51 protein-coding genes (1 of these 51 only partly in view) are annotated in these 57,501 nt (G+C 60.8%); 15 read left to right on the top strand and 36 right to left on the bottom strand.

What is annotated here, in order from left to right:
* The 4 genes from BUE38_RS10455 to hemP all read right to left on the bottom strand — a co-directional run.
* Positions 1-137: the beginning of a heme/hemin ABC transporter substrate-binding protein gene (locus BUE38_RS10455; protein ID WP_073435159.1), read on the bottom strand. The gene continues 727 nt to the left of window position 1, outside the view; only the first 137 of its 864 coding nucleotides appear in the window; it begins with the start codon at positions 135-137; its stop codon lies beyond the left edge, outside the window.
* On the bottom strand, positions 134-1,177 hold the full coding sequence (locus tag BUE38_RS10450; RefSeq protein ID WP_073435158.1) for a ChuX/HutX family heme-like substrate-binding protein: 1,044 nt from the start codon (positions 1,175-1,177) through the stop codon (positions 134-136). Before BUE38_RS10450 ends, BUE38_RS10455 begins: the two co-directional genes overlap by 4 nt.
* Before the next feature lie 11 nt (positions 1,178-1,188).
* The gene (locus tag BUE38_RS10445) at positions 1,189-3,261 is read right to left on the bottom strand and encodes a TonB-dependent receptor domain-containing protein (RefSeq protein ID WP_234986902.1); all 2,073 of its coding nucleotides are present in this window, start codon (positions 3,259-3,261) and stop codon (positions 1,189-1,191) included.
* 110 nt (positions 3,262-3,371) lie between these two features.
* Positions 3,372-3,560 (bottom strand): hemin uptake protein HemP, encoded by a 189-nt coding sequence (hemP, locus tag BUE38_RS10440; protein WP_084541873.1) that lies wholly within the window; start codon positions 3,558-3,560, stop codon positions 3,372-3,374.
* 393 nt (positions 3,561-3,953) lie between these two features.
* On the opposite strand from hemP, the gene BUE38_RS10435 reads away from it, so the two are divergent.
* Complete coding sequence (locus BUE38_RS10435) at positions 3,954-4,223, top strand: hypothetical protein (RefSeq protein WP_073435428.1); 270 nt, start codon at positions 3,954-3,956, stop codon at positions 4,221-4,223.
* On the opposite strand, the gene BUE38_RS10430 is transcribed toward BUE38_RS10435, so the two are convergent.
* From BUE38_RS10430 to BUE38_RS10420, 3 genes are all read right to left on the bottom strand, one after another.
* Positions 4,203-5,333: a C45 family autoproteolytic acyltransferase/hydrolase gene (locus BUE38_RS10430; RefSeq protein WP_234986896.1), complete on the bottom strand. Its 1,131-nt coding sequence runs from the start codon at positions 5,331-5,333 to the stop codon at positions 4,203-4,205. The two genes, BUE38_RS10435 and BUE38_RS10430, sit on opposite strands and share 21 nt — an antisense overlap.
* A gap of 448 nt (positions 5,334-5,781) precedes the next feature.
* Positions 5,782-7,038 carry a dicarboxylate/amino acid:cation symporter gene (locus BUE38_RS10425; protein WP_073435157.1) on the bottom strand — a complete coding sequence of 419 codons (1,257 nt, stop codon included), beginning with the start codon at positions 7,036-7,038 and terminating at the stop codon, positions 5,782-5,784.
* Between the two features lie 228 nt (positions 7,039-7,266).
* A complete protein-coding gene (locus BUE38_RS10420; RefSeq protein ID WP_073435156.1) occupies positions 7,267-8,049 on the bottom strand; it encodes a dienelactone hydrolase family protein in 783 nt (260 codons plus the stop codon).
* Positions 8,050-8,315: 266 nt separating this feature from the next.
* On the opposite strand from BUE38_RS10420, the gene BUE38_RS10415 reads away from it, so the two are divergent.
* Positions 8,316-9,533 carry an ABC transporter substrate-binding protein gene (locus BUE38_RS10415; RefSeq protein ID WP_073435426.1) on the top strand — a complete coding sequence of 406 codons (1,218 nt, stop codon included), beginning with the start codon at positions 8,316-8,318 and terminating at the stop codon, positions 9,531-9,533.
* 121 nt (positions 9,534-9,654) lie between these two features.
* On the opposite strand, the gene BUE38_RS10410 is transcribed toward BUE38_RS10415, so the two are convergent.
* The 10 genes from BUE38_RS10410 to BUE38_RS10365 all read right to left on the bottom strand — a co-directional run bounded on the left by BUE38_RS10410 (position 9,655) and on the right by BUE38_RS10365 (position 21,353).
* Complete coding sequence (locus BUE38_RS10410; protein WP_073435155.1) at positions 9,655-10,968, bottom strand: branched-chain amino acid ABC transporter permease; 1,314 nt, start codon at positions 10,966-10,968, stop codon at positions 9,655-9,657.
* Positions 10,968-11,972 carry a branched-chain amino acid ABC transporter permease gene (locus BUE38_RS10405; protein WP_073435154.1) on the bottom strand — a complete coding sequence of 335 codons (1,005 nt, stop codon included), beginning with the start codon at positions 11,970-11,972 and terminating at the stop codon, positions 10,968-10,970. The genes BUE38_RS10410 and BUE38_RS10405 overlap by 1 nt, the downstream gene beginning before the upstream one ends.
* A gap of 52 nt (positions 11,973-12,024) precedes the next feature.
* Positions 12,025-12,729 (bottom strand): ABC transporter ATP-binding protein, encoded by a 705-nt coding sequence (locus BUE38_RS10400; protein WP_073435153.1) that lies wholly within the window; start codon positions 12,727-12,729, stop codon positions 12,025-12,027.
* A gap of 117 nt (positions 12,730-12,846) precedes the next feature.
* Positions 12,847-13,617 carry an ABC transporter ATP-binding protein gene (locus BUE38_RS10395; RefSeq protein WP_073435152.1) on the bottom strand — a complete coding sequence of 257 codons (771 nt, stop codon included), beginning with the start codon at positions 13,615-13,617 and terminating at the stop codon, positions 12,847-12,849.
* 87 nt (positions 13,618-13,704) lie between these two features.
* Positions 13,705-15,153 (bottom strand): sodium-dependent transporter, encoded by a 1,449-nt coding sequence (locus tag BUE38_RS10390; RefSeq protein WP_073435151.1) that lies wholly within the window; start codon positions 15,151-15,153, stop codon positions 13,705-13,707.
* A 238-nt stretch (positions 15,154-15,391) separates the two neighbouring features.
* On the bottom strand, positions 15,392-16,639 hold the full coding sequence (locus tag BUE38_RS10385; RefSeq protein ID WP_159438876.1) for a surface lipoprotein assembly modifier: 1,248 nt from the start codon (positions 16,637-16,639) through the stop codon (positions 15,392-15,394).
* A gap of 158 nt (positions 16,640-16,797) precedes the next feature.
* Positions 16,798-18,063: a transferrin-binding protein-like solute binding protein gene (locus BUE38_RS10380; RefSeq protein ID WP_143166284.1), complete on the bottom strand. Its 1,266-nt coding sequence runs from the start codon at positions 18,061-18,063 to the stop codon at positions 16,798-16,800.
* A 255-nt stretch (positions 18,064-18,318) separates the two neighbouring features.
* The gene (locus tag BUE38_RS10375) at positions 18,319-18,621 is read right to left on the bottom strand and encodes a hypothetical protein (protein ID WP_073435148.1); all 303 of its coding nucleotides are present in this window, start codon (positions 18,619-18,621) and stop codon (positions 18,319-18,321) included.
* 152 nt (positions 18,622-18,773) lie between these two features.
* Complete coding sequence (gene typA / locus BUE38_RS10370) at positions 18,774-20,600, bottom strand: translational GTPase TypA (protein WP_073435425.1); 1,827 nt, start codon at positions 20,598-20,600, stop codon at positions 18,774-18,776.
* A gap of 195 nt (positions 20,601-20,795) precedes the next feature.
* Positions 20,796-21,353 (bottom strand): glycosyltransferase family protein, encoded by a 558-nt coding sequence (locus BUE38_RS10365; protein ID WP_143166283.1) that lies wholly within the window; start codon positions 21,351-21,353, stop codon positions 20,796-20,798.
* 517 nt (positions 21,354-21,870) lie between these two features.
* Between BUE38_RS10365 and glnA the strand changes: the two genes are divergently transcribed.
* From glnA to ntrC, 3 genes are all read left to right on the top strand, one after another.
* The gene (gene glnA / locus BUE38_RS10360; RefSeq protein ID WP_073435146.1) at positions 21,871-23,277 is read left to right on the top strand and encodes a glutamate--ammonia ligase; all 1,407 of its coding nucleotides are present in this window, start codon (positions 21,871-21,873) and stop codon (positions 23,275-23,277) included.
* A gap of 480 nt (positions 23,278-23,757) precedes the next feature.
* On the top strand, positions 23,758-24,807 hold the full coding sequence (glnL, locus tag BUE38_RS10355) for a nitrogen regulation protein NR(II) (protein WP_073435424.1): 1,050 nt from the start codon (positions 23,758-23,760) through the stop codon (positions 24,805-24,807).
* Positions 24,800-26,206: a nitrogen regulation protein NR(I) gene (gene ntrC, locus BUE38_RS10350; protein ID WP_073435145.1), complete on the top strand. Its 1,407-nt coding sequence runs from the start codon at positions 24,800-24,802 to the stop codon at positions 26,204-26,206. Before glnL ends, ntrC begins: the two co-directional genes overlap by 8 nt.
* Before the next feature lie 171 nt (positions 26,207-26,377).
* On the opposite strand, the gene BUE38_RS10345 is transcribed toward ntrC, so the two are convergent.
* Positions 26,378-28,189: an aminopeptidase P family protein gene (locus BUE38_RS10345; RefSeq protein ID WP_073435144.1), complete on the bottom strand. Its 1,812-nt coding sequence runs from the start codon at positions 28,187-28,189 to the stop codon at positions 26,378-26,380.
* Between the two features lie 16 nt (positions 28,190-28,205).
* Entirely contained in the window at positions 28,206-29,777 is a 1,572-nt protein-coding gene (locus tag BUE38_RS10340) for a peptide MFS transporter (protein ID WP_073435143.1), read from the bottom strand.
* Positions 29,778-30,196: 419 nt separating this feature from the next.
* Between BUE38_RS10340 and BUE38_RS10335 the strand changes: the two genes are divergently transcribed.
* From BUE38_RS10335 to BUE38_RS10310, 6 genes are all read left to right on the top strand, one after another.
* Entirely contained in the window at positions 30,197-31,405 is a 1,209-nt protein-coding gene (locus tag BUE38_RS10335) for a CaiB/BaiF CoA transferase family protein (protein ID WP_073435423.1), read from the top strand.
* 191 nt (positions 31,406-31,596) lie between these two features.
* Complete coding sequence (locus BUE38_RS10330) at positions 31,597-32,586, top strand: Bug family tripartite tricarboxylate transporter substrate binding protein (RefSeq protein ID WP_073435142.1); 990 nt, start codon at positions 31,597-31,599, stop codon at positions 32,584-32,586.
* Complete coding sequence (locus tag BUE38_RS10325) at positions 32,583-33,083, top strand: tripartite tricarboxylate transporter TctB family protein (RefSeq protein WP_073435141.1); 501 nt, start codon at positions 32,583-32,585, stop codon at positions 33,081-33,083. Before BUE38_RS10330 ends, BUE38_RS10325 begins: the two co-directional genes overlap by 4 nt.
* Before the next feature lies 1 nt (position 33,084).
* Positions 33,085-34,581 (top strand): tripartite tricarboxylate transporter permease, encoded by a 1,497-nt coding sequence (locus BUE38_RS10320; protein WP_073435140.1) that lies wholly within the window; start codon positions 33,085-33,087, stop codon positions 34,579-34,581.
* A gap of 248 nt (positions 34,582-34,829) precedes the next feature.
* Positions 34,830-36,164, top strand: coding sequence for a deoxyguanosinetriphosphate triphosphohydrolase (locus tag BUE38_RS10315; RefSeq protein ID WP_073435139.1), 1,335 nt, complete (start codon positions 34,830-34,832; stop codon positions 36,162-36,164).
* A gap of 59 nt (positions 36,165-36,223) precedes the next feature.
* On the top strand, positions 36,224-37,066 hold the full coding sequence (locus tag BUE38_RS10310) for a ribonuclease T2 family protein (protein WP_234986894.1): 843 nt from the start codon (positions 36,224-36,226) through the stop codon (positions 37,064-37,066).
* A gap of 17 nt (positions 37,067-37,083) precedes the next feature.
* Here the strand turns inward: BUE38_RS10310 and BUE38_RS10305 are convergent, their stop codons facing one another.
* On the bottom strand, positions 37,084-37,977 hold the full coding sequence (locus BUE38_RS10305) for a nuclease-related domain-containing protein (RefSeq protein WP_073435138.1): 894 nt from the start codon (positions 37,975-37,977) through the stop codon (positions 37,084-37,086).
* 102 nt (positions 37,978-38,079) lie between these two features.
* Here BUE38_RS10305 and BUE38_RS10300 point away from each other — a divergent pair, with 102 nt between their 5' ends.
* Positions 38,080-38,943 carry an NAD-dependent protein deacetylase gene (locus BUE38_RS10300; RefSeq protein WP_073435421.1) on the top strand — a complete coding sequence of 288 codons (864 nt, stop codon included), beginning with the start codon at positions 38,080-38,082 and terminating at the stop codon, positions 38,941-38,943.
* 50 nt (positions 38,944-38,993) lie between these two features.
* On the opposite strand, the gene BUE38_RS10295 is transcribed toward BUE38_RS10300, so the two are convergent.
* The 8 genes from BUE38_RS10295 to dksA all read right to left on the bottom strand — a co-directional run bounded on the left by BUE38_RS10295 (position 38,994) and on the right by dksA (position 46,157).
* Entirely contained in the window at positions 38,994-39,368 is a 375-nt protein-coding gene (locus BUE38_RS10295) for a translation initiation factor Sui1 (RefSeq protein ID WP_073435137.1), read from the bottom strand.
* Between the two features lie 24 nt (positions 39,369-39,392).
* On the bottom strand, positions 39,393-39,773 hold the full coding sequence (gene panD, locus BUE38_RS10290; RefSeq protein WP_073435136.1) for an aspartate 1-decarboxylase: 381 nt from the start codon (positions 39,771-39,773) through the stop codon (positions 39,393-39,395).
* Between the two features lie 30 nt (positions 39,774-39,803).
* A complete protein-coding gene (gene panC / locus BUE38_RS10285) occupies positions 39,804-40,652 on the bottom strand; it encodes a pantoate--beta-alanine ligase (RefSeq protein ID WP_073435135.1) in 849 nt (282 codons plus the stop codon).
* A gap of 2 nt (positions 40,653-40,654) precedes the next feature.
* Positions 40,655-41,452 (bottom strand): 3-methyl-2-oxobutanoate hydroxymethyltransferase, encoded by a 798-nt coding sequence (panB, locus tag BUE38_RS10280; protein WP_073435134.1) that lies wholly within the window; start codon positions 41,450-41,452, stop codon positions 40,655-40,657.
* Between the two features lie 110 nt (positions 41,453-41,562).
* Entirely contained in the window at positions 41,563-42,153 is a 591-nt protein-coding gene (gene folK / locus BUE38_RS10275) for a 2-amino-4-hydroxy-6-hydroxymethyldihydropteridine diphosphokinase (RefSeq protein ID WP_371860405.1), read from the bottom strand.
* Between the two features lie 80 nt (positions 42,154-42,233).
* The gene (gene pcnB / locus BUE38_RS10270) at positions 42,234-43,637 is read right to left on the bottom strand and encodes a polynucleotide adenylyltransferase PcnB (protein WP_073435132.1); all 1,404 of its coding nucleotides are present in this window, start codon (positions 43,635-43,637) and stop codon (positions 42,234-42,236) included.
* Between the two features lie 926 nt (positions 43,638-44,563).
* The gene (gene gluQRS / locus BUE38_RS10265; RefSeq protein WP_073435420.1) at positions 44,564-45,475 is read right to left on the bottom strand and encodes a tRNA glutamyl-Q(34) synthetase GluQRS; all 912 of its coding nucleotides are present in this window, start codon (positions 45,473-45,475) and stop codon (positions 44,564-44,566) included.
* Between the two features lie 244 nt (positions 45,476-45,719).
* A complete protein-coding gene (gene dksA / locus BUE38_RS10260) occupies positions 45,720-46,157 on the bottom strand; it encodes an RNA polymerase-binding protein DksA (protein ID WP_073435131.1) in 438 nt (145 codons plus the stop codon).
* Positions 46,158-46,395: 238 nt separating this feature from the next.
* Between dksA and BUE38_RS10255 the strand changes: the two genes are divergently transcribed.
* Both BUE38_RS10255 and sfsA read left to right on the top strand, forming a co-directional pair.
* On the top strand, positions 46,396-47,559 hold the full coding sequence (locus BUE38_RS10255; RefSeq protein WP_073435130.1) for an aminotransferase class I/II-fold pyridoxal phosphate-dependent enzyme: 1,164 nt from the start codon (positions 46,396-46,398) through the stop codon (positions 47,557-47,559).
* A 5-nt stretch (positions 47,560-47,564) separates the two neighbouring features.
* Positions 47,565-48,308, top strand: coding sequence for a DNA/RNA nuclease SfsA (gene sfsA, locus BUE38_RS10250; protein ID WP_073435129.1), 744 nt, complete (start codon positions 47,565-47,567; stop codon positions 48,306-48,308).
* Positions 48,309-48,390: 82 nt separating this feature from the next.
* Here sfsA and BUE38_RS10245 read toward each other — a convergent pair whose 3' ends face one another.
* The 8 genes from BUE38_RS10245 to BUE38_RS10210 form a co-directional block, all read right to left on the bottom strand.
* Entirely contained in the window at positions 48,391-49,722 is a 1,332-nt protein-coding gene (locus tag BUE38_RS10245; protein WP_073435128.1) for a sigma factor, read from the bottom strand.
* On the bottom strand, positions 49,712-50,341 hold the full coding sequence (locus BUE38_RS22205; protein ID WP_143166282.1) for a DUF4426 domain-containing protein: 630 nt from the start codon (positions 50,339-50,341) through the stop codon (positions 49,712-49,714). The genes BUE38_RS10245 and BUE38_RS22205 overlap by 11 nt, the downstream gene beginning before the upstream one ends.
* Before the next feature lie 104 nt (positions 50,342-50,445).
* Complete coding sequence (gene metW, locus BUE38_RS10235) at positions 50,446-51,042, bottom strand: methionine biosynthesis protein MetW (protein ID WP_073435127.1); 597 nt, start codon at positions 51,040-51,042, stop codon at positions 50,446-50,448.
* A complete protein-coding gene (gene metX, locus BUE38_RS10230; RefSeq protein WP_073435126.1) occupies positions 51,032-52,216 on the bottom strand; it encodes a homoserine O-succinyltransferase MetX in 1,185 nt (394 codons plus the stop codon). The genes metW and metX overlap by 11 nt, the downstream gene beginning before the upstream one ends.
* Before the next feature lie 83 nt (positions 52,217-52,299).
* Entirely contained in the window at positions 52,300-52,899 is a 600-nt protein-coding gene (locus BUE38_RS10225) for a YggT family protein (RefSeq protein WP_073435125.1), read from the bottom strand.
* Positions 52,900-53,101: 202 nt separating this feature from the next.
* Entirely contained in the window at positions 53,102-53,929 is an 828-nt protein-coding gene (proC, locus tag BUE38_RS10220) for a pyrroline-5-carboxylate reductase (RefSeq protein WP_073435124.1), read from the bottom strand.
* A 92-nt stretch (positions 53,930-54,021) separates the two neighbouring features.
* Entirely contained in the window at positions 54,022-54,717 is a 696-nt protein-coding gene (locus tag BUE38_RS10215; protein WP_073435123.1) for a YggS family pyridoxal phosphate-dependent enzyme, read from the bottom strand.
* 127 nt (positions 54,718-54,844) lie between these two features.
* On the bottom strand, positions 54,845-55,975 hold the full coding sequence (locus tag BUE38_RS10210) for an anhydro-N-acetylmuramic acid kinase (protein WP_073435122.1): 1,131 nt from the start codon (positions 55,973-55,975) through the stop codon (positions 54,845-54,847).
* Positions 55,976-56,126: 151 nt separating this feature from the next.
* Here BUE38_RS10210 and tyrS point away from each other — a divergent pair, with 151 nt between their 5' ends.
* Positions 56,127-57,326 carry a tyrosine--tRNA ligase gene (gene tyrS, locus BUE38_RS10205; RefSeq protein ID WP_073435121.1) on the top strand — a complete coding sequence of 400 codons (1,200 nt, stop codon included), beginning with the start codon at positions 56,127-56,129 and terminating at the stop codon, positions 57,324-57,326.
* The last annotated feature ends 175 nt before the right edge of the window (positions 57,327-57,501 follow it).

Below are 57,501 nucleotides of genomic sequence, written 5' to 3'. Positions count from 1 at the left end.
TCGCCGAGTGCGGCGACGATCTCGGCCACATCTGACCCCAGCACCAGGGTACGGGGAGAGGCCGCGACGGTGTGACTGCACAGTACTAGCGCGAGCAACAGGACCAGAAACGGAATGCGCTGCTGGAGCGTCATCATGCTGCTGACCCGCGTTGCTGGAGGCTTTGCAACAATCGGCGCCATCCGGGCGCTTCCGGCTGCCCCTCGCGGCGTTCCCCATAAAGCTGCACAACCAGCTCGCCTGAGGCATCGAAGGCTTCGAGGCTGGTGACACCGCCGTCTCTGTTGGGTTTGAACACCTCCCAGACCTCGGCAATGGCAGTGTCGTCCAGGTGCAGAGTGGCATCGGCGGCAAACAGGTTGAGCCAGCCACGCTTGCGCTCGGGCTGGGGGATGACCCCGCTACGGATCTGCACGCAACCGGGGCTGGCAACAAAGATCATTACCCCCTGGTTGGCATCTGCCGCTGCATGTAGCAGCTGCTCTACACAGCCGCCGGTCAAGGCACGGGTAAAGCGTCCTTCCATCAATGCATTGGCATCGCGCCGTTGCAGTTGGTGACGGCTCAGCAGGCCGAAGAACTGGTGGACGTCGGTCATTTTCGCCCATTCCTCGGCGAGGCCGGCAATGGGAACGGATACAGATTTATCGCTTGCCGGCTCACCGAGTCCCACGAAGCAGGGGGCGTCCTCGCTACCTTCCTCGGCAATCGACTGCCACCAGGCATGATGAGCGGGGGACTGGCAGAACGCCTTGTGGACAGCGCGCCCGTGGCGATCGAAGATCTGTACGCTGAAGCGTACACCCTGCGGCAGCTCATCGCGGATCATGCAGGCCCAATGCCAGTGGCGGTAGAGCAGGCGCAGGTCCAGGCCGCCGGGATCGAGGAGCAGCCCCGCATGGCCACCACCACTGACACGCGGGTAGATGCCGGTCTGCTCGAGTACGGCCAGACGCGAGCGGGTCAGCGCCTTGACGGGCCCGAGCTTGTGAAACATCGATGCCAGCGTATGTGGTGCATAGGGCAGGGTGGTGACATCTTCACCGAGTCGTGCTGCCTGCAGTGCTCCCTCGCTGACGCCCAGGCGCTCGGCGAGAACAATGGCTGGCGTGTGTGGACTGGATTCACGCAGATTGCGGAAAGCGTCGAGAATGGCGCGACGTTGGTCTTCGCTCATGGTCGGACCTCCTACCATTGGTAGCTGATATTGGCGAGCAGACTGCGGCCATCGCCGAGGCTGCCGTCCGGGCGGAACCACTCCTTGTCGCCGGCATTGGCCAGACGCAGAGAGGTTGTCAGCTGGGCACTGGGCTGCCAGGCCAGTTGTAGATCGTTGAGGCCGTAGCCGGGCAGTTGGCTGCCGTCATCGGTGTCGTCGAAGGACTGGGCGAAGCGTCCACGCCAGCCCAGCGTCAGATGACTGCCGGTGAAATGCCAGTCGGCGCCCAGAGTGGCTTCCAACGGTGTCTGGCTACCCAGACCCTCGCCACTGTCGCGATCCTTGCCCGAGACTTCGGACAGGGCCGCAAAGGTATCCAGTTCCGGCAGGGCGCCGGGCTGATAGCCGAGTCGCAGGTCGTAGCCCCACAGGTGCGCCCGCGAGACATTGACTGCCTGAGTAGTACCGGCCTGGATATCGACCTCGGTATCGATGAAGTCATCGGCGCGGGTATCGAAGTAGCTACCGCGCAGTGACAGCTCACCCGACTGCCAGTTGAAACCGCTTTCCCAGGTATGGCTGGTCTCCGGGGACAGCTCGGGGTTGGGCACCCAGAAATTGTCCGGCACACAGAAACGGGGTCCGGCACAGAAGCCAGCGAAATGACGGTCGGTGGTGTACAGTTCGTTCAGTGTCGGGGCGCGAAAGGCTTCGGCATAGCCGCTGTAGAGCATCAACTCGGACGTCGGTCGCCAGGCGAGACGAACCCTTGGTGACAGTTCGTCATGGTCGCTGTTGTCGCCGTCCTGGTTCGACGCCTGATAGTTGTCGTAGCGCAGCCCCAGACCGAGGTCGAACTCACCGATACCACCATTACTGAGGTAGTTGCCAACGGTCAGAGTGTCATCGACATAGATGGCGCTGGTGTCGATGTCAGCATCCGGGAAGCCGGAGGCTCCGCCACTGGCGTCCTGCTCGGCGTGTTCCAGCTCGACGCCGAACACCAGGGTCTGGTCGAGCCAGCCGTGCTCGAAGCGAGTGACACCATCGCTCTGCAGCCCATAGCGGGTCAGGGTTCGGGAGTCCGTGTCGTCGATGTCCTGGCGGCTCAGCGACAACCGCGTATCCAGTGAGGTGACCTCGTTGGGCGTCCAGTGATGAGCGATCTGGGCATTGTCGCTGGTGACATCACGGTCGACCTGGTCGTTGCTGGATGTGACCTCGATCTGCTGAGGGTTGGCGGGTTGCAGGCTGTCTTCGCGATAGTGCTGCCAGCTGGCCGTCAGGCGCTGATCCTCGGTAACCTGCCAGCCCCCCTTGGCCAGCATACTGGTCAGCTGAGCATCTTCCTCGGCATCTTCACCACCGGCGCGGCGAATATCGCCGGAGTCGCTGTAGCCCAGCGATACCAGCCCATCCAGGCTACCGACACCTTCACCACTGCGCCCGAAGAAGCTCAGGTGAGAGCCGATTTCATGGGCACCGGTGGCGCCGGACAGTGACACGCGCACGCCACCGTCCTCGCCGGGAGCCAGCAGATCCGCCGCATTCACCGTGGTCAGGTTGATCACGCCGCCCATGGCATTGCCGCCATACAGGCTCGACAGCGCACCGCGGGCGATCTGTACCTCCTTGAGCAGCGCCGGGTCGGCGAAGAAGTTGCCCAGGTGTCCGGTGGTGATGTCTTGACGTACCCCGTCGAGCCGAATCAGTACACCCTGGTTATCGAAACCACGCATGCTGATGGTCTGCCCGTTGCGCCGCCCGCTACCACTGACATGGACGCCAGGCTGTTGAGTAATCACGTCCTCCCAGCGAGTTGCGGTGGACAGCGCCGGATCATCTCGCTGAATGACATCAATGATCATCGGGGCACGCAGGAGGTCCTCAGGGAGTCGAGTCTCGGTGACGACTAGAGTGTCGTTGTCGGCAGTTGGTGGTGTGTCGACAGTTGATGGAGTGTTGGCGGCGTCCGGAGAGGATGAGGTCTGGGCCAGTGCCATCGGGGCCAGGCTCGTGCCCAGTACGAGTGTGGTAGTGAGTACCAGTGTTGTACCAGGCACCGGGGCCAGCCAGCGACCACTGTGAACCATGCATTTCATTGGCGTTGCTTCCGCTGGTGATCTGGCTGGCTGGGGCGGGAGCGCCCGGGCTGGCTGTTGAGGTTGTCAGGGCGTCTTGAGTATTGCTGGGCAAGGACTTCGCTATTCCTTCAGAGCGTCAGAATCAGCTTGTTGTGGCGTGTTCTGCGCAGTCGATACTGCTGGCCATTGTGCTCGATGATCAGCTGGCCATCCGTTCCCAGTAGCGCTTCGCTGGTTACGGTTTTCGGTTGTCCGCGTTGTGATGTAGTGCTGGCGTGCAGGGCGGAAGGCCGGGGCGAGTCGGGCGAGGTAGCCATCAGGGGGAGTCCATCTGCCTGAATGTTATTGATAAGTATTCTCAAAAGATAGCATCTATCATTTCTAAGCGCAACTTGCCTTGTCGACAGCCCCTGCCAACCACTCCTGCCAACCACAGTGCAGCCGGACACCGGTGGTCATGTTCCGGGCTTGACAGAAAATAGATATGCGACCATATTTCAAATAGCAATGATTATCATTGATAAAGTCTATGTTGTTAACTGCCAGATCATGGAATGTTGCTGTAAGTATGGATTGTTGCTGCAAGTGGAGCCTCTCCATGAGTGGAGCGTTGCCATGAATCGCTGAGTCGGAGATGCCGTTCCCGTCCCGGCGGATAAGCCCTCTGGGCTCTGGAGCGGCGTTTCATGGTCTGCTATCAGGAGGTCGTCATGTCCTATCGCATCAAGACCGCGTTGCACGGTGCCAATCCGACGCTGGAGATCTTCGACGTGTCATCGGGTTCGATGCGCATGGCCTGGGAGTATCCCAGGGTGACCGAGGATACGGAGAATGATCCGGAGCTGCTCGCCATGCGACGCGAGGAAGCGATCCACGAGCTGTTTCGTCGTCTGTTCCTGCTCACCACCGAGCAGTACCTCAAGGACGAGCTTCCCGGTCATGGCGATGCGACTGCAGGGTCAAGGCCGCAGGCACACTGACTCCTTTACCTGACAGGGTTTGCCGTGACGCAGCCAGAGCGTGCGCTGACTGAGATCCATGACCACACTGAACAGGGTCTCCATCTGCTCCTCGGCGGGAACGTCAGGGTTGAAGTGACGGCACAGCGATTCCTGGCCTTCTTCATGGTCACCGAGTAGGTCAAACAGCTGCTCGGCGGCCAAAGGAGCCTCCTCGCCGTTGGACAATGCTGCGCAAAGGGTATCGAGGCGTGACAGCCGTGACCAGGAGTCTGGTTTCGGAAAGTCTTCTACCCAGTGTGTCGCCGCATCACTGACCAGATGGTTGGTATGCGTGATCAGCCCCTCGCGGGGCAGAATACGTCCCGGGTTGCCGGGGTGGACCTCACAACCCAGTGCCTGGCCGGAGCCATCGGCCAGCAGAAAATGGGCGGGAGCACAGATACCATCATTGGCAATACCCTCGGCTTCGTCGAAGGTACGACACTCGAGAATTCGGCGCAGAGCGATATGGATCGGCAGCCCTTCACCGCAGGTCGCAGAGCGTATGGCATTCAGAGCGACACCGATGCCGTGCTCGTTGAGCCCCACCTTGCCGACCATGCCGGCTTCACCGATGCTCAGTAGCGTTGGTGCCTCCGGAGGCTGAATGCGCAGGGCCACGAGATGGCCCGTCTGTTCGGCGCGCCAATCCCAGTTCTGGGCCAGCCATTGATGCCCCTGGTTGAGCAATGCCAGGGCCGAGCAACCGCCACTGGCCCGAGTCAGCGAGATCTCGCTGCGACAATTCAGGGTTAGGATATCGCTGAGCTCGCCACCGATGCCCTGGGCCATGCCGTCCATTTCCTCGATGATCTCGGGAAAGCGCTGTTCGATCATCGGCAGGAATCGTTGTGCATCGCGTCGCGCTTCATGCCAGCGCAGTCCCGCCATGTCATGAAACAACCGGTCATAGACGTTGATACTGGCGATGATCGCACGGCGGTGCAGCCGGGCATGCTGCTGACCGATCTCGAAACGGCTGCCCGAAAGCTCGGTGAGTTGCATGCTCGCCTCTCTATTGACATGGCAATCAAATAGCTCGTCCTGATCGATTTGATTTTCGTCCGCACTACACTGGCGCAGATGCACGGATCTGCTCCAGTGTGGTGCGGTCTCGCGTCGGCCTGATGGCCGACGGCGGCACGTCCCTGTGCCGCCATCAACCCGACATGAAAGCATGCCGGGTTATTAACATGGCAATCAAATAGCTCGTCCTGATCGATTTGATTTTCGTCCGCCCTACACTGGCGCAGATGCGCGGATCTGCTGGTGTGGTGCGGTCTCGCGTCGACCTGATGGCCGACGGCGGCACGTCCGTGTGCCGCAATCAACCCGACATGAAAGCATGCCGGGTTAATATGATGTACTGGCGTCAACTTGACGGTGATTCTGTCACTGTAGCAGGTCTGCGTAGGGGGCCGGGAAAAGGAGAGCCGCCCATCAGGAGGGCGAGAGGCGCTGTCATCAGGGCCTGAAACGCATCGCGCCAGCTACTGGCTGGCGCGATGGCATCATGCATCACTGGTGAAGCACCGTTCTATGACTTGTGCCTGGCGTTGTAGACGTCCTCGTCGAGTTCACCTTCGCTCTTGCCGACCAGGGTAGTGACCATCAGGTCCCCGGCAACATTGACGCTGGTTCGCGCCATGTCGAGGATGCGATCCACCCCCGCCACCACAGCAAGTGCCTCCAGCGGCAGGCCGATCTGGGCCATGACGATGGACAGCATCACCAGGCCCGCGCCCGGCACGCCGGCAGTGCCGATCGAGGCCAGAGTACCGGTGAGGATGATCATGCCGTAGTCGGCCAGGCTCAGGTCGACACCGATCAACTGAGCAATGAAGACCGCCACGACTCCCTGATAGATGGCGGTACCATCCATGTTGATAGTGGCGCCGACCGGCAGCACAAAGCCGGCTACCCCTTCGGAAACGCCGAGGTTTTTCGTGGCGCAACGCAGAGACACCGGCAGAGTGCCCGATGAGGATGCCGAGGAGTAGGCGACCACCAGAGCGTCCAGGATGCCCTGCAGGTAGCGCAGTGGGTTGAGGCGACCAAGCAGTGACAGCAGGCCGGAGTAGACCACCAGTACGTGAAGGACGCTGGCCAGATAGGCTACGCCGATGACCTTGGCCAGAGGCAGTAGCACTTCCGGCCCATAGCTGCCGGCCACATGGGCAATCAAACCAAAGACGCCGAAGGGAGCGATGGCCATCACCAGGCTGGTCAGCTTGACCATGGCCTCGGCAAAGCTCTCGAACACGCGCACGACAGGCTCGCCCTTGTCGCCGATCAAGGTCAGAGAGATACCGAGGCCGATGGCGAAGACGATGATCTGCAGGATATTACCGGTCGCCAGAGCGTCGATCGGGTTCTGGGGCACCAGTCCGACGAGAATCTCGACCAGGCTGGGCGCTTCCTTGCCGGCGTCAGGATTGGGCTCGAAGCTCATGTCGAGGCCGACACCGGGCTGGAACAGCCAGGAAGCCAGCAGGCCGATGGAAATGGCAAAGGCCGTGGTCAGCAGATACAGCGCGATAGTGCGTGCGCCGATCCGCCCCATCTTCTGTGGATCGCGCATGGCGGTGATGCCTACCACCAGCGTCGAGAACACCAGTGGGACGATCAGCATCTTGATGGCATTGATGAAGATGTCACCAAGCGGCTTGAATATACTGGCATTTTCGCCCATCAGCGTGCCGGTGATAACACCGAGAAACAGGCCTGCAAGGATCTTCTGCCAGAGCGGAATGCGTTGCCACAGGTTGGAGCGATCAGGGGCAGTCTGGGTCATGAATGAGGCTCCGGAAGTTGGTAGGGCTGTTGTTGGCCGGGAGGTCATGTTATGGATCGAGCCAGGCGAGCGAACCCTGCGCCCCTGTGGCGTGGTTCATTGGCCTGACTCGAGCCGTTTCCGGCGCGCATTCTACTGTTGACGGCCTCCCTGTGCGAGCCACTTCAATGTCAACCGGTGCCAGGGTAGGGGTTGACATCCCGGATGAAAGCGATCGCTGGCCCCGCCTCAAGCATCCGGTGAGGGCGCTCCAAGGGTCTGGCCGAGCAGATCATGAAACGCTGACCAGGAGGCCTGATCGGCGTGCTCACGATAGCTATCACTGCCGAAGACTGTGAAGGCATGGGGCGCGCCGGAATAGACCTCGATCTGGTAGGGCACTTCCGCTGCCTCGAGTTCCTCGGACAACGCACTCACCTGGTCCATGCCGATGGAAGTGTCTGCGCCGCCGTGTGCAATCAGTATAGGGGGCGTATCGGCGGGATAACGCTGTCCCTCGGGAGTCTCGAGGCCGCCATGAAAGGAGGCATAGCCGAGTACCTGATCCGCCTGACCCGAGCGAGCCAGCTCGAGTATGACCGCGCCTCCGAAGCAGTAACCCATGACCACGGTAGGTTCGGCCGCGCCTTCGCTTCTGGCCTGTGCCAGGCCTGCCAGGGTCAGTTCGCGCATTCGCTGGCGATCCTCATAGAGTGCTGACATTTCAGCCTTTCTGGCGTCTACCTCCTCCGGGCGATTACCGGCGCCGTAGAGATCAATGGCAAAGGCATCATAGCCGGCGTCGGCCAGCATGTCGGCGCGTTGGCGCTCATAGTCGGTCAGGCCATCCCAGTCGTGGATGATCAGTACCGTGCCCAGGGGCTGGCCGTCGACCGCTTGTCCCTCGGCAGCGGCGAAATAGCCCTGAAAGTCCTCGTCGGCAACACGGTAATCAATGTTCTCGCCCGCTTGACTGCTGGTGGTGATGAAGCTGGCAGCCAGCAGGGCGATGGTCGTGGGTACGGGACGCATTGAAGTCTCCTTCCGCATAGGTAGTACAGGATTTGCATGGTGTTGTGCAGCATCTTCGCTTGAACCTGCACAGGTGTTCCTCTGCAGTATAGAAACCTTCATGGAATCCTCGGGAAGCGCCCTGCAAACGGAGAATGAAACACTGTTGCCCCGCGGGAACGTTGGCGGCATCAACTTGAGTTTTCCTCGCTCCCCTTCCAGATTGTGGGATGAGGCATACCAATCATGCAGAGAACGACCTCAGTACAATCAGAGCGAGACCAACAATCATGAAAAAACGCGTACTGGTGACTGCCGTAGCGGCGACGACGCTGGCAGTGAGTTCAATGGCCCTGGCCGAAGTCAAGATCGGCTTCCTGGGTGGTTTTACTGGCGGCATCGAGTCGATGACGCCGGGCATCATGGATGGCGCTGCTCTGGCGGCAGCCCAGGTCAACGAGCAGGGCGGGATTCTGGATGGACAGGAGCTGGTGATTCCCACCGGCGATACTACCTGTGCCGATGCGTCCGCGGCATCCAACGCCGCCGACCGGATGGTCAACACCGAGCAGGTGACGGCCATCGTCGGCGCACTCTGTACCGGTGCGACCATCGCGGCGGCCAATAATGCCGGTATTCCCGGTGGCGTGACCATGGTCTCGCCGGCATCGACGGCACCAGCCGTCACCAGCCTTGACGACAACGATCTGGTATTCCGCACCGTTACCTCCGATGCCTATCAAGGGCAGATGCTGGCCAAGCTGCTGCTCGACAAGGACATTACCGAAGTGGCGGTGACCTACGTCAACAATGACTACGGCAAGGGCCTGTCCGATGCCTTCAGCACTGCCTTCGAGGACGGCGGTGGTGCCGTGCTGGAGAACGTTGCTCATGAGGAAAACCGGGCCAGTTACCGTGGTGAACTCGGTACCCTTTCGGCCACGGGAGCGCCGACGCTGGTGGTATTGGCCTACGCCGATACCTCTGGCCAGACCGTGCTGCGTCAGGCCTACGAGAGCGGCGTCTTTACCCAGTATGTGGGGGCGGATGGCATGGTCAGCGACAGTATCATCGAGGCGATCGGTGCTGATGTGCTGAATGGCATGATTGCGACTCGCCCCGGCAGCCCGGACCTCCCGGGAACCGACCTCTATGCCGAGCAGGCCCGGGCTGAGGGTTATGATCCCAGCGCAGTATTCGCTCCTCAGGCCTACGACGCCGCGTTCCTGTTGGCACTGGCGATCCAGAAGAACGGTAGTGCCGATCGTGAGGGCGTCTCGGAAGCCCTGCGCAGTGTCTCTTCACCGCCTGGTGAAGTGATCCTGCCCGGTGAGTGGGAGAAGGCCGTGGGTCTGCTCGCCGATGGCCAGGACATCAATTATGAAGGCGCGGCAGGTACCCAGGACTTCGATGAGAACGGCGATGTGCCGGGTGTCGTCGAGGAAATGGCTGTCGAGGAGGGTACCTTCACGGTCAAGGGCTTCGTTGAACCTGATGACGCCTGAGTCCTGAACCGGTAACGCCTCTTATCTGTGCCAATGCTCGCAAGCCTGGTACATAAGGAAAGCCCCCGGTTGGGGGCTTTTTCGTAGGGGATATCAAAGGTCTGTGCGAAACGGCTACGGGTCAGTTGTGGTGTCTTACCTTCTCGGGCAGCAGCCCCTTGGGAGCGACACGCAGCACGATGGTGATCAACAGGCCGATGACCAACACTCGGGCCTGCAACGCACGGCTCTCGAGGTTGCGGGGAATGTCCCAGCCGAGGCTGGAGTGGCCGAAGTTGGCCGCCAGGTCCATCACATACAGTGCCAGTGGCTCAGACATCACCCAGATGATATACACCGCCACGGCACCGAGAATGGTGCCGAAGTTGTTGCCGGGGCCACCAAGAATCACCATGACCAGCACCAGGAAGGTGTGATTCAGCGGCAGGAATCCCTGAGGATCGAAGATGCTGTTGAAGCTGCCGAGGGCGGCGCCGCCGATCCCCATCAGGATGCAGCCCAGTACGAAGATCTGTAGACGGCGGTGGTTGATGTCCTTGCCCATGGCGGCGGATGACACTTCGTTGTCGCGAATGGCGCGGATCATCCTGCCCCATGGCGCGTTGTAGGCGCGCTGCAGCAGCAGGAAGAATACCAGGATCATCACGGCGGTGATGGCGAGGTAGCTGGCCCGGGCCAGGGTGAAACCCAACTCGGCGGGGCCGGGCACCGGCCACGGAAGCGGAGAAACCGTCGCTGTACCGCGGGTCAGCCAGTCCGCATTCTTGAGGAAGGCCTTGATGATCTCGGCGATACCAAGGGTTGCGATGGCCAGGTAGTCACTGCGCAGACCGAGACAGATATTGCCGATAAAGTAACCGATACCCCCGGCCAGGGCGCCACCGACGATCCAGCCAACCCATACCGGAAGGCCAAGGCCGCCGATGAACTCCACCTGGTCCTCAATCTGGTCGGCGACTCCGCGGAAGTGGCTGATGGCCACCATGTAGAGCACGATGCCCAGTATTACGGTGATCAGCGTGCGCAGGCGCTTCGGCACTCCGATGCGATCGAGGCGTGAAGCGCCAATGACGACCACGACGGCGGCGACAATCCACAACAGGGCCACACCCAACTGGCCGGGTAGATCGCTGTCCCAGAAGGCCTCATTGACCGGCACAGTGAAGGTCATGGCCGAGAAGCCGCCCAGCGCCACAAAGCCCATGACACCAGCATTGAACTGTCCGGCATAGCCCCACTGGATGGTCAGGCCCAGGGCAAGGATGGCGTAGCAGCTGGCCTCGACCATCATGCGTGTGCTGTAGGCCGGGCCCATGAACAGGAAGACGGCACCGACGGCGGCGACCACCACCGTCAGCATGATCAGCTCGCGGATCGGGAAGGTGCCGGTGGTGGTATCCGCCGCCTCGCGGCGGTGTAGATTCTGGTTGTTCATCAGATCACCTTGCCCTTGAAGATACCGGTCGGGCGCCACACCAGGATGGCGACGAGGATGAAGAATGGCACCACGATCTTGTACTCGGTGCCGACGAACGCCAGGTTGCCGGGTAGTTCGAGCCATGTCGGCAGGTTGTCGCGGAAGGGCCGCAGCAGCACGCTCCAGTTGAATACCGCCAGAGTCTCGGCGAAGCCGACCACGAAACCACCGGCGATGGCGCCGAAGGGCTGACCCACACCGCCGACAATGGCGGCGGCAAAGATCGGCAGCAGAATGTGGAAGCTCAGGTCCGGCTTGAAGGTGACATCCATGGCCAGCAGAGTGCCGGCAATGGCGGCCAGCCCACCGACCAGCATCCAGGTGACGGCAACAATCATGTTGGTATTGATGCCTGAGGCGCGGGCCAGATCCGGATTGTCGGACATGGCACGCATGGCCTTGCCCAGCCGTGTGCGTGACAGGAAGAAGTGCAGGCCGATAACCGCGAGGATGGTCAGCGCGAACAGATACAGCTGGGGCTCGGTGATTACCACCGGCATCCTTACGCCCTCGATAGGCAGGGCGAGGCGAAAGATCTCCTTGCGATCATCGACATACAGGCTCTGGCCACCGGTCCCGGCAAACAGACGAATCAGGCCCTGAAGGATCAGGGTGACCCCCAGCGAGGCGATCACCATGACGATCGGCTTGACGCCGTGGGCGCGCAGTGGACGGTAGAAGGTGCGATCGATGATCACCGCCAGCAGGGCCGTAAGCACGATGGCCAGTGGCAGCATGACGATAGCGGTGGGAACCCCGATGGCCTGCCCTGCCTGAGGGAACAGGGTGGTCAACAGCAGGACCATGAAGGCACCGAAGGTCATCATGTCGGCGTGGGCAAAGTGGGCAAAGCGCATGATGCTGAACACCAGGGTGATGCCCACCGCGCCGATGGCGTAGATCGAGCCGGTGACACTGCCGGCGATCACGACGTTATTGATGAAGAAGACTAGCTCGTTCAAGGCGAAATCTCCGCTCGAGGGTGAGCAGCATCAGCTGCCGAGAAAGCGATATTCAGCCACCCAGAAAGCTGCGGGCGACATCCGGATCTGCCAGCAGAGCCTGGCCGGTATCGGTGAAGCGGTTCTGGCCGGCGGCAAGCACGAAGCCCCTGTCGGCGATCGCCAGCGCCTGGCGGGCATTCTGCTCCACCATCAGGACACCGACACCGGCACCATTGATTTCCTTCACGCGGTCGAAGATCTCGTTCATGTACTTCGGCGAAAGGCCAGCAGTCGGCTCGTCGAGCAGCAATAGTTTGGGTTCGGCCATCAGCGCGCGGCCCATGGCGACCATCTGGCGTTGGCCACCGGATAACTCGCCGGCTGGTTGGTGGCGCTTCTCGTAGAGCGGCGGAAAGAACTCGTAGATACGTGCCAGCATGCGCCGGCTGCTGGAAGGCTTGAGGAAGGCTCCCATCTCGAGATTTTCCTTCACGGTCAGGCTGGGAAACACATTGTGTTCCTGAGGGACAAAGCCCATGCCCAGCTCGACCAGACGATTGGGCGCGAGATTCTGGATGGGCTTGCCATGGAGGAATATGTCTCCCCCGGTGACATTGAGCAGGCCGAAGATGGCCTTGAGCATGGTCGACTTGCCTGCCCCATTGGGGCCGACGATGACACCGATCTCGTCGGCCTCGATGGCCATGTCCACCCCGTTGAGGATGTTCATGCCACCGTAGCCACCTTGCACGGCCCGTGCGTCGAGTAGAGGCATAATGGTTTCTCTGCGTTATCGGACCTGCCTTTCGGGAGGGTCCACTTGTTGTTGTGACGCCAGTCTGTCGTCGTTGTGTTCTTCCGGTGTTGCCGATGATCGCGCGACGGAAATCGCTCAGGCGGCACCGGCGCCAAAATAGGCCTCGATGACCTCCGGGTTGTTCTGGATCTCCTCGATCGAGCCCTGCACCATGACCGTCCCCTGGGCGAGCACGATCACGGGATCGCACAGCCGCGCAATCATGTCCATGTCGTGTTCGATGACCAGGAAGGTGTAGCCGAGCTCACGGTTGAGTCTCTCGATATTGCCCACCAGGTCGCCCAGCAACGTGCGATTGACCCCGGCGGCGATTTCATCGAGCAGCACCACTCGGGCCTCGGTCATCATGGTGCGACCCAGTTCCAGCAGCTTCTTCTGACCGCCGGATAGATTACCGGCAAGTTCGTTGCGCACGTGGTTGAGGCCGATGAAATCGATGACTTCCAGAGCACGCTGCTTGACCTCGTTTTCCTGTTCACGCACGCGACGAGGCGTCAGCCAGACACTCTTGAGCGACTCACCCGGCTGACTGGGCGGCACCATCATCAGGTTTTCCAGCGCTGTCATGCTCGAGAATTCATGGGCAATCTGGAACGTGCGTAACAGCCCCTTGTGGAACAGTGCATTGGCGGGCCAGTTGGTGATGTCCTCACCATCCAGCAGGACCTGGCCGGAATCCAGCGGCAGGGCCCCGGCAATGATATTGAACAGCGTCGACTTGCCTGCCCCGTTGGGGCCGATCAGCCCAGTGATCGAGCCCTTCTCGACCTGTATCGAACAGTCGTTGATGACATGCAGGCCACCAAAGGCCTTGTTGACGTGACGCACATCGATTATCGGTGTCATAGCGGCCATGAATCCTGAGATATTGTTGTTGATCTTGATGCCTTGTGAGAGCGTGGAGTGGGCTCTTCCGGCGGGTCTGGGGTCATGTCATGTGCTGTCGGCTCCGGGGTGGCTGACAAGGACACGGCTGGCGGCGAAAGCGCCGACGATGATCACCGCGCCCAGGGTCGGCAACAGATAACCTTCGATCCACGGCAGGGCACGCAGAAACACAAAGGCCACGCCGGTGGGGGCAACGAACCGAATCAACAGCCACCACAGGTGCAACCACTGTGAGCGGGTATGCATTTCCTTGTGTGACTCTGTCGGGGTCAACGCCCAGCCTGCGAACAGCGCTATCAGCAATCCGCATAACGGCAGGGTGACGTGGCTGATCAACTCGAAGACATTGAACGCGGAAAGGCCGAACCACTGGTGGAAGGGACTATCGGCTTGCCACAGATTGAAACTGACCACGGTGGCTAGCCCCAGCGACCAGGCAATGATGACTACCACGCCAGTCGCCACTGCGCGGGCCAGCGCAAAGCGCTCCACCAGCCAGGCCGCGACCGGCTCGATCAGCGAGACCGCTGAACTGGCTGCGGCGCCCAGTACCAGCAGGAAGAACAGGCTGCCGAGCAGCGCGCCATAGGGCATGGCGGAAAAAGCCAATGGCAACGAGATGAACATCAGGCCCGGGCCGGAATCGGGGGCCAGACCCGCGCCGAACACCAGTGCGAAGATTGCCAGGCCCGCGAGTATCGCCACAAGGGTATCGATGAGCGCAATGCTGAATGCGGTCAGGGTCAGCGAGGCGTCACTGGACATGTAGGCGCCGTAGGCCATGATCGCCCCCATGCCGAGGCTCAGCGTGAAGAAGGACTGCCCCATGGCCTCGAGCCAACCTTCGAGACTCAAGCGCTCGACATCAAAGGACAGCAGGAAGTCCGCGGCGGCTGACATATCGCCGACTGAGCCGGCATAGAACACCACCAGCATGAGGATCAGCAGCAGCAGAGGCATCAATACACGTAACGTCCGCTCCAGCCCGCGATGGATGCCACGTGCCACGATGATGGCACAGCCGACGATGAACAGAGTGTGGTACAGGGTGAGCAGTAGCGGAGAGTCGAGCAGCGCGGCGAAGTCCTGTTGCATGCTGATGCTGGTGGCCTCGCGCAGTTTGCCGGTGAGCATTTCCCACAGGTAATGCAGCGCCCAACCACTGATCACCGAGTAGAAGCTCAACACCAGAATGGCCGAGAAGGCACTCAACCAGCCAATGACCTCCCAGCCGCGAGAAGCACCATGGCAGCGGGTCAGAAACTGCATGCCCATGATCGGGCTGCGTCGACTGCTGCGCCCGAGCAGGACTTCAGCGATCAGGATCGGTACGCCAATGGCCAGCACGCAGACGGCGTAGACGAGGATAAAGGCGCCACCGCCATGCTCACCAACCAGGTAAGGAAAGCGCCATAGGTTACCGAGGCCAACCGCCGATCCCACGGCAGCGAGCAGGAAAGTGCCCTTGTGTGTCCAGACGTTATCGGTACTCATGCGGGGTCCGTTGGCGTGGAAACGGTGCCGACTCCTGTCCTTGAGTCTGGCTCGCCAATTGTCCGGGTACAATACTCGGATATGCTAACTGTGCGACAAGTCCACCACGTCTGGCTAGTCAGCGTGCGTTTAGTCGCCGTTGGCGAAGGGGGCTGGTGGGACGCGAGTCAATCGGTTCGGGTGAGCGGAGACGACTGGCTGATGGGGCGGGCGGTAGGCAACCGGATAGTGAAATCACTCAGTAGAGCCGGGTCACCCCGAGCTGGAACTGGTTGCGATCATAGCTGTAGAGGTCGATGTTGCTGTCGCGCTCCGAGTGGATGAATGACAGGGTCGGGGAGTATCCGTGATAGACCCACTGACGGTTGGATAGCGTCAGCCGGGCACGCCATAACTGATCGCGGCGCTCGACGCCGAAGGCTGGTATTTCGGCATCGTAATGGGCCTCGAGATACTCGGGCTGCAGCAGTACCGAGATGCCGCGGTACAACTCCTGGTAATAACCAACACCGCCGCGGTAGATGGTATTGGAGAGGATGTCGAGCTGGGTCGACTCTCGTGAAACGCCAACCAGTGCCATCATGCCGCTGGATGGTGTCAGAGTGTATTGCCACTGTCCTGTCCAATCGGTGCGAGTGCCGTCGAGACTGGTGACGGAATCATGCTGGACCCACTGGTGTTCCAGCGCCGTGCTGAATCGCGTTCGTGACGACAGGTCGTAGTCCACTTCCTGACGGATACCCAGCGCATGGTTATAGGGCTCGTTGCCATACCAGCGATAGGTGCCTGTCAGCAGTGTGCTCAGCTCGGTGTTACCGACTCGGTAGTTGGGGCCGAGCCAGACGTTGGCGAGCGTGTCATCAAATTCTCCCCCCTTGTAGTCGGTACGTGACAGCGTCCCTCCGACCCGCAGCCTGGTGGTATCGGTGAGATGAGGTGTCCATTCCGCACTGCCGTTCAGCGTCAGGCCAACACCGGTCTGGCGTTTGGCATCGTCGGAGAGACGGAAAGGCAGACCAAAGATGCTGATTTCCTCGATGCTGGGAGCGGCATTGATATTGGTGTCCGGTGCCACGGCGAAGGAGGCATCCCAGCGGAAGGTTCTGCGTTGATGAATGGCGGCGAGGTAGCGGTCGATATGGGTATTGACCTCGGCGGGCAGATCGCCGCTGCGGGCGAAGCGGAACTGGCGTTCGGCATCGTCATCATCGCCGTTGTTGAATAGTGCGCGTCCCAGCTCGAGGCGTACCCGTGTCGCTTTCGGGTGGTTGACCAGGATAGTGCGGAAACGCTGGATAGCCGCGGGGTAATCCTGCTCGGCGACGGAAAGCATGCCAAGTTGGAACAGAATATAGGAATTGTCCGGAAAATGTGGCAGTGCTTCGTGGAGCAAACTCCTGGCTTGATCCAGTTCGCCTTCCTCCACCAGCTGGGCCGCTGTTACTGCCGCTACGGGCTTTATCTGTCGTGACGGCTGGTCAGGCAAGGCGAGGGCGCTTGCAGGTATAAGCAGCCATATCAGTGCATGGAGCGACGATAAGCGAAGGGATACGTGGTGCAATGGCATCGAGCCTTTCCTATATTTCTGTTGACGTGGGGCGGTACCAGCCCTATTGGACAGGTTCCGCCCTGTGTCAGCCACGGTCACTGTTTGACGGCAAAGTGACCTGCTGCACTGTTGCCACTGCTGTCTTTCAGCGACCAGGCCCCGCCCGCCTCGGCTGCCTGTGGCCCGAAGAAGCGGCCTTCAATATCTCCAGAAGCATCGGCATTGAAGGCTTCGGCGGAATCCGGGACAGAAGTCACCCGGGTGCGACCCGCGAAGGTGTTGTCGTTCAGGTTGGCGGTGAAGCTGACATCATTCCAGGGCCTGGGCGTGTGGTCAGTCCTTGGGCTTCCGGTTGCAGAGGTGTAGACGGAGCTCGCGACCCGCATATCAGTAAAGGCGCCGTTGAGAGTGCCATCGGTGAAGTCCACCGTCATGTTGGCGTTGCCTTCAATGGAGTTGGAGGCGCGGTTACTGCTGGCAACACCGCGGGTGCCGCCGTGGTAACTAGCGGTGCCGGAGGTCGGCATATCGGTACTGAGAGTCGGGTAGCCACCGACGAACCCGCGATAGTTGAGTTGACTGGGGTCGTCATCGGTGCTGATCCAGACACCCATTTTGGTGTAATCCAGCCAATCTGTCGGGGTTAGAACCAGTGTTATCTCCCCATCAGAGTACCGGCCATCGGGAGCTTTTTTCAGCAAGGTATTCACGCCCGACGCCGGGTCGCGGAGACGGACATGAGACTCGGTGACGACTTCGATAGTGGCCTGGTTGGATAGTGATGAGCGTCCTCCTGTAAACCCGTCCCTGGAGGTTGTCTGACTGAGGTTTGCCGTGTTCAGGGTCAGAGTCTCATCATCGGGGATGCCATCCGTCAGCGTGCCGTAGACAGGGGGCGGTGTGACTTCCGGGCCAGTGCTGCTGTTGCCCCCATTGCCAGTGCTGGTGCTGTTGTTGCCCTCATTGCCAGTGCTGGTACTGTTGTCGCCCCCATTGCCAGTGCTGGTGCTGTTGTTGCCCTCATTGCCAGTGCTGGTACTGTTGTCGCCCCCATTGCCAGTGCTGGTGCTGTTGTTGCCCTCATTGCCAGTGCTGGTACTGTTGTCGCCCTCATTGCCAGTGCTGGTGCTATTGTCGCCCCCATTGTCAGTGCTGGGACTGCTGTTGCCCCCATTGCCAGTGCTGGTACTGGTGTCGCTACCACTGCTTTCACTGTCGCCATTGCTCGAGGTCATTTCTGTGGCCGGAGGGCGAGGGCTGTCACTGCCGCCGCCACCGCTACTGGAGCAGCCTGTCAAGCTGACGATAGCCAATACAATCATGGAAAGGCGCAGGGCGCCTGAGATTCTTGTAGTTGTCATCCTGAGTCCCCTTCAGTGGATTCCGTACGTGTGTCTGATGCTGACACGTTCAGGAGACTCAGCCATTAGTCAAAGGATGACATCCTTGTCCGAAGCGAGCAGGTAGGGCGCAGTACCTGTGCGGTAATAAACCTGACGAGATGGGGTACTTGATGAGATGAGGAGCTTGAGGGGCGGGAGTAGCGTGCAGACAACATGCCAAGCCACCGGCCACAGAACATGGCCAGTGTCTCGGTGTGACGTGTAGGGGCGGGACTACTTGCTGGCGACGCGGGGAGCCAGTGCGCGCAGGTTGTCGGGCAGGCGAACGGTATCACCGATGGCGAGTTCACCGGTGTTCCTGGTGCGTTCACCGCTACGCACGGAAATCAGCGCAACAACGTCGCCGATGCTGACATCATCAACGCGGGCTTCGACGCGAACACGTACGGAGTAACCATGGTAGCGGCCAGCGATGATGCTGCCGATATGTGCCGTCGGGTATTCGTCAGGCTTGTCGGCAAAGTATTTCTCGACGCTGTCCGCGCCCGGGTCGTCCCATTCGACATGCTTGTGCATGCAAGATGCTCCTTGTCTGTCAATGATCAGGTTCAGCCAATGGACTGGTATCCCCAAGCATAGCTCCAACCCACTACCGTTGTGCAGTCCTGGCACTCAGGGTCAGGCGCCTCGTATTCAACGCCAGGCGCTGAACACGAGGCACATGCATCTTACTTCTTGCCGGCGCGCTTGCGTTCGTTCTCGGTCAGGAACTTCTTGCGCAGACGAATGTGGTTGGGAGTAATCTCGACCAGTTCGTCATCATCGAGAAACTCGATGGCCTGCTCCAGTGTGAAGCGGATCGGCGGAGTCAGCACGATGTTCTCATCGTTGCCGGAGGCACGCATGTTATCGAGCTTCTTGCCCTTGGTCGGGTTGACCACCATGTCATTGGCACGGTTGTTGATACCCACCAGCATGCCTTCATAGACCTCGGTGCCGTGGTCGATGATCAGCTTGCCGCGTTCCTGCAGGGCATAGAGGGCATAGGCCAGCGCCTTGCCGGGCACCATTGATACCAGTACGCCGTTGCGACGCTCGATGGCGGCATCAGGGCGCAGCGGACCGTAATGGTCGAAGCGGCTGGTGAGGATACCGGTACCGGAGGTCAGGGTCAGGAACTGGCCACGGAAGCCGATCAGGCCACGTGCCGGGATGATGAAGTCGAGACGCACTCGGCCCTTGCCATCCGGATTCATGTTCTTGAGCTCGCCCTTGCGGTAACCGAGCTCTTCCATGATCGACCCTTGATGCTGCTCCTCGCAGTCGATGATGACTTCCTCGTACGGCTCCTGCTTGACGCCATCGATGTCACGAATGATGACTTCCGGGCGGCCTACTGCCACTTCGAAGCCTTCACGACGCATGGTTTCGATCAGCACCGAGAGGTGAAGTTCACCACGACCGGAAACAATGAACTTCTCCGGGGACTCGCCCTGTTCGACGCGCAGTGCAACGTTGTGGATCAGCTCCTGTTCGAGACGGTCCTTGATGTTGCGGCTGGTGACGAACTTGCCGTCCTTGCCGGCGAACGGTGAATCGTTGACCTGGAAGGTCATGGACACGGTCGGCTCATCGACAGTCAGCTGTGGCAGCGCCTCGACAGCGACCGGGTCACAGATGGTGTCGGAGATGGCCAGGTCGTCGATGCCGGTGATGCAGACGATATCGCCGGCGGTGGCCTGCTGGGTCGGTACACGATCTAGGCCCATGTGGGTCATGACCTGACCGACCTTGCCGCGGCGAGTCTGTCCTTCCTTGTTGATCACCACGACCTGCTGGTTGACCGACATTGCGCCGCGCGTGATGCGACCAAGGCCAATGACGCCCACATAGCTGGAGTAATCCAGTGCCGAGATCTGCATCTGCAGAGGTCCATCGAGCTCAACCTTCGGCGGCTCGACGATATCGACGATGGACTGGAACATCGGCGTCATGTCCTCGGCCAGCTGGTCCGGCTCGGGGCCAGCGATACCGTTGAGGGCAGAGCAGTAGATGATCGGGAAGTCGAGCTGCTCGTCAGTGGCGCCGAGGTTGTCGAACAGATCAAAGATCTGATCGATGACCCAGTCAGGGCGAGCTCCGGGGCGGTCAATCTTGTTGACAACGACGATCGGCTTGAGGCCCTGGTCGAAGGCCTTCTGGGTGACGAAGCGGGTCTGCGGCATGGGGCCGTCAACCGCGTCGACCAGCAGCAGAACAGAGTCAACCATCGACATGACGCGCTCGACTTCACCACCGAAGTCAGCGTGCCCTGGGGTGTCGACGATATTGATGTGGTAGTCCTGACCTTCCGGAGAGCTCCAGCGGATCGCGGTGTTCTTGGCCAGGATGGTGATGCCACGTTCCTTTTCCTGGTCATTGGAATCCATGATCCGCTCCTGGCCTTCGGCCTTGCGGTCCAGGGTACCTGACTGGCTGAGCAGCTTGTCGACCAGGGTGGTTTTGCCGTGGTCGACGTGAGCGATAATGGCTATGTTGCGAAGATTCTCGATCACGACGCGATCCTGCTGGGAAAATTGGGGCAGCATTATAGTGCCTGGCCGGTTACGGCTACCAGCTTTAACCACGTCAATTTGGTTGGAAACAGGAACCTTGAGGGTATTCAGTGGGCTACGGGGGGCTCAATTTCGAGGTAATCGCCCTGTCTGGAGGTAATGACCGCCATTGACCCAACATGAAAGCATGCCGGGTTAATAGATTCCCTGAGTCACGATATTGGCGCGGCAGGCCTTGAGGCGTGTAGCGAGATCCTCCATGGCATCACCTTCCAGTGATGGATCGAACCCTCCCATACGGTCGAACCAGGTGCGCTCCACGCCCAACGCGCGTGCTGCGTAGTGAGGTCTCCAGCGCAGCCAACTCGGTAACAGGCGGCGCAGTGGATGCATTTCAATCAACGGCACGCCGTTGGCCGAGCTCATGCGGTCGACAAGCCCGGTGCGTCCTTCGGCAGCGGCCAGCATTCGCTCCACCCAGGACACGTCCAGGGTGTTCTGGCAGAAGCCAAGCATACGTCCGTGGCTGAGGGATGCGGCCATATTGAGTCGCTGGCCGAGGGTGGAGGCCTGACAGCGGACGATACGCGCATTGCTGTTGGAAAGATCATGCAGTTGCTGATCGAGGGTGCCATCATCCACCACCAGAACCTCACTGTTGCCATGAACCGAGGATAACTGGATCGTGGTGGCGAGCAGCGACGGAAGTAACTTCCCTGCCGATACCGCGTCAATGATCAGGCTTGTTTTCAAGATGGCACCCCATGCTGGCAGAACCGGCACCCTGGATGGCGGATTCTTCGTAATGAAGTGTATCTTTGTGTTGCAAATGGTGCCAGCAATGTGACTGTCGCAAGAGGTAGCCGATATTCGAATGCGCAGATCACAGTGATGTGCACTATGAAGGTGCAGTATTGATACTGAGCACTACTATGGTGCAGAAAACGCCCGTGTTGACACAGGTGCATTGGGTTCCTGTGCTGGATGAACTATTGTGGCGCAGATTCGTGAAATTTAAATCGCTAGATAAATCATGGCATTGTCAGGATTCTTGTTCATGCTGGTGCAGGGATGGCATGGAATCTGCAACAGTATTTGCCAGTGTCATCGTGTCGCGCATGTCTTCGTGGGCAGTTGCCCGGGGGCGTGCTACAACAGTTCGGGTACCCCGAAAGACAACAGAAATACCCCCATTCTGGAGTCGGTGACATGACATTACCGATCCGTCGGAAGGCTCGAGTTACGACACAAGTTCAACGTGGAGGACCACATGTCAGATAAGACGCTTGCCCTGATTGAAGAACATGATGTGAAGTGGGTTGATCTGCGCTTCACGGATACCCGCGGTAAAGAGCAGCACGTCACCATCCCCGCCCGTGATGTGGACGAGGAGTTTTTCGAGAACGGTCAGATGTTCGATGGCTCATCGATCTCCGGCTGGAAGGGCATCAACGAATCCGACATGATCCTGCGTCCGGATGACGGCACGGCGTACGTGGACCCGTTCACCGAAGATGCCACTGTGGTGCTGGTCTGCGACATCATTGAGCCGGCCACCATGCAAGGCTATGAGCGTGATCCGCGCTCCATCGCCAAGCGTGCCGAGGCTTATCTGCAGTCCTCTGGCCTGGGCGATACCGCCTTCTTTGGTCCGGAACCTGAGTTCTTCATCTTTGATGAAGTGCACTGGAAGTCCGACGTTGAAGGTGCGATGTACAAGATTTCGTCCGAAGAAGGTGCCTGGGCTACCGACCGCTCCATGGAAGGCGGCAATCTGGGTCACCGCCCACGTCTCAAGGGTGGCTACTTCCCGGTCCCTCCGGTCGACAGCTTCCACGATATGCGTGGCGCGATGTGTAACACCCTCGAGGCCGTTGGCCAGAAGGTGGAAGTGCATCACCATGAAGTGGCCAATGCCGGGCAGAACGAGATCGGTGTGGCGTTCAACACTCTGGTCAAGAAGGCCGACGAAGTGCAGGCACTGAAGTATGTCGTGCACAACGTGGCCCATGCCTACGGCAAGACTGCGACCTTCATGCCCAAGCCGCTGGTCGGCGACAACGGCAGTGGCATGCACGTCCACCAGTCATTCTGGAAGGATGGTGTCAACCAGTTTGCTGGTGACCAGTATGCCGGCCTGTCGGAGATGGCCCTGTACTACATTGGTGGTGTCATCAAGCACGCTCGTGCTCTGAACGCCTTCACCAACGCTTCGACCAACTCCTACAAGCGCCTGGTGCCGGGTTTCGAAGCTCCGGTCATGCTGGCCTATAGTGCCCGCAACCGTTCTGCGTCGATCCGTATTCCGTACACCTCCAGCCCCAAGGCCAAGCGCGTCGAGGCCCGCTTCCCGGATCCGACCGCCAACCCTTATCTGTGTTTCGCGGCGCTGCTGATGGCGGGTATCGACGGGATCAAGAACAAGATCCATCCTGGCGATGCCATGGACAAGAACCTGTATGACCTGCCGCCGGAAGAAGGCAAGGCCATCCCGACCGTGGCCGAGAGCCTGGATCAGGCGCTGGATGCACTGGACGCAGATCGCGCCTTCCTCACCGAAGGTGGTGTGTTCACCGACGACATGATCGATGCCTACATCGAACTCAAGTTCGAGGACGTCGAGCGCATTCGCATGGCGACTCACCCGATCGAGTTCGATATGTACTACAGCTGCTGATGCTGTCGGTGCTCTCTTCGAGAGTGCCGCATGACAGTCGTAGCCCTGAATCGGGTTGCTGAAGACCGGCCCCGCCATGCATTGCCTGGCGGGGCCGGTTTGCGTCTGACCTGATGTTGCGCAAGCAGCACCGTTGATCGAGGCAGGGCATGCGCCCTGGAGGAACAAGGTTCCTCGCCTTGCACCATTGGGGTGCACTAACATGGTGCATAAGGCCATCGGGTCGGGTAATCGGTAGAGATGATGGTCTGGACTCGTGGCTCTGTGGCCGTAGCTCGGACGGGAATACTGGGGTTTCGGGGGCATTGTTGACTTGCCTGAACATGGCATGGCCCGCTTCTTGCACCTTGATTCCTGCATCCCCGATTCCTGCAATACGTTGCTCAATGGCAAGGCCCGCAATAGAAACGCGACACTTTAATGCCCGACCATGGCGTGGAAGGCAGCAACTCGGCCGATTTGCCACCGACGGAAACCGATATGACGCAAGGCATCATTGAACATCTCACCACAGCGGTGCTGTTGCTGGACCGAGATCTCAAGCTGACGTGGATGAATCCAGCAGCGGAATCACTGCTCGCGGTCAGTCTGGCGCGCCGGGATGGTGAGCGCCTGCCCGACCTGCTCGGCGGCGAGGAAGATATTGCCGCCGTTCTCTACAAGGCCCGCGATGCGTTGCACCCCTATACCCAACGCGAGGCGCGGATCTGTCTGGCAGGTGGGGAAGCGTTGACGGTCGACTATACGGTAACGCCGCTATCGGAGAACGAGTTGCTGCTGGAAATGGAACCTCGCGATCGCCTGTTGCGCATCTCCCGTGAGGAAGCTCTGCAATCGCGCCAGGAAACCATGAAGGTGCTGGCCCGTGGGTTGGCCCATGAGGTCAAGAATCCCCTTGGGGGTATAAGAGGCGCGGCCCAGCTGCTCGAACGGGATCTCGAGGATGCGCCGCAGCTCAAGGAGTTCACTCGCATCATCATCGAGGAGGTCGACCGCCTGCGTGATCTGGTCGACTCGATGCTGGGGCCCAATCGCATCAGCCGCAACGAGCCGCTCAATATCCACCGTGTGCTCGAGCGTGTGCGCTCATTGCTGCTGGTGGAAGAGCCGGATATCACTGTGGTGCGTGATTATGACCCCAGCCTTCCTGAACTGCACGGAGATGAAGCACAGCTGATTCAGGCGGTACTCAACGTTGCGCGCAATGCGGTGCAGGCGGTGACCGAGTCCGGCACGCTGCAACCAACCCTACAGCTGCGCACCAGGGCGCGGCGCCAGTTTACCCTCGGCAGTCGCCGCCATCGTCTGGTCTGCGAGTTGAGCGTGATCGACAACGGCCCCGGCATTGCGGATGAACTGCGTGAAACCCTTTTCTACCCCATGGTGTCTGGTCGTGCGGAAGGCAGTGGACTGGGACTGTCCATTGCCCAATCGATTCTGCATCAACACCAGGGGCTCATCGAGTGCGAGTCCGAACCCGGGCGCACCGAATTCCGTCTGTTGATTCCGCTGGAGAAGCGTGATGACTGATGCTGCACGCATTGTGATCGTCGACGATGATCGTGCCATTCGCTGGGTACTGGAGCGTGCCCTGGCGCAGCCCGATCTCGATGTGGAAACCATTGATCGTGCCGATCGTGTTCTGGACCGCCTGTTGCAGGATCCCCCGGACGTATTGGTGACCGATATCCGCATGCCCGGTCTCGATGGGCTCGATCTGCTGTCCCGGGTGCGCGAGGCACACCCGGAACTACCGGTCATCGTCATGACTGCGCACTCGGATCTCGACAGTGCGGTGGCCTCCTATCAGGGCGGGGCGTTCGAATACCTGCCCAAGCCCTTTGATGTCGATGAAGCGCTGGCGCTGGTGCGTCGCGCTGTGGCGCATGCCCGAGAACGGCAGCGCCCGGTGTCGGCACCGGAAGGCATGGACGCCGAGATCATTGGCGAAGCCCCAGCCATGCAGGAGGTCTTCCGCGCCATCGGCCGTCTGGCTCACTCGCACATTACCGTGTTGATCAACGGCGAATCAGGTACCGGCAAGGAGCGGGTGGCGAGAGCCCTGCATCAGCACAGCCCCCGTGCCACGCAGCCGTTCATCGCGCTGAACATGGCGGCGATTCCTCGAGACCTGATCGAATCGGAGCTGTTCGGGCACGAGAAGGGGGCGTTCACTGGTGCCGCTGCGCAAAGACAGGGGCGTTTCGAGCAGGCCAACGGTGGCACACTGTTTCTCGACGAGATCGGCGATATGCCCGCCGAGACCCAGACTCGACTGTTGCGAGTGTTGGCCGATGGCGAGTTCTACCGGGTCGGTGGGCATACGCCGGTCAAGGTTGATGTGCGCATCATCGCCGCGACGCACCAGAATCTAGAGACGCTGGTGGAGGATGGACGCTTCCGTGAAGATCTCTTCCATCGTCTCAACGTGATCCGCGTGCATCTGCCACGGCTCGCCCAGCGGCGTGAGGATATTCCGCGCCTGGCAAGGCATTTTCTTGCCGAGGCGGCGCGTGAGCTGACCACCGACGTCAAGGTGCTGACGGCTGAAGCCGAAGCTCACCTGACCCGTGTGGACTGGCCCGGTAACGTTCGCCAGTTGGAGAATACCTGCCGCTGGTTGACGGTGATGGCGTCCGGGCGGGAGATCCTCGTCGAGGACCTGCCGCCGGAACTGTTGGAGAGTGCCAGTAGCGTGGCGACCGGGGACTGGAGAGAGGCCTTCCGTGGCTGGGCCGACCACGCTCTGGCTGCCGGCCATACTCACCTGCTCGAGGAAGCCGTGCCCGATTTCGAACGTATCCTGATCGAAACCGCGCTGAAGCACACTGGCGGTCGCAAGGGCGAAGCCGCGGAACTGCTCGGCTGGGGACGCAATACCCTGACACGCAAGCTGAAGGTGCTGCTGCCCTCCCTGGCAGAAGACTGAGTTTCAGCTACGAGTCGCGAGCACACTGTGTTCGAGCTACGAGCTACGAGCTACGAGCTACGAGCTACGAGCTACGAGCTGGCACATGTTCGTTCCCGACGAACATGCACACTTCCCACATCCATGTGGGTCGCGAGCTACGAGCGGTAGAACCATGGTGCTCGCGGCTCGTCAGCTTACAGCTTCAGTGCGCTCTTCCAGCCATTCCAGCGCTTCGCCGTCGAGATGGGGCGCCAGACGCTCGCGAACCTCGGCGTGATAGGCGTTGAGCCATTGGATCTCGTCGCCATCCAGCAGCTCGAGGTTCAGACAACGGGTATCAATGGGGCACAGCGTCAGTGTCTCGAACTCGAGGAAGTCACCGAACTTGCTTTCCGGTGCCGGGCGGTTGGCTACCAGATTCTCGATCCGCACGCCCCATTGGCCTGGACGATACACTCCCGGCTCGTTGGAGGTGATCATGCCCGGCTGCATGGCGGTATGGGCCGCGGTGGGCGCGCCCGAGCTGATCACCTGGGGGCCTTCGTGGACATTGAGGAAGTAGCCGACACCATGACCGGTACCGTGACCATAATCGCGCCCGGTGGCCCACAGCGGCGCGCGGGCGATGGCGTCGAGCCGTGGCGCGGCGATGCCCAGCGGGAAGTGTGCGCGTGACAGGGCGATCATGCCCTTGAGTACCAGAGTGCAGTCCTCGCGTTGTGCGTCGGAGACCTGTCCCACGGGCACCATGCGTGTGATGTCGGTGGTGCCGCCGTGATACTGACCACCGGAGTCGATCAGCAGCAGGCCATCCCCCTCGATCACCGAATGTGCTTCCTCGGTGGCGTGGTAGTGCGGCAGAGCGCCGTTGGCGTTGAAGGCGGCAATGGTGCTGAAGCTCTCGCAGACAAACGTCTCGGCGCGCTGGCGCTGTTCACGCAGACGCTCATCGATGGTCAGCTCGGTGACCCGCTCCCCTGCGACAAGCGCCTTGTCCAGCCAGGCGAAGAAGCGACACAGGGCAACGCCATCGGTTTCCATGGTCTGGCGCACCCAGCCCAGTTCATGGTCGGTCTTGCAGCCCTTGGCCAGCGTGCTGGGTTGGAAGGTCTCGATGACCGGCATGGCGTCAGGCAGGGCCTGGCGAGTACCCAGTGACAGGCGGGCTGGATCGATCAGTGTGGTCTGGCTGGTCGGCAGTGCGGCCAGGGCGCTGGACCAGTCGCTGTAGTCGCTGATCTGGATGCCATCGTTGGCGAGGCTTGCGCTCAGCTCGCTGTCGAGCTTGCCGGGGGCGACAAACAGGGTAGCGCTGTCGCGGCCGACCAGCAGGTGGGCGAGGAATACCGGGTTGAATCCGACATCGGCGCCACGCAGTTGCAATAGCCAGGCGATGTCATCAAGGGTCGAGATCAAATGCCAGTCGGCGCCATGCTCGGCCATGGCCTCGCGTACCCCGGACAGCCGCTGGGCTCGTGACTCGTCCAGATACTGGGCCGCATGGGCGCGGATCGGGGCACTCGGAAGTTCGGGACGGTCGGTCCAGACTTCGTCGAGCAGGTCGAGGTCGCCACGCTGGACGATGTCGGCAGCGCCGAGAATGTCATCCATCTGGCGAGCATGGGCCAGCGATACCACTTGAGCGTCATAACCAACGGTGGCGCCAGCGGGCAGTTGCTCTGCCAGCCAGCGTATCGGTGCCGCTGCCTGGCCCTGGGTCAGCTTCATCATGGAGATGCCGGAGCCTTCCAGTTGGGCCTCGGCCTGCACGAAATAGCGGCTGTCGACCCACACGCCGGCTTCCTGCTGTGTCACTACCAGAGTGCCAACCGAGCCATCAAAGCCTGACAACCATTCACGGCCTGACCAGTGTTCCGGCAGGTACTCGCTGTGGTGAGGGTCACTGGAAGGCAGCCACCAGGCATCAACACCCTGGCGTTGCATGGCTTCGCGCAGGGCAGCAAGGCGACTGGCGGCTACTGGGGCAGTGGCAGATGACATGCTTCAAACTCCGGATTCAGACAATGGCTTCAGCGCCGCCTTCAGTGGTGGCGCGAGGGTCGATTATACGATTGTGCCTCAGCATGCGCTTGAACACCGGAACGAGCAACAACAGGACCACGGCGAAAATCACCAGGGCGATGGCCGAGCGGGCAAACAGTTCGGGCAGCTGTTGCAGCTCCTCGGGGTTGACGTGACCGCCGATCAGCCCTGCCACCAGGTTCCCCAGCGCCGCGCCGGTAAACCACAGTCCCATCAACTGACCCTGAGTACGTTGGGGCGAGAGGCCGGACATGGTCGAGAGGCCCACCGGTGACAAGCACAGCTCGCCCAGTGTCAGCAGCAGCATGCTGCCGACGATCCACATTGGCGAGACCAGGCCATTGCTGGCGATGACCTCGCGTGCCGCCAGCACCATGATACCGAAACCAATGGCCGCCAGCAGCAGACCCAGCACAAACTTTATCGGGCTGCCGGGTTCGAGACGGCGCTTGCCCAGCGCTGGCCACAGCCAGCCGAACAGCGGGCCGAGCAGCACGATGAAGACCGGATTCAATGACTGGAACCACAGGGTCGGGATTTCCCAGCCGAAGGCGGTACGGTCGGTGTACTGGGCGGCGAACAGGTTGTACGAGGTGGGTTGCTGTTCGAAGGCTGCCCAGAAGCAGGCACCGGCGACCACCAGTATCAGGCACACGGCGACCCGTTTGCGCTCCTCGCCATCGAGGCCGGAGAAGAACAGCAGGTAGACAAAGAACAACAGCGAGCAGAGGATCAGCACGCTGGTCATGGCTTCGGCCACCGCTCGAGGATTGATGTGCACGACACCGCTGCTCACCAGCGACACCGTCAACGCGACCAACGCCACAGCGGCGAACACGTACTTGCCGACATGGCGTCGTTTGACGGCGGGAGCATCCCAGCTCGAGGGGCGTCCGCGGTCGGCGTCGGCACGTCGCATGGCGGGTACGGCCCACAGGCGGAACAGGAGCAGTGCCACCAGCATGCCGGTTCCTCCGGTTGCGAAGCCCCAGTGCCAGCCGCGGGTTTCCATCAACCAGCCGGTCAACAGCGGAGCCACCAGACTGCCGAGATTGATGCCCATGTAGAAGATCGCGAAACCGCCGTCACGGCGTGCATCGCCTTCGTCATAGAGGCTGCCGACCATCACCGAAATACAGGTCTTGAACAGCCCGGTTCCCATGACAATCAGAATCAGGCCGATAAAGAAGGTAACCGGGCCCACCAGAGCAGAACTGGCAATGGACAGGTGGCCCAGGGCAATCAGGATGGAGCCATACCATACGGCCCGGCGCTGGCCGAGCCAGTTGTCGGCCAGCCAGCCGCCGGGCAGCGCCGCAAGGTAGACGCAACCACCATAGATACCGACGATGGCGGCGGCGGTCTTCGCGTCGAAGCCCAGGCCGCCACTCAGCAGCGGTGCGGCCATGAACAGCACCAGCATGGGGCGAACGCCATAGAAGGAGAAGCGTTCCCACATCTCGGTGAAGAACAGCGGGCCGAGGGCTCCGGGATGTCCGCAGAATCCCCTGTCAGCGCTCGATGACGCGGAAGTAGTGACTTGCATGAAAGCTGGCCTTTTCAGCGGGCGAAATATCGGCGATGCGCACCTGGCCGACAGCAGCGGCGAGCGTCATCTCGGATGCGACGTGAATGCCCTCTCGAGGGAAAGCAGGTGACAGCGAAGGATGCGGGAGTCGAGGGCGAAAGAATTTGTCGTGCATCAGTATCAAGGCGAAGGAATCTTATGGAATCACCTTGTAGAGGTAGTGATATCAGGTGGGTGGAGGGAGAGATCGGGACAGGACCGAGGCAGCACCAGGTAAGGGGCATGAGTGGTGAGTGGCAAGGGACATGAGCGGAAAGGAGCATGGGGTGCCAGCGGTGCAGCCGTTATATTGACTGGAATATCCATGCTGGCTCAGTAGCTTGCGCAGTGCTGAGATCACCAAGGATGGTCATCTTGCCAGTTTCGGGAATCTCGCCATGTCGTCATTGTCCGCCCCTTCATCCCTCGGCAGCCTGGCCGGGATTCGTGTCATCGACCTGACTCGGGTCATTTCCGGACCATTTGCCACCCAGATGCTGGGCGATCATGGGGCCGAGATCATCAAGGTCGAGACGGTGGGTGAAGGGGATGTAGTGCGTCGCCAGGGCAATATGATCAACGGCTTCAGTGCCTATTTTGCCCAGTTCAACCGCAACAAGCGGTCGCTGACCCTCAATCTGCGCAGTGAGCGTGGTCGCCGGATTCTTGCCAGTCTGCTCGAGGGCGCCGATGTGCTGGTGGAGAATTATCGTCCCGGTGTCCTGGCCTCCATGGGGCTGGATGACGAGACGCTGCGGCAGCGTTATCCGCGCCTGGTGGTCGGTCGTATCAATGGTTTTGGGTCAAGCGGCCCTTACCGTGATCGTCCCGCCTATGATTTCGTGGCTCAGGCCATGAGCGGATTCATGGGAGTCAACGGCGAGGCGGGAGGTGTCCCCATGCGCGCGGCTCCACCGATCAGTGACATGGTGGCGAGCCTCAACCTGGCTTTCGGTGTCAGCGCGGCGTTGGTGCGTAGAGAGCGTACCGGCCAGGGCGAGATTGTCGAGACGGCGCTGACCAATGGGCTGGTGGCGATGATGGGTTACCTGGCGGCCGAATACTTTGCCACTGGAGAAGTGCCGAAGCGCACCGGCAACGACCACCCGATGCTCTATCCCTATGGCCTGTTCACGGCTGCCGACGGTGAAGTTGCCATTGCACCGAGCAGTGAAACCATGGTGATGCGCTTACTGACGGCGTTGGGGCAACAGCAACTGCTCGAGGATCCGCGCTTCGACAGCAATGACAAGCGGATGCAGCATCGCGAACCCCTGCGTGAGCGGCTCAACAGCGTTATAGGGCAACGCACGGTAGCCGAGTGGATCACTCAGCTCAATGAGGCCGGTGTACCCTGTGGGCGAGTGCACGATATTGCCGAGACTTTCGAGGATCCACAGATTCAGCATCAGCAGATGCGGCTGGAACTGGACCAGGGCGAGGTCGGCCACATTACCACCACCGGCTTTCCCGTGAAGATGCGCGAGGCTCCTGCTGCTGTCCGCTGTCCGGCCCCGCAGCTTGGTGAACACACCGACGAGATTCTCGAGGAGCTGGGCATTGGCGCGGAAGAACGCCGCGCTCTATATGATCAGGGAGTCATTTGAAAAATTTCTGATATCCACGACGCTGAAGAAAGGCCGCGGTGAGGTCTGCCTCGGATACAAGAGCTTCAGTATCACCACGCCAACACAATCAATCGACCACAACGCTCAGTCGACAACAGCAATTCACAACAGCAATTCACAACAACGATTCACAACAACAAGGGCCGCCTCGGGCGGACAAGGAGATCGATATGCCGGTCAAGTTTCTCAAGCGCTGTTCAGGCCTTTCACTGATTGCTGCAGGACTGGTGGTGTCGGCGCCCAGCCAGGCGCTGCCCATTGACGAATGTATTGCGCCTGCCGACCCCGGCGGTGGCTGGGACTTCACCTGTCGAAGCGTCGGCAGGTTGCTGACGGATCTGGAACTGACCGATGGCACCGTGCAGATAACCAACATGCCGGGTGGCGTGGGGGCTGTGGCGTTCTCCAATGTCGCCGGCAAGCGCGCCGATGACAGCGACCTGATCGTCGCGACCAGTACGGTAGGCATGACCCAGATTGCTCAGGGACACTACCCGGGGGATGCCGAAACCATGCGGTGGTTGGGCATGCTCGGCACCGATGTCGGGGTGATCCTGGTTGACGATGAAAGCCCGTACCAGAACCTTGACGAGTTGCTGGAGACACTCGTCGATGATCCCACTTCGCTCGCCGTGGCGGGCTCCAGCGGTGCTGGTGGCTGGGACCATATCCGCGCTCTGATGCTGGCCCAGGCCGCCGGTCTGGGCAGTGACCAGATCGGCCAGATGCGTTGGGTGCAGTTCGATGGCGGCGGCCCGGCGGTGACCCAGATGATGGGCAACCATGTTGATGTGGTATCCACCGACCTCGGTGAAGTGGCCGGCTTCATCGAGTCCGGTGATGTGCGAGTGCTGGCGGTATTGTCGGAAGAGCCGTTGCCGGCGCCTTTCGACGAGTTGCCGACGGCGATGAGTCAGGGCTATGACGTGACCGGCTATAACTGGCGTGGCTTCTACACCGGTGGCGAGGTGTCCGACGAGGACTACGCCGCCATGGTGGATACTCTCGAGCAGCTGTACAGCAGCGACGAATGGAAACAGGTCGCGGCACAGAATGGTCTGGTGCCACTGTGGCGCGGTGGAGAGGACTTCTCGGATTTCGTGCTCGAGTCCATCGAGCGTGTCGAGGGCATCTCCCGTGACATCGGGGTTATCCAATGAGTGAACTGAGCGAGGCCCATGCTCAGGACAATCGCCGACCGGCTCCGGTCGGCGATCGCATTGCAGGTGCCATCCTGCTGGTGCTGGCGGTGGCCGCCTGGTGGCATTCGCACAGCTTCGTGACCGGTTTCATGCAGCCAGTGGGGCCGGGTGCCTTTCCACGCCTGGTCACTATCCCGATGGCCGTGTTGGCGCTGTACCTCATTGTCAGACCCGGTTTCAACGAGCGCTGGCCGGACCGGGCCGGTCTGGCGAGGCAGCTGGCCGTGGTGGTTCTGCTGGTGGTCTATGCCAGTCTGCTCGAGCCGCTGGGCTTTGTGCCGGTATCCATGGTGGGGGCGGTGTTGTTGATTCGACTGTTCGGGGCCCACTGGCGCCAGGCACTGCTGGCCGGTGTTGGGCTCTCCATTGGTCTGTACCTGTTGTTCGAGCATGCCCTCGGTATACCACTACCGGACATGCCATGGCTCGAGCTGATTGGTCAGGGAGGTCGCTGACATGGAGACGCTTGGCTTTCTCGCCCATGGCTTTGCGGTAGCGATGCAGCCAGAGTATCTGCTGCTGGCGTTGATCGGCTGTACCGTGGGCACCTTGATCGGTGCGTTGCCGGGTCTGGGGCCGGTCAATGGTGTTGCCCTGATGATTCCGTTGGCCTTCAACTTCAACCTCGAGCCGACTGCCGCGCTGATTCTGTTGGTCAGTGTCTATTACGGCTGCATGTATGGTGGGCGCATCAGCTCCATTGTGCTCAACATTCCCGGTGATGAGCCGGCGATGATGACCACCCTGGATGGCTATCCCATGGCGCTCAAGGGGCGTGGGGGAGAAGCGCTGGGGCTGTCGGCGGTGGCATCCTTCGTTGGCGCGACCCTGGCCACCATTGGCTTGACCCTGTTTGCTCCGTTGCTGGTCGAGGTGGCCATCAAGTTCGGGCCTGCCGAATACTTTGCACTGTTCCTGCTGGCATTCGTCACCATCGGTGGGGTGACCAGCGGCAGCCTCGCCAAGAGCTTTGTTGCCGCCTGTCTGGGACTGTTGCTGGGGACAGTAGGCATCGACCCGGTGTCCAGTGTGCCGCGCTTTACCTTCGGCACCTATGAGATGTACGACGGTATCGACTTCATCGTTGCTCTGGTGGGGCTGTTTGCCATCTCCGAATGCCTGGTGTTCCTCGAGGTGCGGCGTGATACCAGCAAGGCCCATGTGCAACTGGGCTCGGCCTGGCCGGGCATGAGAGCTTCGCTACCCTGTGCCGGGACCATTGGGCGTGGCTCGCTGATCGGTTTCATCTCGGGAGTGTTGCCGGGGGCGGGAGCGTCGTTGGGCAGTTTTCTGGCCTACATGCTCGAGAAGCGTTGGCTGGGCAGCAAGGGTGACTTCGGCAATGGAGATCCCCGTGGGGTGGCTGCGCCGGAAGCCGGCAACAATGCCGCGGCAGGTGGCGCGCTGATCCCGATGCTGTCGCTGGGAATTCCCGGCAGTGGCACCACAGCGATCCTGCTGGCACTGCTGCTGTCGATGAACATCACCCCGGGGCCGCTGCTGTTCGAGCAACACCCGGATATGGTTTGGGGGCTGGTCGCTGCGCTGTTCATCGGCAATCTCATGCTGTTGGTGCTCAATGTGCCATTGGTGGGACTCTTTGCGCGCATGTTGCAGGCGCCCAGTTGGTTCCTGATGCCCATGGTGGTGTTGATTGCCTTTGTCGGCGTCTATTCGCTCAACAACAGCCCCTTCGACCTGTACATGATGCTGGCCTTCGGCGTGCTCGGCTATGTGCTGCGCAAGCTGGAGATTCCTACCGTACCGGTGGTCCTGGGCTTGCTGCTCGGTGGGCAGATGGAATTCAACCTGCGCCGGGCGATGTCGATCAGTGGTGGTGAGTGGAGCATTCTCGTCAACAGCGGGATTTCCGTGGGGATCTATGTGTTCGCCGCTACCCTGTTGATGGCGGGCCTGGTCTATTCGCTGTTGCTCCGGCGACGTCTGGCCTGATCCGGTCGACGTGAACTCATGCCACCGCACTGGCGCCGATACACGTATCCGCGCCAGTGCGGTATGAGCGTTCATCACATCGCGCAGGAGGAACCATTTGATGTCCGTGTGGGTCGTGCTGGCGGTGCTGCCCGGGGCCCAGGCTTGGGGTGTCTGGCAATGCCGCCAGGCCGGTGCCAGAATGAGTTTCCGGCCTGGCAGTATGAGCCGGTGAGCTCGACAGCCTGTCCCACAAGGAGAAATCGTTCATGAAAGCCATGACCTGGGAACGGCTGCTTGATCCGGTTCGGTTGCATGACCCACGTGGCGCGGCCCGTGATGAAGTTGGCCGCAGTCCCTTTCACAAGGACCACGACCGGATTGTCTTTGCCGGTTCCTTCCGACGCCTTGGACGCAAGACCCAGGTCCATCCTCTGGCCGACAATGACCATATCCACACCCGCCTGACCCATTCACTGGAGGTAGGCTGTGTGGGGCGTTCGCTGGGCATGAGTGTCGGTGAGCGGCTGGGAGACAGACTGCCCGAGTGGATCACGCCGGCGGATCTCGGGGTGATCATTCAGGCGGCCTGCCTGGGGCATGACATCGGCAACCCGCCTTTTGGTCATGCCGGGGAGTACGCCATCCGCGACTGGTTCAAGTCGGCGGAGCAGCGCGGCACCGGCCTGCTCGATGGGCTGTCGGATCTCGAGCGCCGGGATCTGCTGACCTACGAAGGCAATGCTCAGGGGTTCCGCATCGTGACCCAGATCGAGTACAACCAGTTCCGCGGCGGTATGCGGCTGACGGCGGCGACGCTCGGTACCCTGCTGAAATACCCCTGGACGGCCAGCCACGGCGGTCAGAGTGGCAAGTTCAGTTGTTATCAGAGTGAGTTGCCGCTGCTCGAACAGGTCGCCGATCACCTTGGGCTGATTCCCCAGGGACCGAGTCGCTGGTGTCGACACCCGCTGGCCTGGTTGGTCGAGGCTGCTGACGACATCTGTTATGCCCTGCTGGATCTGGAGGACGGCGTGGAGATGGATATCCTCGACTTCGACGAGGTTGCCCAGATCCTGACCCAGATTGCCGGTGGCGAGCCATCGGACTATCGCGAGATGCAGCAGTCCGGTGTGTCCCAGCGTCGCCGTATCGCTGCGCTGCGAGGCGCGGCCATGGAACGGGCAGTGAACGATGTCGGCCGGGTGTTCGTCGAGCATGAGCAGGAGTTGCTGCACGGTACCTTGCGTGATGACCTGCTGGAACTGTGTCACCCGGACCTGGACTGGGGCGTCAAGCTGGCCAAGGAGCTGGCGCGCAAGCGCATCTTCCGCAATACCCGCAAGGCCAAGCTGGAGATCGGGGCCTACACCACCCTGGGGATACTGCTCGAGGCCTTTATCGGCGCCGCCCATGAGATGCACTACACCGGTCATTCGAGCTTCAAGCATCAACGGGTGCTGGCACTGATCGGCGAGAACACGCCATTGCCGTCCTGGACGTTGTACGACAGCTACCGCCGCATGATGGACTTCATCGGTGGCATGACCGATCACTATGCAGTGGATCTGGCCCAGGAGATGGGCGGCAAGCTCAAGACCTAGCACCGGTTGAGTCACCACCCTGTTACGGCGCTTGCGCCATCATCCATGGAGGGAATTGCATGTTCTGCCTGAACAAGCTCGCTTTGAAAGTGCTGGGGTATGGGGTTGGTCTGTGTGGCACAGCAATGGTGATGTTCGGGTTGCTGAGCGGTTCGCTGGCGGTGGCCCAGCAGCATCTTTCCGATCAGGAACAGCAGGAGGCACTGGATGACCTCGAACGGGATCACTTCGACAGCTATACGCTGGCATTGACCTGGCACCCCGGCTTCTGTGCCACACGCCGCCAGCCACCGCGGGAATGCCGTGATCCGGTGTTGATGGCTGCCGCAGATGATGGCTTCGTGATTCACGGGCTCTGGCCTTCGCGCCCCGAGCGTTTGATCGATGATGGCCTGGATCAGGATACCTGGCACCGCGAGGGCTGTTTCGTGGAGCGCCGGCGTCCCCGGGGCGGCTTCTGTGAGATGGGGCCGGCGTTTGACTTCGCCGACTCGCTTGATGATGCCCTGGACGCGGCCATGCCCGGACGGGCCAGTTGCCTGGATCGCTATGAATATGCCAAGCATGGAGCCTGTATGGGTCTGCCCGAAGAGGACTTCTTCGAGGGAGCCGTGGCACTGGCCGAGATCGTCAACGCCAGCGCGCTGGGAGACTTCATGCTCGATCATCGTGGTGAGGAAGTCAGCCGCAATGCGGTGATCGGAGCCTTCGAGGACGCCTTCGGTAATGGCACCGGGTCGGCATTGTCACTGCAGTGTGGGGGCCCCGGCGGACGCTTCCTGACCGAAATTCGAATCGGCATCGATGCTGAGCGAATCGACGACTTCCCGGCGGTGTCGAGCCTTGTCGATCAGCCCCATGGTCGCTGTCCACGAGACATCGAGATCCGCTCGTTCCGCTGAGGGTCGATGGATCAGGATCAGCTACGGCAGGGGCGCTGACCCCGCTTGCGCAGAGCAGTGATCAGCCGGTCATGGACTTCAGTGGAGAGTGGCGTGGCGGAGTGAAAGTGGTTGAGCTGGTCGGCGAGTCCGACGCCATCGACCACCTCAAGGTCAGAATGCTGAACCTCATGGACCACCTTCCAGCCCGGCAGGGCGAGAATGCCCTTGACCGGTACCTGCTGGCCGAGTTCACGGCAGGCCCAGGCACGCACCCAACTGGTGGCCTGACGAGCCTTGCGCTGTGGCTTGCGCTCCTTCCAGCCGGGGAACCGCAAGCGCTCATGCTCGACCACTACGGTGTCCTCGATCTCGCCGTTGGGCGCCATGGCCGGGGTACGTGCGCGGACTTCAATCACGAAGATCGCATAGGGCGTAATGGCGATGTGGTCGATGATGAAGGTATCGGCGGGTACATCATGGAAGACATAGTAGGGGTGTGCCTCGGGGCGTATCAGACGTTCCAGTTCCTGACCGATGGCCAGCTCACAGGCCAGCCCCAGTTTGAGGCGTGATATACGCTGATGGTCGCGAATCAGGCGCAGGCTCACCAGTAACGCCAGCAGTGTGCACAGAGCGCCGTAGAGTGCCCACTCCAGCCAGTTCTGTTGCTCGGAGAACAGCATGCGGCCCATGCCGTAGAGCAGCGGTGCGAGGGTCAGTAGTGGGCCCAGAGAGGCATTCAGGAACAGCGTGGCAAAGGCGCGATCGAGGCGATCCCGCAATCCCTGACCCGCCTCGCACATCGGCTGGGCGTCGAAGGGGGAGCGAACGCGGGCATCGTGCAGGCTGCGCAGCGCCACCACTACCACGGCAGCCGCGGCAAGCGGGAAGAGGAAAAACAGCGGCAGCACGTAGTCGAGCCAGGCCATTGGCACTCCTTGCCGAATCAGGGTTGGGACGCGTCCATTGTAGACAACCACAGCCCCTCGGGGCCACGCTTTGCTGGAGATAGCGCAATGTTCGAGGGCAGCATGGCAGCAAATGCACACCAGGTCTGCTCAATAGCGGCCGATCAACGGGCTGCACTGCAGGCATTCCTTGCAGACAACGGGCCGGTGGCGGTGTTGACCGGCGCGGGTATCAGTACCGCCAGTGGTATTCCCGATTATCGTGACAACCAGGGAGAATGGAAACGCTCTCCGCCCATTCAGCATCGAGCCTTCATGACCAGCCATGCCGCCCGCCAGCGTTACTGGGCACGAGCCTTGATCGGTTTTCGCATTCTGGCCGAGGCCAGGCCCAATGCTGCCCATCGGGCACTGGCGGAGCTTGAGCGTCAGGGACGGGTCAGCGGCATCATTACCCAGAATGTTGATGGGCTGCATCAGCGTGCAGGCTCCAGGCGAGTCGTGGATCTGCACGGTCGGGCCGACCAGGTGGTATGTATGGGGTGCGGGGCTCGTCAGATGCGCCACGCACTGCATGAAGAGCTGTCGAGTCGTAATCCCGTTTGGTGCAGTGAAGCCATTGAGGGGCAGGCGGCGCCGGATGGTGATGCCGATCTCGACGCCGACTTCTCGTCCTTCGAAGTGCCGGCCTGTGGCCGCTGTGGCGATGGTATCTGGAAGCCGGACGTGGTGTTCTTTGGTGACAATGTACCGTCGACCGTGAGCGCAGCGGCGCATCAGCTGTTGGAAGACAGCGCGGCCCTGTTGGTGGTGGGGTCGTCGCTGATGGTCTACTCGGGGTTCCGATTTGTACGCGCATGCCGGGCGACCGGGCGCCCGGTTGCCTGCATCAATCTGGGGCGGACTCGAGCCGACGACCTGCTTGCCCTCAAGATCGAAGGCGCGGCAGAGGAAGTGCTGGTGGCGTTGCTTGCCGACACTTCCTGATCATCTTCCGAGCGGGCTGATGTTTCGGGAGGACTGATGATCCGGTCAAGTCAGCCGCCGGCCAACTTGACCTTGAAGCCCTGACGCTCGAGTTCGCTCTTGAGGGTGTCGCGGTGATCTCCCTGTATCTCGATCACGCCGTCCTTGAGGGCGCCGCCGGTTCCGCAGCGTTTCTTCAGGGCCTTGGCCAGCTCCTTGAGTTCCTTCTCGGCCAGCGGAACACCACTGATGGTGGTGACGCCCTTTCCCTTGCGGCCGCTGGTTTCGCGCCGGATACGGACAATGCCGTCGAGGTCGGCAAGCCGCTCGGCATCGGCCTGCTCGGCGCAACGGCAGGCCTCGCGCGGCTCTCGGCACTGTGGGCAGATATCGCCATGTTCAGTGGAGTACACCAGACCGCTCAACTGGTCTCGGAGTGAAGCCATTGTCGTCTCCTGGTGAGCCGTGAATCAGGCCAGCTGTACCGGAATGGCGTTGCTGGTGTGACTGATCTCATTGCCTTCCTGCAGGTAGACCAGGGAAGGCTGGTGCTGGTCGGCTTCTGCCTCACTGTAGTGGGCGTAGCTGCAGATGATCACACGCTGCCCTTCGCTGGCCAGGTGTGCTGCGGCGCCATTGACCGAGATGATCTTCGAGCCTTCCTCGGCACGAATGGCATAGGTGGTGAAGCGCTGGCCGTTTTCGACATTGTAGATCTGGATCTGCTCGTTCTCGCGAATGCCGGCCAGGTCGAGCAGTTCACCGTCGATGGCGCAGGAACCTTCATAGTTGAGAACGGCGTGGGTCACGCGGGCCATATGCAGTTTGGCCTTGAGCATGATGGTATGCATGTATCGAGTTCCTCGAGGATGGCACCGCGCTCAGCGCGGTAGAGTCAGAGACAGGTTGTCGATCAGGCGAGTCGGCCCGAGTCGAGCGGCGACCAGCAGGATGGCGTCGCGGGTGGTCGCAGTGACCTGACCGAGATCCGGGGTACGCAGCTCCAGGTAGTCGGGCTCGAAGCCTGCCTGGCGCAGGCTCGTCAGGCCCTGCAACAATTGCCTGTCGATATCGGCGCCAGCTTCCAGCTGTTCACGCAGCTCCATCAGGGTGCTCTGAAGCCGAGCGGCCGTGGCGTGCTGATCGTCACTGAGGTAGCCATTGCGTGATGACAGGGCAAGCCCCGAGTCTTCACGAACCGTGGGCACGCCGATGATCTCGATGGGCAGGTGCAGATCGCTCACCATGCGGCGAATCACCGCCAACTGCTGGTAGTCCTTCTCGCCGAAACAGGCGACATCGGGTTGGACGATGTGGAACAGCATGCTGACTACCGTCGAGACGCCATCAAAGTGGCCCGGGCGTGATCCGCCACACAGGCCTTCGCTGACTTCGGGAACTCGCACCAGGCTCTGGCTGCCCATGCCGCGTGGGTACATGGTCGAGGGAGTCGGTGTGAACACCAGGTCACAGCCAGCCTCTCGTAGACTGGCCAGGTCGTCCTCGAGGGTCCGCGGATAGTTGTCGAGATCCTCGTTGGGGCCGAACTGCAGCGGGTTGACGAAGATCGAAGCGACCACGACATCGCACTGGGCACGGGCGGTCTCAACCAGTGCCAGGTGGCCACGATGCAGATTGCCCATGGTCGGAACCAGGCCAATGCGTTGGCCGGCGCGACGATGAGGGAGCAGGGCCGCGCGCAGCTCCTGAATGTCAGCGTGAATATGCATGGCTAATCCTGGAAACAGTGTTCAGCGGCGGGGAAGCGGCGTGCCAGCACATCCTCGTGATAGCGACGAAAGGCATCGGTGATACCGTCGGCGCCTTCAAGGAAGTTCTTGACGAAGCGCGGCGTGCGTCCGTGAGTGACGCCGAGCACATCGTGCATGACCAGGATCTGGCCGTCGGTGTCAGGACCGGCTCCGATGCCGATAACCGGGACTTCCAGGGCCGCGGTGACCGCCTTGCCCAGTGATGCGGGAACGCACTCGAGCAGAATGACCGAAGCACCGGCTTCCACCAACAGGCGAGCGTCCGCGATGATGCGCTGTGCGGCCTCGGACTCACGGCCCTGCACCTTGTAGCCCCCCAGGGTGTGAACGGCCTGCGGTGTCAGGCCAAGGTGCGCGCAGACCGGTACGCCGCGGCGGGTCAGTTCGCGGATGTCGTCGGCCATCCAGCCTTCGCCCTCTACCTTGACCAGCTCCGCGCCGGCGCGCATCAACTCGGCGGCATTCTCGAGCAGCTTCTCGCGACTCGGGTTGCCCATGAAGGGCAGGTCGACCATCAGCAGGCTATCGCCCTTGCCGCGCGCTACACAGCGGGTGTGATAGACGATGTCATCCATGGTGACCGGCAGAGTGCTGTCATGGCCCTGCAGTACCATCCCCAGTGAATCTCCGACCAGCAGTACATCAATGCCGGCGCGGCCAGCCGCTGCGGCGAAGGAAGCGTCATAAGCCGTCAGGCAGCTGAATGCGTCGCCGGCAAGCTTGCGAGCCCTCAGCGAACTCAGGGTTACGGAGGTCATGGCGTGTTCCTGTCATTGGCGGTGCGGCAGGCGTCGAGGGCCCACCGGAGTGTTACCGCAGATTGTTGTTGATCAATGAAAATGTGTCGATAGGTAGCGTCTGCGCCCATTCAGGATAACACCGGGCGTACCTCATCGTTGGCCAGTTCCGTGGCGAGTTCGGCTGCCAGTGCCGCAACGCGGCGTCCATTCGGCAGCTCAAGTTCGGGCGCTATCTCGGCCAGTGGCAGCATCACAAAGGCGCGCTGGTACATATGGGGATGGGGAAGGGTCAAGCGTGGATGCTGCCAGCACTGGTCTATATACGACGAATGCACGAGCGACTGTTCCAGCAACGGTTGGTCTTCCCCGGATACCTTTTCGGCCGGGGAGGCTTCGCGCGATGGCGTCTGGAACAGCAGGAGGTCCAGGTCCAGGGTGCGTGGGCCCCAATGACGCTGGCGGACACGACGGTGGCGTTGTTCCAGCGCCTGAAGCTGGTCGAGCAGAGCCAGTGGCGAAAGCCGGGTCTGCAGCTCTGCCACCGCATTGACGAAGTCGGGTTGGTCCTGGGGACCGACCGGGCGAGAGACATAGCGGGACGAAGAGACGACCAGGCGGCTGAGCGGCAGCTGATCCAGCTCCGTCAGTGCATCAATGATCTGCTGGTGGGGTGAGCAGAGGTTACTGCCCAGCCCGATCCAGGCTCGCGCTTCGCTCAAACTGACTTGTCCACAACCCCTGTTGTTCATGGCCTGCTGTTTATAACCGGTGGTTCATGCCTCTGCATCATGACTCTGGCTCATGACTCAGGGGAAGAGGAGTCCGAACGTGGCTTGCGCCGACGCCTGCGTCGTTTACGTGGATTGGGGCCACTGGCAGGATCGACTCCGACCTTGCCCAGCAGACGACGCTGCTCGTGGTCGTCAGCCTCCTGAAAGGCGGTCCACCAATCGCCCAGTCCCGGCTCGATTTCACCGGCGGCCTCTCGCAGCAGCAGGAAGTCGTAGGCGGCACGGAAACGTGGGTGCTCACGGGTCTGGAAGGCGCGTTTACCGCGTCGCTGAGGCAGACGTTGCTGCAGGTCCCAGATGTCGCGCATCGGCATGCTGAAGCGCTTGGGCACCGAGACGTGCTTCAGCTCGCGGCTGATGACCTGCTGAGCGGCGGCCTGCAAGGCCGGAACCGGTGGCATGCCATCGGCTTCGACGTCGGCCTGACGACGTTGCACCGGGCCCCACATGAAGGCGGCGAGCAGGAATGCCGGAGTCACCGGACGGTCTTCACGAATGCGCTTGTCTGTGCTGGTCAGAGCCTGCTCGATGAGTGCCTCGAACCAGGGAAGCTCTGCGATGCATTCATCGGCTTCCGGGAACAACATGGCAAACAGGCCATACTCGCGCAACAGGCGGAAAGTGGCCAGACCATCGCCGGACATGAACAGTTTGAGCACTTCATCGAACAGCCTTGCGGGCGGAATCTGCAGCAGCAGAGGGGCAAGGTCATGAATGAGTGCTTCGGTAGCCGGAGCGATATCGAAGTCGAGCTTGGCGGCAAAACGAATGGCACGCAGCATGCGCACCGGGTCTTCCCGATAGCGTGTGCCCGGATCTCCGATCAGGCGCAGAGTGCGCGAGGCGATATCATCGAGGCCGCCGGCGAAGTCATGAATGGTGAAATCGGCAATGCTGTAGTAGAGGGCATTGACGGTGAAATCGCGGCGTAGCGCGTCTTCCTCGATATTGCCCCACACATTGTCACGCAGCAGCAGGCCGGCATCGGATTGAGAGGCGACATGATCGCCATGATCATCGCTGGGCTTGCCACGGAAGGTCGTGACCTCGATCACCTCACGGCCGAAGCGCACATGAACGATGCGGAAGCGACGTCCGATGATCCGCGAATTGCGGAACAGTTGCTTGACCTGTTCGGGGGTGGCGTTGGTCGCGACATCAAAATCCTTGGGTGTCATACCCAGCAGGGAGTCGCGCAGGCAGCCACCGACCAGGTAAGCGTCATAGCCGGAATTGTGCAGCCGATACAGCACCTTGAGCGCAGCGTCGCTGAACTGGCTGCGCGATATCGGGTGTTCGTCGCGGGTGATGACGCGAGGTGTCGGGTTGCCAGCGGCTGCTTCCTGCGGCCCGAAGAGAGAGCGGAGGCTTTCGCCAGGGCTCTGCAGAAAGCGGGTAAATCCTTTGATCATGCGGCGATATCGACTCGCGGCTACGGAAAGGTGATGAGTGTAGCGGACACCTTACGCCTTGCAAAGCGCATAGGTGCGGATATGAGAAGGGGGAGACCAATAGTGGCCTCCCCCGTCAAAGCAGGTTGCAGCGTCCATGCTGCTGATTCTTCTTCGTGATGGCGCATCGCCTTGAATACGCACCACAGTCACCAAGGAGAGATCAGGCAAGCGGTAAATGTTGTCATTATTGGCGCTTCTGACGGCGACCGTCTCGTATTCAAAACAATAATCCAACCACGACGGCATGGGGTGTCATGCCTCCTCCCGGATTATTGGCATTGTTGCCGGGAGTGCACTCTGGCGACCTTGTTGATGTTGTTGGTCGGTCGCCTCTGGTGCGTCGCGTCCTGGTAATCCGGCTTCGTCGTATTGTTGTTGTTCGACGAAGAGCCACACCTTGCCGCTTGTTCTTGTTGTCGGCGCTGGTGTGTCGTTGCATGGCCTGCGCGAGTTATTGTTCTTGTTGTTTCAGCAGGTCTGATCGCGGTTATCAGATATTGTTGTTGTTGGCTGTCCGCGATCTCCGGAATTTGTTGTTCTTGCCAAGACTATCTGCAGTGTCTGTGCCTACTTTGATTTTTTTCTTTTCTATCAGCTGCTTGCCTCATTATATTTGGGCTGAGGAAAGCAGCCGAGCCATTCCTGCTACGTCTTCTACTTCTCTTTCTACTTCCTTGCTCCCCAATCTGATGCACTGGCCGAGGGCTTTGCCACCAACTGGTGCAGGAGGGGTGAGCTAGCGTGCAGGGCCTACAATGCCTGTATTTGGTATTACAGACACTTGCACCATGGTCGTATGAACCAAAGGAGGGTGCGGATATCTTCGCCAAAGCCCTGGTGGTAGCGGCACGAAGAAGGGCTCTGCCACGGTGGGAAATCGCGGCTCAGAGCTGCTCGGTGTGATCCATGGCGCCCAGTTGAGCCGGGGTCAAGGGGGCGATGCTCACGTCAGCGGCATCCCAGTGATGGACGGCCTCATTGAGCTGGAGGTCAACTTCGGCCGTGGCAAGCTCGGCAGCGGGGGACTGGCCGAGCGCCTGCAAGGTGGCATGGAGCATGGTGCGGATGCTGTCGGGGCTGGTCGGCAATGGCCTGGCGAGGTTCTGTTTGGACAGCTTCTGGCCGTCACTACCGATCACCAGTGGCAGATGCAGGTAGCTCGGCACGGCATAATCGAGTGCTTGCTGCAGTTGAATCTGCCAGGGCGTGTTGTCGAGCAGATCGGCACCGCGGACGACATCGGTGACCCCCTGAGCGGCATCATCGACCACCACGGCCAACTGATAGGCCCACAATGCATCCTTGCGCTTCAGGACCACATCTCCCAGCACTGCCGGGTCGAGGCGTTGGCTCCCCTGGGCGCGATCCTGCCAGGTCACGGGGCGGACTCCCAGGTCGCTGCGTAGTCGCCAGGCGACAGGGGCATTCGGTCGACGCACTCCGTTGCGGCACCACCCTGGATAGATGGCATGGCCGGCCCAATCCTTGCGCGAACAGCTGCAAGGGTAGGCAAGTCCTTGCTCGATCAGGCGCTGAAGTGCGTCGTGGTAGGCATCGTGATGGCGGCTCTGATAGCTGACCACGCCATCCCAGTGCAGGCCAAAGGCCTCGAGTTGGCGGAGGATGGTGGCGTCCTCGCCGGGTGGGCAGCGTGGTGGGTCGATATCTTCGATACGCAGGGTCCAGCGGCCACCCTTGCTGCGTGCATCCAGGTAGCTGGCCAGCGCGGCCAGCAACGATCCGGCGTGCAGGGGGCCGGAAGGAGTCGGCGCAAAGCGGCCGTGTGGGACGGGCATCTCGTATTGTGTCTCACAAGTGAGCATGATTTCAGCACGCACCCCATTGCAGCATGTGCCCCGAGAGTCATCAGGCATCGCCAGTGCGGCGTTGCGTTCATGGTCCGCCAGTCGATATGAACAGCGGAACGCGCCAGGCAGCTGGATCAGGTGCCCTGCTGGTACCGGGTGACACATGCGGGCACCCGGTGGGGTGCCCGTTGAGGTACAGGATGCTCAGGCTGGCTGGGTAGGTGAGCGTTGCTCAACCGCCCAGTTGCTTTTCCTTGAGCTCGGCAAGTGTCTTGCAGTCTACACACAGGGTGGCGGTCGGACGAGCCTCGAGGCGGCGAATGCCGATCTCTACACCACAGGCCTCACAGAAGCCGTAGTCGTCCTCGTCAATCTTCTCGAGGGTCTCGTTGATCTTCTTCAGCAACTTGCGCTCGCGGTCCCGGGTGCGCAACTCGAGGCTGAAGCCTTCTTCCTGCGTCGCCCGGTCGGCGGGGTCAGCGTAGTTGTTGGCTTCTTCCTGGAGGTGACGAACGGTCCGGTCGACTTCCTCCATCAGCTCCTGTTTCCAGCCCAGCAGGATCTGACGGAAGTGCTCGAGCTGCTTCTCGTTCATGTATTCTTCACCCGCAGCCGGTTCATACGGGGTGAATTTCCGGGGCGCTTCCGGCTTCTTTTCTGCTACTGGCATGGGGTTGCCTCATTACTTTAGTGACTGCTGATCAATACCCCCACACAAGGCTAAGGTATCTCACGCCAAAGGGAAGCTTGTTTAGCGAAAATTTGGATGTAATGCAATACCTGTGTGAGTCTTGTCTGCGCTGGACCCTCCGAATTCTACCATGAAGGGTCGTCCCTGGGTCGGGGAAGGCTCGATAGGGTAAAGTACTGTTTTTGTTGATCCATATCATCCATTGCGGGAGAGAATGATGGCCTGGAATCCCAGAGTGGAGGGGGTGGCTCCCTTTCGCGTCATGAGGTTGCTGGAAGTGGCCCAGCAGCGTGAGTCAGAGGGTCATGACGTGATCCATCTCGAGGTAGGCGAACCAGACTTTGCCACGCCGCCATCCGTTGTCGCTGCCGCTCAGCAGGCGCTCAGCGAGGGCCGAACCCGCTATACCCCGGCGACCGGGATTGCACCATTGCGTGAGGCCATTGCCGAGCACTATCGTCAGCACTTTTCCGCCAACGTCGACCCCCAGCGTATCATTGTCACACCCGGGGCGTCCGGTGCCTTGATGCTGGCCAGTCAGTTGCTGGTTGGCCCGGGGGATCGTGTCCTGATGGCCGATCCCAACTATCCCTGCAATCGCCATTTCATGACCCTGGCCGGCGCCAGTGTGGATGCGGTGCCGGTGGGGCCGGAAAGTGGCTGGCAGCTTACTGCTGAGCTGATCGACCAGCACTGGCAGGATGACACACGCCTGGCGATGCTGGCATCGCCGTCCAACCCTACCGGACATGTCCTTGCGGCGGACGAGTTGAGCAGGGTGGTGGATACGGTGGCGGCGCGGGGTGGCCATCTGCTGGTCGACGAGATCTATCAAGGGCTCAATTACGGCATGGAGCCACTGTCGGTGGCCTCGATCAGCGATAACGCTCTGGTGGTGAACAGCTTCTCCAAGTACTTCGGCATGACCGGCTGGCGTCTGGGGTGGTTGCTGGCGCCAGAAAGCGCGGTAGAGCCGCTGACGCGGCTGGCGCAGAATGTCTTCCTGGCACCATCGACGCCGGCTCAATACGCAGCCCTGGCGGCCTTCACTCCGCAATGTCGGGAACTGCTCGAGGCGCGCCGACAGGAGCTGGAAGTGCGTCGCAATGCATTGCTGGAAGGGCTGGCAAGACTGGGGCTGGCCCCTTCTCTGGCCCCCCAGGGAGCCTTCTACGTATGGCTGGATATTTCCGCTCTGGACGACAACAGTGAGTCGTTCTGTCATCGATTGCTCGAGGAACAGAACGTGGCGATAACGCCGGGCACCGATTTCGCTGTCGAGGGTGGTGAGCACTATGTGCGCATGGCCTTCACCAACTCGGTACCACGCCTGGAAGAGGCCCTGCAGCGGCTGCAGCGCTTCATCGCCGGGCAGGGGTAGGGCATATGGATTATTACCCCGCTCTGGTCAGTGGCACCCTGCTGAGGCGCTACAAGCGATTCCTTGCGGATGTGCTGCTGGAGGACGGCCGTGAAGTGGTGGCGCACTGTCCCAATACCGGCTCGATGCGCGCTGTGAATGTACCGAGCAGCCGAGTATGGCTGGCTGCCAGTGACAACCCGGCTCGCAAGCTCAAGTGGACCTGGGAACTGATCGAGCTTGAACAGCCCGACGGCGCTTATGCTCTGGCTTCAGTGCATACCGGAAGGGCCAACCGCATTGTGGAAGAAGCGCTGGCTGGCGAGCGGGTGCCGGAGGCCTTGAGCGGCTATTCGCAGTTGAGGCGTGAGGCGAAGGTCGGGGAGTCGAGGCTCGATTTCTGTCTGCAGGACGAGGTGCGTGGGTGCTGTTATGTCGAGGTCAAGCAGGTTACGTTGCGTGAGCCTGATGGGCATGGCTATTTTCCCGATGCCGTCAGCACGCGCGGACGCAAGCATCTGGAGTGTCTTGCCGATCTGGCCGCGCAGGGGCATCGGGCGGTGTTGCTGTTCCTCGTGGCTCATGAGGGGATCACTGATGTAGCGCCGGCCACACACCTGGATCCCGCCTACAGCGAGACGCTGGCACGGGTGGTGGGGCAGGGAGTTGAAGTCATGGCCCATGGTATCGAGGTGCGCCGTGATGTCTCCTCCTGTCCGCTCTCGATCTGCCTGGGACGTGCACTGCCGGTGAGGGTGGCAGCTTCGTAGTTGAGAACCGAAAGCTCAGAACCGAAAGCTCAGAGCCAGTCGTTCAGAACCCGTCGCCTGGGGCTGGCGATTGGACTGCCGGTCAATGATGCGCAGGTGGGCAGTGCGGTAGGGCTTCGAGCACTCGCTCCAGCGCTTCGCTGCCTGTGCTTCCGGCGCTGATCTGCTGCCACCAGAGGCGGTGAATGCCGCGAACGCGCACGGTGACCTTCGGCACACCCAGCACCTGGGCCATGGCCATGCGATGCAGTCCCTTGTTGATCTTCACCAGTTGCCCGTGGCGGTCGATGGCGGCCGCCAGTGGATCCTTGCCCAGTTGGCTGTCGAAGCCAAAACAGGCCATGGACTCCATGTACAGCAGATAGCGCCGCAGATAGGCGAGGACCCGCTCTGGTCGATCGAGCAGAATGCCATCGGAATGCGAGGCAATCGGGTTGCCGCGGGCAAGCTGTTCGGCGAGCTGATGATAGCTGCGGCTGTTCAGCAGATTGCGGCGGTGTTCCCAGATATCGGCAATGAAATGCAGACGCCGGCTAGCGGTAAATGGTTCCAGATGCTGGTCCCAACTGCCATCCCACAGCAGGCGCTTGTTGATGCCATGTCGAATACGGCGGTCGGGGAAGGACCTCGGATAGTTCATATTGAGCGTCAGGCTGCGCGGAGCCACATCGACCTCCAGCGCGTCCCGAAAGCGTGCCTCAAGGCTGTGGCGAGGTAGCCCCCAGTGCTCGATGCGTTGAGCACCCGGCAGTTGATGCATCCAGATCGCCAGAGCAGAGCGGCTCAGTGGCTGCGTCAGGTAGCGATCGACGTGTTGTCTGGTGCGCATGGCGATTCGTGACAGACGCATGCGCGGCCCCAGGATGGGGTCGAATAGATTCGGGTCGGCAAGTTCGCCACTGGGTGTCAGAGGCATCCGCTGTGCGGCTGAGAGCAGCTCGAACGCGCCGATCAGGCGTGCCCGGAACCCATCGTCGATATCGCCGGGCGCCAGACATTCGGCCATGTTCCATAGCTGCTCGGCGGCAAGGGACTCATGACGCTCGAGTGGCGGGGGGAGTTCCGCCCGTTCATGGCTTGCTGCCCTCGGGTCGTATGGTTCCAGGCAGGGGGCGCTGAGCTGGCTGTTGAGCCGGCTGCTGAGAACGTGCATCAACCACGGACCCGGAGCATCCTCGGCCGGGTTGAAGCGCCAGGCATTCTGCCAGGCAAGGAACAGGGTGTCGTGGACGATGTCCTCGACTTCACTCTGTGCATCGACAAACTGTCGGGCCACGGCGACGAAGGCAGGGGTGCTCTGTCTGGCCAGAGCCTCGAGCCCTGACAGCGTCCCCTTGGCACAGGCATTGAGCGCATCTGCCAGGCCGGCGTGTATGACGGCCGTTGATGGCCGGTGACCCTTGTCATTCGTCACGATAGAACCGCTGGATAAAACTGACAGGATGAGGAGAAGCATTGCGATCCAATTGGACGTCCAACTGGAAGCGCATCGGGGCTGCGTAGTCTATTGGAAAAGTTGCAATTGATGATATACCTCCACTGGCTTCACGCAGGCGGCGGAAGGCAAGTGGCCTGGGCTGCCGGCCATTCAGGTCGGCAATACTTCCGTCCACCGCGACATTACGGGACTCACCATTGGCGTCGAGTACGCTGACGGTCACCATGCCGAGCCCCGGGCGACGTTCCAGGCCGAAGCGCGCGGCGACCTCATCCGCGATGAAGGTGGTCTCGATGGCGGTGTAGTGAATCTGGTTGCTACCCACCTGATCAAACTGCTGGGCGGAAGCGTTGCTGCTGACCAATGCCAGCAGCAACATGGCAGGAGCCTTCAGCTCTGTGGACATAGCCTTCAGCTCTGTGAACTTGGCCCTCAGCTCTTTGGAATAAGCCTTCAGCTCTGTGAACTTGGCCTTCGGCTTTGTGAGCTGAGCCTCCAGCCAGGTGAAACGGGCTCTCAGCGCCAGTCCCCGTCCCGATCGTCTAGCTGCCATCACGGCCCCCTCCGGCTGGCCGGCCGTCACCAACCGCTTCATGACAGGGCCATGTCCTGAAAGATCTGGTCTCACAAGGTCAGTCCACCGAGAGGGCATCATGGTGGTATCTCCTGCGTCTGTGCACTGCCTGTTGCAGCAGGGCGTCAGTTGTCGCGTGTGATACGGAAGATGGCGATTTCGCCGAACAGGTTCGGCCAGAGTCGCGACATCAATCTCCCTTCGTGATCCTTGATCCCCACTGCGCGGTCGATAATGGTCAAGCCCTTGTCGCGGCACAGGGCCTCGAAATCATTGAAGGTCGACAGGTGGATATTGGGAGTGTCGTACCAGGCATGCGGCAGTGACTTCGATACCGGCATGTAGCCGCGCACGCCGAGGTGCACTCGGTGGCGCCAGTAGGCGAAGTTGGGAAAAGTGATGATGCACTCCCGCGCCACGCGCAACATCTCGTCGAGCATTCTGTCCGGGCGTCGCAGCGCCTGGAGGGCCTGGGTCATGATCACCACATCACAGGCTTCATCCTCGAAATTGGCCAGGCCATCGTCGAGGTTCTGTTCGATGACATTGACGCCCTTGCGAATGCAGGCAGTGATGCCGTCCGGATCGATCTCGAGACCATAGCCCTTCACGCCCTTGTCGCGGGCCAGCGAGTGCAGCAGAGTGCCATCGCCACAGCCAAGGTCGAGAACACGAGCGCCTTGCGGTACCCATTGATGGATCAGTGTCAGGTCAGAGCGCATGGGCAGTAGTCTCCTCGGTCGGCCTGGCGGAAAGCTCCAGGTCTTCCGCGACGCGATTCATGAAGCCGGCGAAGACCGCCTGATAGCGAGGTTCCGGCATCAGGAAGGCATCGTGGCCATGACTCGACTCGATGTTGGCATAGCTGACAGATTTTCCTGCTCGAATCAGTGCGTTGACCAGCTCGCGTGAACGCAGCGGAGGGAAGCGCCAGTCGGTAGTGAAGCTGACCACCAGAAACGGGCATTGTGCAGGTGCCAGTGCAGCAGGCAGGTCACCTTGATGCTCGGCAGCGGGATCGAAATAGTCCAGTGCCTTGGTCATCAGCAGATAGGTGTTGGCGTCGAAGGAGTTGGAGAAGGTATCGCCCTGATAACGCAGGTAGGATTCCACCTGAAACTCGACGCCAAAGCCGAAGTTTAAATCGTCCGTGCGCAGGTCTCGGCCGAACTTGGTACCCATCGCGTCTTCGGAAAGGTAGGTGATATGGCCCACCATACGTGCCAGTTTCAGCCCCTGACGTGGCAGCGTATCGTGATCGGCGTAGTACCCATCATGGAATTCGGTATCGGAGCGAATCGCCTGACGGGCGACCTCGTTGAAGGCAATATTCTGTGCCGACAGCTTGGGTGTGGCAGCAATCACCGCTGCATTGGCAACACGCTGAGGATAAGACAACGTCCATTGCAGCGCCTGCATGCCACCGAGGCTACCGCCGATCACGGCGGCGAAGCGCTCGATGCCCAACTGGTCAGCGAGGCGAGCCTGGCTGTTGACCCAGTCGATGACGGTCACCATCGGGAAGTCTGGACCCCAGAGACGGCCGGTCTCGGGGTTGATGCTCGATGGTCCGGTGGAACCGTGGCAGCCCCCCAGGTTATTGAGCGACACCACGAAGAAGCGGTCAGTGTCGATGGATTTACCCGGACCGATATGGGCATCCCACCAACCCGGTTTGCGGTCGCTGTCATCATGGTAGCCGGCGGCGTGATGATGGCCGGACAGGGCATGGCAGATGAGCACGGCATTGCTGCGCTCGGCATTGAGCGTGCCGTAGGTCTCGTAGACAAGGTCATAGGCCGACAGCGTCTTGCCGCAGGCCAGGGGCAGGGGGTCGTCGAAATGAGCCGATTGAGGCCTCACCAGACCGACCGAATCACTAGGCTGCTCGGGCATCAGTCTTTGTTCGTCCAGTCAGAGTTCAGTGTTGTCATATTGTCATCTGCCGCTGTAGCGGGGCGGTGTTGTCAGAACAGTAGTCAGAACACCGCCAGCAGAGCCGGAGTGCCGGACGCCACCGTGCGGATCAGCGATCCGATCACAATACCATCGATCAGGTTGATGCCGATGAACACCACGATCGGTGACAGATCGAGCATGCCCAGTGGTGGGATCACGCGGCGCACTGGCGCCATGATCGGCTCCACCAGCTGCATGACCAGCAGGGCACCCGGATGGCTGGCACGCGGCGCTACCCAGCTCAGGATGATCATTATCAACAGGGCATAGAAGTAGATGTCGAGGATGGTACTGGCCAGGAAGGCGAACGCTGCCAGTGCCAGGCTGTCGATACGAGGCATGCCGACACCAGCCAGTTGCAGCAGTGCGACCATTACCACAACCTTGAGCACGAACCCCGCCGCCAGGGTGGCCAGGTCAAAGCGCCCCATCACCGGGCCCAGCACGCTCTGGAAGGGGCGCACGACGGGTTGGGTGATCTTGACCACTGACTGGCTCAAGGGGTTGTAGTAGTCCGCGCGTGATGCCTGCAGCAGGAAGCGCAGCATCATCAGGAACAGGTAGATATTGACCAGGGTGTTGACCAGGTCGAGGCCAGTGTTTCCCAGGTGACTGCCCATGTGGGCTCCTCCGTCGTTGATGTTTAACCTGGCGATCAAATAGATCGTCCTGATCTATCTGGTTGTCGCCCGCGCAACACTGATCCGTGGAATTCAGGGCGCAGATACATGAAGCTTTCGCTATGGCTCAGGCTCGCGTCAGCATGATAACCGACGATGGCATTTACCAGTGTCTTGTCTACCCGGCAGGTAATATGCCGGATCAATCGTCCTTTCCGAGTTCCGCAGACATCTCGCGAGCTCGTTGTGCACAGGCCTGCATGGCGCCATCCAGTGCATTGCGCAGACCAGCCTGCTCCAGGTGGGCAACCGCCTTTTCCGTGGTGCCTCCTGGCGACATGACATTACGCTTGAGCTCAGCGGGTGACTTGTCACTGCGCATGGCCATGGTAGCGGCGCCGAGTGCTGTCTGCATGGCCAGTCGTCTCGCCGTATCGGCATCCAGTCCCAGTTTGACACCGGCGTCTTCCATGGCCTCGAACATCAGGAAGAAATACGCCGGAGCACTGCCGGAAATGGCAGTAACAGCGTCGATCAGAGGTTCTTCTTCAACCCAGGCGGCAATGCCGACACTTTCCATCAATTGGGTCGCCAACTCGCGCTGGGCATCGCTGACGTTGTCATTGGCAAACAGGCCAGAAGCGCCGGCACCGACCAGTGATGGGGTATTGGGCATACAGCGAATCACTGCCAGGTCACCGCCCAGCCACTGCTCAAGTGTGTCGGCCGATAATCCGGCAGCGACAGAAATGATCAGTGGACGTGTGCCCTGGATGGACTCACGCAGGCTCTCACAGACCTTGCGCATCCCCTGAGGCTTGACCGACAACACCACGACATCGGCATTGGCGATGGCTGCATGGTTGTCGGTACTGGTGTTGATGCCCAACTGGTCGCGCAGAGGCTGAAGTGTGGTATCGCGGGTTGCCGTTGCAGTGATGGCTGCGGCCGGATAACCACTCTGGACCATCCCGGCCATGATGGCTCCGGCCATGTTGCCGGCACCTATAAAGGTCACGTTGCTGGCCATGCTGGGCTCCTTATCCATGTTTCGTGGGCGTATTTCGGTTCATGGGCGCCTGTGGTTCTCGACGCCAGGGGTTCGTCGGCGCCAGGGATAGGTCAGTGACGGGCACCGAAGATTGCCGTTCCCAGACGCACCATGGTGGCTCCCTCGAACACGGCGGCTTCCAGGTCGTTGCTCATGCCCATCGATAGGGTGTCGAGCTGAGCATCCGGCAGAATGGAGCGCAGGTGTCTCAGAGCGTCGTTCAGGGCAGCAAAAGGTTTGCGTTGGCGCTGGGGATCGTCGCAGGGCGCGGGGATTGCCATCAAGCCTCGTAGCTCGATATGAGGCAGTGATGCAACCTGTTCGGCCAGTTTGGGCAGCTCGTCAAGGCTGACCCCCGACTTGGAGGGCTCACCACTGATGTTCACTTGAAGGCAGACCTGCAGCGGCCCCAGTGCGGGGTCGCGTTGATCCGACAGACGGCGAGCAATCTTCTCACGCTCGACACTGTGTACCCAGTGGAAATGGTTGGCGACTTCACGGGTCTTGTTCGACTGCAGGGGGCCGATGAAATGCCAGACGATATCGTCGAGGTCGCTGAGTTGTTGTTGCTTGTCGAGGGCTTCCTGAACGTAGTTCTCACCGAACTCCCGTTGGCCATGTTGCCAGGCCTCACGCACCATATCGGCTGGCTTGGTCTTGCTGACCGCGAGAAGGGTTGCGCTGTTCGTGTCGCGCCCGGCGGAAGATAGCGCGTGGTCGAGGCGCTGCCGGGCGGCGCTCAGGGCGTCGGCGATCGTTGTGGTCATCGGCCTGTGGTGTCCTGTGGTCAAGCTTGGGTCCCTGAGCACAGGCTCAGGTCGAGAAACGATAGGATATTACCGAACACAGCTGATCATCGGCAAAGCAAAGCCGGATACAGGGCGCCGGTAGTGGCTATCGTGCGTAAACGCCTCCCAGCACTCGAGCTCCGGCGGCTCCAGTCACCGAGGGGAGGTTGCCGGGTTGTTCCAGCAGCCGCTGGCGGGCCAGCCAGGCGAATGCGGCCGCCTCCAGCCAGTCAGCAGGCCAGCCGAGGCTTTCACTGTCCAGAAGGCTGGCGTCGGGAAGTTGCTCACTCAGGCGACGCAGCAGATCGCGGTTGCGTGCGCCGCCGCCGCAGGGAATCAGCTCCAGTTGTGGTGGCGCGTCCAGCTGTTCGCTGGCCATTTTCAGTCCCATGGCAATGCTCACTGCGGTCAACTCCGCCAGGGTGGCCTGCACATCCTGAGGTGACTCCCTGCCGCTCAATGACGTCTCCAGCCAGTCGAGGTGGAAGACCTCCCTGCCGGTGCTGCGAGGTGGCGGCAGATGGAAGAATGGCTCGCTCAGTAGTCGTTCGAGGAGTGCTCTGTCGACCTGTCCCCCTGCTGCCCAGGCACCGTCTGCATCGAAGCGGCCCTTGCAGTGGCGCTCGTGCCAGGCATCCAGCAAGGCATTGGCCGGCCCGGTATCGAACCCCAGTGGTGATGATGGCACTTCACTGGGAGGAAGAAGCGTCAGATTGGCAAAGCCGCCGAGATTGAGTATGGCGCGCCAGGTGCCGGGCTGGCTGAAGACAGCATGGTGAAAGATGGGAGCCAGAGGGGCGGCCTGGCCGCCTGCGGCGAGGTCGCGGCGACGAAAGTCGGCCACAACGCAACAGCCGGTCAATTCTGCCAGGCGACTGGGATTGTCCAACTGAAGGGTATAGGCAGGGCCGCCGTCATGGCCGTAGGGGGCGTGCTCAATGGTCTGGCCGTGGCTGCCGATGGCGGTGATCTGCTCGGGGCTCAAGGATTGACGATCAAGCAGGACCTCGACGGCTCGCGCCTGGCATTGGCTAAAGGCTTCTTCTGCACGGGCGAGGTCGGCGAAGGAGACTTCCGTCTGGTGGCACAGTCGCCACAGTACCTGGCGCAACTCGGTCGGCATGTCTTCCCCATGGGTTGCTTCAAGGTAGGGGGAGCCGAAATCATCAAAGCTGACCAGAGCGGCATCGATACCATCCAGACTGGTTCCTGACATGAGACCAACAAAGCGCTGCATGAAGCTGCCCTTTCAACCGAGGGAAAGGTTCATGGTAACATCCCGGCCATTCTTTATATGCCCCAGCCTGCTCTGTTCGCGCCTGTTCCTTCGCTCTCGGCGAGTGGCGTGACCCTATCGGGCTGTGCCTGCAAGGACTGGAGTGAACACCATGACTGATGTGGCTGACGCCCTCGCGCTGATTCAGCGCGGAACCCATGAAATTCTGCTGGAAGACGAGTTGAAGAAGAAGCTCGAGTCCGGACGCAAACTGCGTATCAAGGCAGGCTTCGATCCTACGGCTCCAGATCTGCACCTTGGTCATAGTGTGTTGTTGACCAAGATGCGTCAGTTTCAGGACCTCGGCCATCAGGTGATTTTCCTGATCGGCGACTTCACTGGTCGCATCGGTGACCCCACCGGCAAGAACGTCACGCGCAAGCCGTTGACCGAGGATGAGGTCAAGGCCAACGCCCAGACCTATAAAGAGCAGGTGTTCAAGATCCTCGATCCAGAACGGATTGAAGTACGCTTCAATGCCGAGTGGTTCTCGAAGATGAGCGCTGCCGACATGATCGAGTTGGCAGGCCAGACCACCGTGGCGCGCATGCTGGAGCGTGACGACTTCGAGAAACGTTATAGAAGTGGTCAGTCAATCTCGTTGCATGAGTTTCTCTACCCGCTGGTTCAGGGTTATGACTCGGTGGCGCTGGAAGCCGATGTCGAGTTGGGCGGCACCGACCAGAAGTTCAACCTGTTGATGGGGCGTGAAGTGCAGAAGCACTTTGGTCATGAGCCGCAGGTTGTCATCACCATGCCGCTGCTCGAAGGGCTGGATGGCGTGCAGAAAATGTCCAAGTCACTGGGTAACTATGTCGGCGTCGACGATGCGCCTGGCGTGATGTTCAACAAGCTGGTGTCGATGCCTGACTCGCTGATGTGGCGCTACTTCGAGCTGTTATCCCTCAAGGGTAATGAAGAGATCGAAGAGCTTCGCCAGCGTATCGAGGTCGGAGACAACCCCCGTGACATCAAGATGGAGCTGGCGCGAGAGCTGATCACTCGCTATCACGGTGAAGAAGCCGCTGCCAACGCCCACCGCAGTGCCGGCAACCAGCTGGCCGATGGTGAACTGCCCGAGGATCTGCCGGAAGTTGACGTCGACTTTGAAGGTGCTGAGCAGGCGCCGATTGCCGCGGTACTCAACCGCTCCGGTCTCGCCAACAATAGTGCCCAGGCCAAGGACATGCTCGGTAATGGCCGTGTGAAGGTAAATGGAGAGGTTGTGGCGAAAGACCTGATGCTGGATACCGGCAAGAGCTACGTGATCCAGGCGGGCAAGAAGCGTTACGCCCGAGTCAGCGTCAAGTAAGGTCGAGCCACGAGCTGGCCCATGTTCGTTCCCGACGAACATGGGCACTTCCCCAGGTCCCTGTGGGTCGCGAGCTACGAGCTACGAGCTACGAGCCGACGTCTGGCACTATACGGCTCGGTGCTCGCGACTCGTCGCTCGAGGCTTTCGGAAGTTTCCGAAAAAACCGCTTGCA

Source organism: Halomonas cupida, assembly GCF_900142755.1.
GTDB lineage: Bacteria > Pseudomonadota > Gammaproteobacteria > Pseudomonadales > Halomonadaceae > Halomonas > Halomonas cupida.
The sequence above is the reverse complement of the archived record's forward strand: the minus strand, read 5'-3'. Positions and strand labels throughout refer to the sequence as shown.

What these genes read in the sequence shown, in the direction of transcription:
- BUE38_RS10450 (WP_073435158.1), bottom strand. Translation starts at nt 1,177, where the DNA reads ATGAGCGAAGACCAACGTCGCGCCATTCTCGACGCTTTCCGCAATCTG.
- BUE38_RS10445 (WP_234986902.1), bottom strand. Translation starts at nt 3,261, where the DNA reads ATGAAATGCATGGTTCACAGTGGTCGCTGGCTGGCCCCGGTGCCTGGT.
- hemP (WP_084541873.1), bottom strand. Translation starts at nt 3,560, where the DNA reads ATGGCTACCTCGCCCGACTCGCCCCGGCCTTCCGCCCTGCACGCCAGC.
- BUE38_RS10435 (WP_073435428.1), top strand. Translation starts at nt 3,954, where the DNA reads ATGTCCTATCGCATCAAGACCGCGTTGCACGGTGCCAATCCGACGCTG.
- BUE38_RS10425 (WP_073435157.1), bottom strand. Translation starts at nt 7,038, where the DNA reads ATGACCCAGACTGCCCCTGATCGCTCCAACCTGTGGCAACGCATTCCG.
- BUE38_RS10420 (WP_073435156.1), bottom strand. Translation starts at nt 8,049, where the DNA reads ATGCGTCCCGTACCCACGACCATCGCCCTGCTGGCTGCCAGCTTCATC.
- BUE38_RS10410 (WP_073435155.1), bottom strand. Translation starts at nt 10,968, where the DNA reads ATGAACAACCAGAATCTACACCGCCGCGAGGCGGCGGATACCACCACC.
- BUE38_RS10400 (WP_073435153.1), bottom strand. Translation starts at nt 12,729, where the DNA reads ATGCCTCTACTCGACGCACGGGCCGTGCAAGGTGGCTACGGTGGCATG.
- BUE38_RS10395 (WP_073435152.1), bottom strand. Translation starts at nt 13,617, where the DNA reads ATGACACCGATAATCGATGTGCGTCACGTCAACAAGGCCTTTGGTGGC.
- BUE38_RS10390 (WP_073435151.1), bottom strand. Translation starts at nt 15,153, where the DNA reads ATGAGTACCGATAACGTCTGGACACACAAGGGCACTTTCCTGCTCGCT.
- BUE38_RS10380 (WP_143166284.1), bottom strand. Translation starts at nt 18,063, where the DNA reads ATGACAACTACAAGAATCTCAGGCGCCCTGCGCCTTTCCATGATTGTA.
- BUE38_RS10375 (WP_073435148.1), bottom strand. Translation starts at nt 18,621, where the DNA reads ATGCACAAGCATGTCGAATGGGACGACCCGGGCGCGGACAGCGTCGAG.
- glnA (WP_073435146.1), top strand. Translation starts at nt 21,871, where the DNA reads ATGTCAGATAAGACGCTTGCCCTGATTGAAGAACATGATGTGAAGTGG.
- glnL (WP_073435424.1), top strand. Translation starts at nt 23,758, where the DNA reads ATGACGCAAGGCATCATTGAACATCTCACCACAGCGGTGCTGTTGCTG.
- ntrC (WP_073435145.1), top strand. Translation starts at nt 24,800, where the DNA reads ATGACTGATGCTGCACGCATTGTGATCGTCGACGATGATCGTGCCATT.
- BUE38_RS10345 (WP_073435144.1), bottom strand. Translation starts at nt 28,189, where the DNA reads ATGTCATCTGCCACTGCCCCAGTAGCCGCCAGTCGCCTTGCTGCCCTG.
- BUE38_RS10340 (WP_073435143.1), bottom strand. Translation starts at nt 29,777, where the DNA reads ATGCAAGTCACTACTTCCGCGTCATCGAGCGCTGACAGGGGATTCTGC.
- BUE38_RS10335 (WP_073435423.1), top strand. Translation starts at nt 30,197, where the DNA reads ATGTCGTCATTGTCCGCCCCTTCATCCCTCGGCAGCCTGGCCGGGATT.
- BUE38_RS10330 (WP_073435142.1), top strand. Translation starts at nt 31,597, where the DNA reads ATGCCGGTCAAGTTTCTCAAGCGCTGTTCAGGCCTTTCACTGATTGCT.
- BUE38_RS10325 (WP_073435141.1), top strand. Translation starts at nt 32,583, where the DNA reads ATGAGTGAACTGAGCGAGGCCCATGCTCAGGACAATCGCCGACCGGCT.
- BUE38_RS10320 (WP_073435140.1), top strand. Translation starts at nt 33,085, where the DNA reads ATGGAGACGCTTGGCTTTCTCGCCCATGGCTTTGCGGTAGCGATGCAG.
- BUE38_RS10315 (WP_073435139.1), top strand. Translation starts at nt 34,830, where the DNA reads ATGAAAGCCATGACCTGGGAACGGCTGCTTGATCCGGTTCGGTTGCAT.
- BUE38_RS10310 (WP_234986894.1), top strand. Translation starts at nt 36,224, where the DNA reads ATGTTCTGCCTGAACAAGCTCGCTTTGAAAGTGCTGGGGTATGGGGTT.
- BUE38_RS10305 (WP_073435138.1), bottom strand. Translation starts at nt 37,977, where the DNA reads ATGGCCTGGCTCGACTACGTGCTGCCGCTGTTTTTCCTCTTCCCGCTT.
- BUE38_RS10300 (WP_073435421.1), top strand. Translation starts at nt 38,080, where the DNA reads ATGGCAGCAAATGCACACCAGGTCTGCTCAATAGCGGCCGATCAACGG.
- BUE38_RS10295 (WP_073435137.1), bottom strand. Translation starts at nt 39,368, where the DNA reads ATGGCTTCACTCCGAGACCAGTTGAGCGGTCTGGTGTACTCCACTGAA.
- panD (WP_073435136.1), bottom strand. Translation starts at nt 39,773, where the DNA reads ATGCATACCATCATGCTCAAGGCCAAACTGCATATGGCCCGCGTGACC.
- panC (WP_073435135.1), bottom strand. Translation starts at nt 40,652, where the DNA reads ATGCATATTCACGCTGACATTCAGGAGCTGCGCGCGGCCCTGCTCCCT.
- panB (WP_073435134.1), bottom strand. Translation starts at nt 41,452, where the DNA reads ATGACCTCCGTAACCCTGAGTTCGCTGAGGGCTCGCAAGCTTGCCGGC.
- pcnB (WP_073435132.1), bottom strand. Translation starts at nt 43,637, where the DNA reads ATGATCAAAGGATTTACCCGCTTTCTGCAGAGCCCTGGCGAAAGCCTC.
- gluQRS (WP_073435420.1), bottom strand. Translation starts at nt 45,475, where the DNA reads ATGCCCGTCCCACACGGCCGCTTTGCGCCGACTCCTTCCGGCCCCCTG.
- dksA (WP_073435131.1), bottom strand. Translation starts at nt 46,157, where the DNA reads ATGCCAGTAGCAGAAAAGAAGCCGGAAGCGCCCCGGAAATTCACCCCG.
- BUE38_RS10255 (WP_073435130.1), top strand. Translation starts at nt 46,396, where the DNA reads ATGGCCTGGAATCCCAGAGTGGAGGGGGTGGCTCCCTTTCGCGTCATG.
- sfsA (WP_073435129.1), top strand. Translation starts at nt 47,565, where the DNA reads ATGGATTATTACCCCGCTCTGGTCAGTGGCACCCTGCTGAGGCGCTAC.
- BUE38_RS22205 (WP_143166282.1), bottom strand. Translation starts at nt 50,341, where the DNA reads ATGAAGCGGTTGGTGACGGCCGGCCAGCCGGAGGGGGCCGTGATGGCA.
- metW (WP_073435127.1), bottom strand. Translation starts at nt 51,042, where the DNA reads ATGCGCTCTGACCTGACACTGATCCATCAATGGGTACCGCAAGGCGCT.
- metX (WP_073435126.1), bottom strand. Translation starts at nt 52,216, where the DNA reads ATGCCCGAGCAGCCTAGTGATTCGGTCGGTCTGGTGAGGCCTCAATCG.
- BUE38_RS10225 (WP_073435125.1), bottom strand. Translation starts at nt 52,899, where the DNA reads ATGGGCAGTCACCTGGGAAACACTGGCCTCGACCTGGTCAACACCCTG.
- proC (WP_073435124.1), bottom strand. Translation starts at nt 53,929, where the DNA reads ATGGCCAGCAACGTGACCTTTATAGGTGCCGGCAACATGGCCGGAGCC.
- BUE38_RS10215 (WP_073435123.1), bottom strand. Translation starts at nt 54,717, where the DNA reads ATGACCACAACGATCGCCGACGCCCTGAGCGCCGCCCGGCAGCGCCTC.
- BUE38_RS10210 (WP_073435122.1), bottom strand. Translation starts at nt 55,975, where the DNA reads ATGCAGCGCTTTGTTGGTCTCATGTCAGGAACCAGTCTGGATGGTATC.
- tyrS (WP_073435121.1), top strand. Translation starts at nt 56,127, where the DNA reads ATGACTGATGTGGCTGACGCCCTCGCGCTGATTCAGCGCGGAACCCAT.